Origin of the sequence: Polaromonas sp. YR568 (assembly GCF_943369415.1) — a bacterium.
GTDB lineage: Bacteria > Pseudomonadota > Gammaproteobacteria > Burkholderiales > Burkholderiaceae_C > Polaromonas.
Genome location: NZ_CALRNF020000026.1, coordinates 1 through 56106 on the forward strand (window position 1 = coordinate 1; position 56106 = coordinate 56106).

Genomic DNA, 56106 nt, shown 5'->3' on the forward strand with positions numbered 1-56106 from the left:
GCCCAGCGTCTGATGACATTCAATGTCGCCACGTCTATCACTCCTAATTTCCCCTGCTTTTAAAACAAGCAGGGTAGTGCCTACGTGGGTCAGATTTGGATGGAAATTACTGCGTTAAGTGGATCAGATTTCGACGGAATTCAACAGAAAAAACACCAAAGGCAACTTGCTTGACCCAGTTGGGCATTGGATATGGCTTTAAGCCTCCTGCGGGCTATTGAATAAGTTTTTTTCAACCAACTCAAACAAAGATAGATCATGGCGAACCAAACAGCATTCACTCAAATTACCCCCGCCCAGTGGAATTCATTAAGTACACAATTTAGAGAAGCCGCGGGTGCATTTGATCCAAGCATAGCGTCCCGCATCGATTTTTCGCTGGCAAAAGCGATGGACTCAAATGCCGCATTTAAGTCCTATCTCACTGCGCAAATGAACCTGAATGGCCCGGGCAGCTCAAGAAGTAACACTGACTCGATCAAACTCAACAGCGTCGCCACTCCAAACTCAACTTCCAATGCCACTTATGCATTGGGAAAAGTGGCATTTATTGGTGCGAGTGATTTTCAAACTTACGCGAATGCGCCCGCCTCCCTCGTGCTTCGTATCGTCCATGAGTTAGGCCATACCACTCGGGTGGGTGGGCAGGCATTTTTTAAGGATTCTGCCGGAAATGACTGGGCAAGCCCTGTTGCTTACCAGCAAGCACGCGCCATGGCGGAAGCGAATGCCCAGTTTGCGGAATGGCAAGTACAAAAAGGCTTCCAAACCAATCCGGTGTACTCAAATAATTTCTCCGGGACTTTGGGCAGCCCTGCTCTGTTTGCCCAGATGTCGGCGGCGGCATCTGATTCTCAAAGACTAAGCATTGCCGCGCAGGCCGCTACAGCGCCTCCTCCAAGCAACGAGCCCGGCATTACCTACGCCCAGCAAGACAGACGCGATTTTGTTCTCTACAAACTGGGTGTTACGGGCGACGCGGCAAAACTGATCGATGGGGCCGCGCTAACGGTGAGCATGCCCATTGCGAATGATCCGACGAAATGGACCGCGAGTTTTAAAACGCCCAGGTCTGCATCCGGGGACTACGCCGAAGTGACGGTGAATATCAACGGCACTCGCACCCTCCAGATAAGAGACGGTAACGGACAAGTCAAGGGGGCGGCGACTACTTTCAATGGCAATTTGCCCACCATCAGTTCCACCGTGAATGGCGTTACTACCACGCGACTGAATATTCCTGGGCTCCCGGCATCGATTGGGGAAATGACAGCCAATCTTGATGGCAGCACGACTTATGTGAGGCGTGACATTGCCGGCAATATTGCCTCCACCACAAGGGTTTCAGCGGAAGATTCAAGCGGTGTCGTCAGCGTTACCTCAAGTGACATCAGCGGAAATTTCACGAGTACCAAATTCAGCAATGAATATGGTTTTGTGGTTTACAAGGAGCAATACGATGCTTCCGCAAAAACACTCAGCGCGGAATACTATGACGACGGCGGCCAGGTCGTTCAACGGTCTACGACTACTACCGATTTTCACGGTTCTACGGAAACCGTCACTACAAACGGCGCCGGTCAGATCATCAGCCGCCAGACCAATGTCGACATGAATGGCGACGGCGAATTTGATCGCAGCGAATACCGCTTGAACGATGCCCAGGGTCACGAAGTGGGACACGTGCGGGAGTCCGAATCCGCAACGCCAGCAGCTCCGGCACCGACCAGCACATCCACCGACCTGCAAAGCCTGGTAGAGCGCCTGCACCAAAGCGCCGGTCGCGACGACCACTACGCCGTGGAAGTGGCCGCGCTGCGCAAGCTGGTGGGTGCGCAAGGTGTGGGCGAAGCATGGGCGGGGCAAAACCTGCTGCGCGCCACCGATGCGCCCGAGGAACTGATTCGGGGTGAAGAGACGGCGCATTCCGCCCTGCAAGGCTTTGCCGACGAAGTGTGGGCCGACGGGCTCAAGGCTTCGGAGTGGACTGCCGTGCGCGATAACAACCTGAACGCCCCCTTTTTTATCGCACCAGCCAGCTCTCTACCTGGCACTTACACATCGCCTGACCCGATCACGGCCGCCAACCTTGCCATGTTTGGAGACCAGCATTCGATGCAGCGATATGACCGGCTGACCGAGTTGTACCGTGCGATGGACAGTTTTTATGCATCACATCAGTCCACGGCTCCGGCGTTTGGTATCCATAACGACTAAGGCTACGGCGACTTCGGATCGTTCAATTCCGCGGGCCAGTACCTGCCGTATTACAACGACTACGACCCCGGCTTCGATTTCAATTCCGATTTCCCGACCATGGACTTCGGCTTTGACTATTCCTACTACGCCCCAGTCGCGCTTGACCTGGACGGGGACGGCATAGAGCTGGTGCGGCAGGAAGTGTCGAATGCCTACTTCGACGTCAAGGGCACGGGTTTTAGAAACCATGTGGGATGGGTGGGCGCCGACGACGGCTTTCTTGCCATCGACATCAATGCGGACGGCAAGATCGACCAGGCGAAGGAATTGTCATTCGCGCTGTGGACCGACGCACCCAATGATTCGGACATGGACGGCTTGCGGGCAGTGTTTGACACCAACCACGATGGGAAGATCAGCAGCGCGGACGAGCAGTTTTCGAAATTGCGCGTCTGGCAGGATAAAAACGGTGATGGCCTCACAGATGCGGGTGAACTCAAGACACTCGCGCAGGCCGGCATCGCGAATTTGAGCCTGACCGTTGCGGCCACCCAATGGAGCAGCGGCGGCAACAAGGTCGATGGCTTCAGTACCTATACGCGCACCGACGGCAGCGTGGGCATGAGCGCCGACGTGGAGCTGGGCTATACCGGCCCGGGCTGGCAGTCCTCGGTGGGCGGCAACCTGGTGCGCCTGACGCAAGGCGGCGGATTGAGCTTTGGCCTGGCGCAAGGCAGTGCCTTGAATATCGACGTCAATGCCAGCGGGCTCAGTGGCGCGGTCGGCGGTGCCGGCGCCGATAGCCTGAGCACCAGCGGCAACCAGGGTGTGATGCTGCAGGGCGATGCGGGCAACGACGTGTTGGCCGGGGGCGCGGGCGATGACTGGCTTTCGGGGGGTACAGGCTCTGACGCCTTGAATGGCGGCGCCGGCGACGACACCTTGTTGATCGACGCGGAGGACCTGCAGGCCAAACTCAACGGCGGCGCGGGTTTTGACATTGCCGTGGTCACGGGCGCCGTGGGTGTGACACTGGATCTCGGTCCCGCCAATCTGGAAGCGGCCATTGGCGGTACGGGCAACGATGTGCTGAGCAACTCGGGTTACGGGCGGGTCATTCTGGCCGGTGGCGCGGGCAATGACATCCTCAAGGGTGGGCGCGGCGATGACGTGCTGGAAGGCGGCACCGGGAACGACCAGCTGTCCGACCTGGCGGACGGCAGCGACACCTATCTTTTTTCGCGCGGGGACGGCCAGGACACGATTGAAGACAAAAGCTTTTCCGGTGCCGACAAGCTGGTTCTGCAAAACATCGCTTCCGGTGAATGCACGTTCTCACGCAAAGGCCCGGATTTGACGCTGGTGTTCGGTCAGGGTGACCAAGTCACGGTGCGCAACTACTACGATGCTTCGAACAGCTACCGGATCGAACGCGTGGAATTTTCAGATGGCGTGGTGTGGACTGCGAGAGAGCTGGCGATTGTGCTGGTGCAAGGCACCAGCGGCAATGACAGCCTGGGCAGCACCCAGTTGCAGGAGCGCGATATCTATGCCGGCGGAAAAGGCAATGACGCGTTCACCGACACCTTCGGCGGCAATGACACCTATATTTTTGCGCGAGGCGACGGCCAGGACACGATCATGGACGAGGGTATGGGCGCCAACGATGACCGGATTGTCCTGGACAATATTTCGTCCACGGAAGCGCTGCTGTCCCGCACAGGCCAGGACTTGATACTTGGCTTGGGCCCAAACGACCAGATCACGGTCAGGAACTACTTCTCGTCCTTCGGGTGGAACAAGGTTGAGCATGTCGAGTTCGCCGACGGTGTGGTGTGGGACGGCATCCAGATGAATGCCGCGGCGATACGCGGAACGGTGGGGGATGACAATCTGTCCGGGGGCAACTTCTCGGAAAGCAACCGCTACATTGGCGGCAAAGGTAATGACACCATCACTGATTCCCAAGGCGGCAGTGATACCTATATTTTTACGCGCGGCGACGGGCAGGACACGATCATCGACAGCGGCATGAGCAGCACCGATGACAGGGTATCCCTGACGGATATCAAGTCCACAGAAGTTACGTTGTCGCGCACGGGCCAGGACTTGTTGATTGCGATGGGTGCAATCGATCGCATCACTGTCAAGAACCACTTTGACCTCCTTGGTACGGGTAAGGTTGAGCATTTGCAGTTCGCTGACGGTGTTGAGTGGGGCAGCGCCAAACTGGATACCGCGGCGCCGGCCGCAGTCTCAAGTCCTGTGCTTGCTCCTGTGTTGATACCTGCGATACCTTGGATTTCCCTCACGCCTCTTAAACCGGTCACGTCCATCGCTCCCATCGCTCCCATCGTCCTGGCGCCGGTAGTGGTACCTCCCGTCATTCCTGTCATTTCGCTTACTTCTCCGCCCAGTCTCATTGGTGTTGGAAGCTCGGTGCAGTCCAGCATTGATTACGTCTTGGGCGCGGCCGAACAGAACCTGACCTTGACGGGTACGGCCGCCGTCAACGGCACAGGCAATGCCTTGGCCAACACGCTAAGCGGCAATGCCGGCAACAACACGCTAACAGGCGGCACCGGTAATGACTGTTACCTCGCATACCGCGGCATGGGGCAGGACCGCATCGTCGAGAACGACATCACAGTCGGCAACACCGACACGGTGTCTTTCGCCTCCGGCATCGCCAACAACCAGCTGTGGTTCAACCACACAGGCAACGATCTGCAAATCGGCATCGTCGGCACAGCGGACAAGATGACGGTGCAGAACTGGTACCTGGGCAGCCAGTACCACGTCGAGCAGGTCAAGACCGGCGACGGCAAGGTGTTGCTCGACACCCAGGTCGAAGCCCTGGTGCAGGCCATGGCCGGCTTTGTGCCTCCGGCGATGGGGCAGACGACGTTGACGGCCGCGCAACAGACCGCGCTGGCGTCTGTCATTGCCGCCAACTGGCACTAGGCCTTTTCGTGCCGGCAGGGTAAGCGTCTGTCCGGCCGATTGATGCGCGACGGCCGGTTCAGGCTTCGAACCCGCAAGCCAGCCTCGCCGCGGCGGTGTCCGGGCCGGCCAGCAGGGCGATGAGTTCACTCGCGGCCTGCGCGTGGTGCGAGGCGGTGCACACCGCGGCTGTGTAGACGGTCGCCAGCTCAAAGGCCTTGGGCAAGGTGGCCACCAGTTCCACCCCGGGTGTGAACAGGATTTCGGTCACCTGTGTGCAGCCGAGGAGGCCGGGTTCATCACATTCCGCCATGGCTTTCATGGCGGTCGCGCCGTTGGGGTGGGGCCGCAGCCGGGCGGCCAGTTCGGCCTCCAGTCCGAGTTCCCTCAGCACACGCATGAAATGGATGCCGGCCGTGGCTTTCACCGGGTCGGGGAAGTAGATGCCGCTGGCTGCTTGCAGCGCGGCCTTGAGCGCGGCGGGGCTGCCCACGTCCACGCGAGGCTCGCCGGTCTTCACGGCCACGCCGGTTTTGACGGCGCCCAGGGCGCGCGCGCTGGCGGCCTGCACATGGCCGCTTTCAGCCAGCTCTGTGATCAGCGCCTGGCTCAGGATGATCACGTCGCAGGGCTGGCCGGCCAGCAAGCCGTCCTTCATCAGGCCCACGGCGCCGAAGGTGCCGGCGATGCGGAAGTGGTGCTGCGCCAGGAAGCGGTCCTGCAGCTGCGTGACCAGCCCTTGCGCGGCACCGCCGCTGAGGAGGTGGAGTACGGGTGAAGAGGATTGCGGCATCAATACAGCCTCAATCCACCGTGATGTGCGCGGTCTTGATGACGCCGGCCCATTTGGCGATGTCCTCGCGGGTGTATTTGTCAAAGGCTTCCGGGCTCATCACCATGGGCGTGGCGCCCTGTTTGCCCCAGAGTTGTTTGATGTCCGGCTGGCCGACGATTTTCGACACCGCCTCGTTGAGTTTGTCGACGACGGCCTTGGGCGTGCCGCGCGGCGCCATCAGGCCCAGCCAGATGGTGGCCTCATAACCGGGCACGCCGGCTTCGTGCAGCGTCGGCACGTCGGGCAGCACCTCGGAGCGCTGCTTGCCGGTAGTGGCCAGCGCCTTGACCTTGCCGGCCTTGACCTGCTCGGCCATGGTGGTCACGGCGTCGAACATCACGTCGACCTGCCCGCCTATGACGTCGGTGCGCGCGCCGCTGCTGCCGCGGTAGGGGATGTGCACCAGGTAGACGCCAGCCATGCTTTTGAAGAGCTCGCCGGCCATGTGGTAGGGCGTGCCCGGGCCCGACGAGGCGTAGTTGAGCTTGCCCGGCCGCGCTTTCGCGTCGGCGATCAGCGCCTTGAGTGTGGAGTCCGGCAGCGCGGGCGTGGCCACCAGCACCAGGTCGGAATAATTGATGGGCGCCACCGCCACAAAGTCGCGCATCAGCTGGAAGGGCTTGTTGGCGATCAGCGATTCATTGACCGTGTGCGCATTCGACATCAGCAGCAGCGTGTAACCATCAGGCGCGGATTTCGCCGCCGCGTCGGTGCCGATCACGGAACCGGCACCGGGCCGGTTGTCGACCACAAACGTTTGTCCCAGTGAGTCCTGCAGGCGCTGCGCCATGAAGCGCGCATACACGTCGGCCGGGCCGCCGGCTGCGAAGGGCACGATGATGCGTACCGGTTTGCTGGGGTAGCTTTGCGCCAGGGCCGGTGTGAGCGCCGCCGTGGAGGCCATGCCGAGTGCGAGAAGCATGCATCGAATGAAACGGGTGGACATGACGGCCTCCAATGAGAAAGAAGTTATTCGACCTTGCCGATGCGCTTGACGACGTCCGCCATGCGCTTCGCATCAGCCTGCACATACTTTTCAAAGTCCGGGCTGTCCTGGTACAGCACCGGGCTGCCGGCGCCCAGGATCACTTCCTTGACCTTGGCGTCCTGCGCGGCCGCCTTTGCGGAGGCTCGCAGGCGCTGGGCGATGGGCTCCGGCGTTCCGGCGGGGATGAAGAGCCCCGACCACTGGGCGTATTCGGCATTGAAGCCGCTGCTCTTCAGGCTGGGCACGTCGGGCATGGACGGCAACACCTCGTTGCCCCAATGGCCCAGCACGCGCAGCTTGCCGGCCTTGACCTGTTGCAGCACGGTGGCCGGTCCTGAGGACACGGCGTCTATCTGCCCGCCCAGCAGCGCCACCACCGCCGGGCCGGCGCCGGTGAAGGGGATGTGCGTGAGCTTGATGCCGGCGTTCTGCGCCAGGATTTCCATGGGCACGTGCATGGTGCCGTAGTTGCCGGACGAGCCGTAGTTGATCGCGCCCGGGCGCTTTTTGGCGTCGTCGACAAACTGCTGCACCGTCTTCCAGGGCGCATCGGCGCGCACCGCCAGCACGGTCGGGTCGGCGGTGTAGCGCGCGATGGGGCGCAGGTCGGTGAGCGCGAACATCGCGGGCCGGCCCAGCAGGGTGTCGGCTTCGGGGATCACGGTCAGCGAGGAAAGCGCCATGACGACGGTGTAGCCGTCGGGTTTTGCCTTGGCGGTATAAGCCATGCCGATGCCGCCGCCGGCGCCGGCCTTGTTTTCGATCACCACAGGCTGGCCGAGGTCGCGCGACATGGCCTCGGCCACTGGCCGCGCCACCAGGTCGGCCAGGCCGCCGGGCGGGAAGGGCACGACCATGGTGATGGGTTTGGTGGGCCAGGCGGCCTGAGTGGATTGGGCGGCGCACCAGCCGTGGGATGCCAGCAGCAGGGCGGCCAGCAGAAGCGGGCGAAATGTCATTCATGTCTCCAGACGCCGCCGTCAAAGCGCGGGGCTGCTGGACATGCTAGCGATGAGTGGCGTTTCGCCTCTCATCGCAATCCCTATGTGTACGTAGTAACTACCCGGTTTACACGACCAGCGGCGTTTCCTGCATGGCCTCGGTCTGCTCTTCCAGCATGTCGATCTGGCCCTTCCAGTAGTCGCTGGAGCCGAACCACGGGAAGTTGATCGGGAAAATCGGGTCGTGCCAGCGCTGCGCCAGCCAGGCGCTGTAATGCACCAGGCGCAGGGTGCGCAGCGGCTCTATCAGCGCGAGCTCGCGCCGGTCGAATTCGCGGAACTCCTCATAGCCGTCGACCAGCGCGCCCAGCTGCCGCGTGCTCTGCGCCCGGTCGCCCGAGACCAGCATCCACAAGTCCTGCACGGCCGGGCCGCTGCGGGCGTCGTCGAGGTCGACAAAATGCGGCCCCGCCAGCGGCAGGCCTTCGGGCGTCCACAGGATGTTGCCGGGGTGGCAGTCGCCGTGCAGGCGCAGCGTGCGCACGTCGTCCACGCTTTCAAACACGGTCTGCGCCACCAGCATGGCTTCCTCAAAAGCCTTGCGCCAGCGCGACTCCATGTCCAGCGGGATGTAGCCATGGGCGTCCGCACCGCCCGCCAGCAGGACGTCGCGCGAGGCAAAACCAAAGGTCTGCAGGTTGAGGGCAGGGCGGTGTGTGAAGGGCCTGGCGCTGCCCACGGTGTGGATGCGCGCGAGGAAGCGGCCTATCCATTCCAGCACCTCCAGGTTGTCGAGTTCGGGCCGGCGCCCGCCGCGGCTGGGAGAGACGCTGAAGCTGAAGCCGCCGAAATGGTGCAGCGTGGCGCCGTCAAGTACCAGCGGGCCGACGACCGGGATCTCGGCGGCCATCAGCTCGGCCGCGAAAGCGTGTTCTTCGATGATTTGCGCGTCGCTCCAGCGGTCGGGCCGGTAGAACTTGGCGACCACCACGTCACCGGCCAGGTCGGCATCGCCGACGGGGCTTTCCAGGTGGACCTGGTAGACCCGGTTTTCATAGCTGGACAGCGCCATCAGGCGGCCGTCGCCCAGCAGGCCCACGCTGGCCAGCGCGTCCAGCACGCGGTCAGGGGTCAGCGTCTCGTACGCATGCAGCGTGGCGCTGGTGGGGGCTGGGCTTTTGTCGGTCATGCCCCGATTGTCGGGGCAGATGCCCATGGCCAGCCAGCCGGGGCTTGTAAACGGCTGTGTCGGCGCTTCAGGGCTGCAGGATATGGCCGGTGCGCGGATCGCCCTTGCCGGCCAGCACCTCGCGGTACACCGCTTCCAGCGGCGCCCGGCCCGCATGCCGCTCGGGTATGAGCCAGGGCGGCTCGGCGCCGGTCACCTTGCGGGTGAAGTTTTGCCAGGCCTGCGCCAGCTGCCGGCCGAAGGCTTCTGCACCCCAGTCGGCAACGCGTTTTTTGACCTGGGCCGGCGCGAAAAACAGCACCGGCCGGGGGCCCGGCAAATCCCGCGAACCTCCCTTGGCCGCGAGCTCATCGACATGGGTGCCGCCTATGGAGCAGTTGTAGCGGAGCTGGCCAAAACGGCCATGGATGCGCTGGCGCAGGGCGGCGCTTCCCGCGAAATCAACGTAAATGCAGGGCGTATCGGCGGCGATGCTGTCCAGCGCGTCATAGGCCAGCACGCGGCTGTAGCAGCCCAGGCCTTCACAAAACGCCGTATTGCCCGGCGAGGTGAGGCCGACGACCTCCAGGCCCTTGCGTCGTGCCAGCGGAAAGGCCGTGCCGTAGGCGGTTTTGCTGGAGGCGCTGGACAGCAGCAGGGTCGTGCCGCCGCCGAAAAAATCGTTATCGGCCAGGAAATCGTCAATCAGGAAGGAGGTGATGAACAGCGGCCGCAGCAGCGACTGGACGTCTTCGGTGGCGGCATCATAGAACGGGTCTGTGCTGCAGCGCATGTACTGGTTGTAGACCACCGGCAGTGCTTGCCGGTGCACGGCGCCGTCAAAGAAGCCGGCGGGCGTCACGCGCACCGGCTGCATCACCAGCTCGCTGCCCATGGGGTAGTAGCCGTAAAACTTTTCGCCCACGGCAAGGCCTTCGCACAGGGACTCCGTCACCACGGAAAAACCCCACACCGGGATGCAGCCCCATGCCTCGTCGCCGGTCGGGAAGAACTGCCAGTAGTGCATCGCATCACCGAAGGCCGCATAGGTGACGTTGTTGGCGGTGAAGGCAAAGGACTCGATGCCCAGCCGCACCTGGCCGGGCGCCAGCGGAACGGGAGCGCCGGTATGCCAGCGCGTCTGGGACAGGGCGGCCTTTCGGACCTGGAGGGTGGAGGTGGCGAGGGCTGCGTTCATATGCAACACCGTAAATGAAACGGCCCGCCGGTTCAACACCGGCGGGCCGCTTTGGTGACAGCTGAAATAAGTTCACCCCCGTCCAGGCTCACTGCGTGTAGCCTGTTCCCCCCTTCGAGGGGGCGGCGCCTGGGGCCGGCAAAGCCGGACCCTCGGCCCCCGCTGGTGAAATGCCCCGTCGGGGAGCGTGGGTGGCTTTACTTCAGCGTGATCACGACGTCGATGTTGCCGCGGGTTGCGTTGGAGTAAGGGCAAACCTGGTGCGCTGCGTCGATCAGTGCCTGTGCAGCGGCGCGGTCCATGCCGGGCAGGGTGACGTCCAGGCGCACGGCGATACCGTAGCCGTTGGGGATCTTGCCCAGGTCAACGCTGGAGTCGATGGCCACGTCGGCGGGCACGTCGATCTTCTTCATGCCGCCGACGGCCTTCATCGCGCCGATGAAGCAGGCTGCGTAGCCGGCCGCGAACAGCTGCTCGGGGTTGGTGCCGGTGCCGGCGGTGCCGGGCGAGCTCAGCGTGACGTCCAGGCGGCCGTCGTCGGTCTTGGACTTGCCGTCACGGCCGCCGGTGGTGTGGGCGTGGGCGGTGTAGAGGACTTTTTCGAGTGTGGTCATGGTGGCTTCCTTTGAAAAATACCCCAGTCGGGGCGGGTTAAAAATTCGGTGAATCAGTGAAAGAAATCAGGCGGTGAGCCGCTTGCGGAAAGACTGCACTTGCTGCGTCAGCGACACCAGCTCGGGGATGGAGCATTGCGTGGCGCTCAGGATGCAGCCCGGGATTTTGGCGGCCTTGGCTTTCAGCTTGCGGCCCGCGGCCGTCAGCGTGATGTGCACGCGGCGCTCATCCTGCACGGCGCGCAGGCGCGACACCAGGCCGGCCGTTTCCATGCGCTTGAGCAAAGGCGTCAGCGTGCCGGAATCCAAATACAGGCGTTCGCCGAGCTCGGACACCGTGAGGCCGTCCTGTTCCCACAGCACCAGCATCGCGAGGTATTGTGGGTAGGTCAGGCCCAGCTCTTCGAGCATGGGCTTGTAGAGCTTGGTCATGGCCAGCGAGGTGGAATACAGCGCAAAACACAGCTGGTTGTCCAGCTGCAGCATCGCGTCCACGGTGTCGGTTTTGTTGGGCATGGGATGAATTATAGCGAGCAATTGAATTGTGTGCAAGTTAATTTGCATCCGGATGTTTCAGGGCCGGTTTCCAGGCGCTGCGGCCCGCTGGTGTAGCCTGTCGCCCATGGATTCCCTGATCACCGCCTCCGCGCGCGCGCTGGCCGCCGGCGATGCGCTGGGCGCGCTCAAGCGGGTGGCCCTGCGCGACGACCCGCCGGCGCTGGCGCTGCGCGGCATCGCCATGGCCCAGCTCGGCGAGCACCCTCGCGCGCGTGAACTGCTGCGGCGCGCCGCGCGCGGTTTCGGCGCCCATGAAGAACTGGCGCGCGCCCGCTGTGTGGTGGCGGAGGCCGAGGTGGCCATGGCCATGCGCGACTTCGCCGGCTCGCCGCGCGCGCTGGCGGCGGCCTCGGTCACGTTGCAGGCGCATGCCGACACCGCCAATGCGCTGCAGGCCTGGCTGATCACGGCGCGCCGGCTGTTGCTGCTGGGCCGGCTGGAGGAGGCGTCGGCCGCGCTGGCGAAGCTGGACGCGCGCGGCCTGCCGCCCGCGCTGAGGGCGGTGGCCGAACTCACATCGGCCGAACTGGCCTTGCGCTCGCTGCGCGTCGGCGAGGCGCGCATGGCATTGGCGCGCGCGCACGCGGCGGCCGAACGCGCGCAGGTGCCCGCGCTCGTGGTCGAGGTCACTGAAGCGCGGGCCGTGCTCGACAAGCCCGCGGCGCGGCGCCTGACAGCGGGCGGCGAGCAGGCGCTGCGCCTGGACGAGGTGGCGGCGTTGCTGGCCTCCGACGCGCTGGTGGTCGACGCCTGCCGCCGCGGCCTGGGTGCCGGCGGCCAGTGGCGGCCGCTGGCGCGCCGGCCCGTGCTGTTCGCCCTGGCTCGCGCGCTTGCCGGGGCATGGCCCGGCGATGCCGACCGCGAGTCCCTGATCGCGTCCGTGTTTCGCACCAGGCATCCCGACGAAACACACCGGGCGCGCCTGAGGGTGGAGATAGGGCGGTTGCGCGCGCTGGTCAAAACCCTCGCCACCATCGCAGCGACCGAGCGCGGCTTCATCCTCAAGCCGCTCGGCGAACGCGACGTGGCCGTACTGGAGCCGCCCATCGCCGGCGACCAGGCCTCGTTGCTCGCGCTGCTCTCGGACGGCGCGGCCTGGTCCACCTCGGCGCTGGCGCTGGCTTTGGGCGCGAGCCAGCGCACCGTGCAGCGCGCGCTGGCCGAGCTGGAGGCCGACGGGCGCGTGCGCTCCCTGGGCCGGGCGCGGGCACAGCGCTGGCTGGCGCCGCCGCTAGCCGGATTCACGACGATCTTGTTACTCCCCGCCGCGCTGCCGATTGGATAGAGTTGTCTCCATGGCATCGATAGACGATGCAACACAAGGAGCAACGATGAGCAGCAAGACCCTCGGCAAAACACCCGAACCCAAGGCACGCCCCGCCGAGATCGTGCGCGAGTACGGCCCCTTTCCCGGCGCCGGTGATATTGCCGGCGTCACCCATGACGGCCAGCGTGTCTGGGCCGCCGCAGGTGCCCGTCTGATTGCCTTCGACCCGGCCAGCGGCGAGACCACACGCACGCTGGACTGCGCGGGCGATGCCGGCACCGCCTTTGACGGCAAACACCTGTACCAGATCGCCGAGGCGCGCATCGACAAGATAGACCCGGCCACCGGCAAGGTGGTGGCGTCCATCCCGGCGCCCGGCAGCGGCAGCGACTCGGGCCTGACCTGGGCCGAAGGCAGCCTGTGGGTGGGCCAGTACCGCGACCGCAGGATCCACCAGGTCGACCCGAAGACGGGCGCCATCCAGCGCACGATTGAGTCCAACCGCTTCGTCACCGGCGTGACCTGGGTGGACGGGCAGCTGTGGCACGGCACCTGGGAGGGCGATGACAGCGAGATCCGCCGCGTAGACCCGAAGAGCGGCGCCGTGCTGGAGCGGCTGGAGATGCCGCCCGGCACCGGCGTCAGCGGGCTCGAATCCGACGGCGCGGACCTCTTTTACGCGGGCGGCGGCAAGAGCGGCAAAGTCCGCGCCGTGCGGCGGCCCAAGGCGGCCTAGAGCCCGGCGCGCAAGGCATGAAGCCCTTGCGCTGATATTCCCCGGCCTCGCGGCCAAAACGAGCGCACCTGTTTCAGCACGGGCCGGGCAGCGCATTGACCCACGCAAACGAAGGAGAAGACCATGAGCATCGCTACCGCAGAAACAAACACCGCAAACCATCCCGTCGTGTCCAGGGACACCTGGCTGGCCGAACGCAAGACCCTGCTGGAGCAGGAAAAGGAACTGACACGCCTGCGCGACCAGATCGCCCGCGAGCGGCGCGCGCTCCCCTGGGTCCACGTCGAGAAACACTACGTCTTCGACACGCCCGAAGGCAAACGCTCGCTGGCCGACTTGTTCGAAGGGCGGCGCCAGCTGATGGTGCAGCACTTCATGTTCGGCCCGGGCTGGGAGCAGGGCTGCCCGAGCTGCTCCTACATGGCCGACCACACCGACGGCATGCAAATCCACCTGCAGCAACGCGACCTCAGCTTCGTGGCCGTCTCGCGCGCCACGCTGCCCGAGATAGAGCGCTTCCGCCGGCGCATGGGCTGGCAGTTCAGGTGGATGTCTTCGAACGGCAACGATTTCAACTACGACTTCCACGTGAGCTTCAAGCCCGAAGAGCGCGTCGACGGCCACGTTAACTACAACTATGGCCTGGTGGAATTCCCGGCCGAAGAAGCGCCCGGCATCAGCCTGTTCTACAAGGACGGCGACGGCCAGATCTTCCACACCTATTCGACCTACGGGCGCGGTGTGGAGGTGATGATGGGCACCTACAACATGCTGGACCTCACGCCCAAAGGCCGCGCTGAGCAGGACGGCTTCTACAAGATGGACTGGGTGCGCCACCACGACCGCTACGGCGCCGCGTCCGCCTTCACGCCCGCGCCGGTGGCGGCCGCCACGGAAACGGCAGGCCCTTCGTGCTGCGGCACGAAGGGCTGAAGGCGTGGCCGTGACGGCAAGCCTCTGGCCCTGGCTGGCGGTCGCGGGGCTGGGCGCCCTGCACGGGCTGAACCCCGCCACCGGCTGGCTGTGGGCCGCCGCCTGGGGCCTGCGTTCGGGCGGCGGCGCGCAGGCGCTGCGGGCCCTGGCGCCCATCGCGGCCGGGCACGCCGCATCGGTCGCGCTGGTGGCCGGCGCGGTGGTGTCTGGCCTCTCGATGGATCGCTTTGTGCTGCAGGTGCTGGCCGGCGGCCTGATGGCCGCCCTGGCTGTGCTTCACCTGTCGGGACGCGCGCCCAGGGCCATGCGTGCACCGGCAGGGCACGCCGGGCTGGCGCTCTGGTCCTTCATGGTGTCCGGCGCGCACGGCGCGGGCCTGATGCTGGTGCCGGCACTGGTTCCGCTGTGCGCGGGGGATGCATCGGCCCTGGAGATGACGGGATCAGGGCCGCTGGCACTGGCGCTCACGGCAGTGGGCGTTCACACGGCGGCGATGCTGGCCGTCACCGGCCTGGTCGCCATCGGGGTCTGCCGTGGTGTTGATACCGCTGCCCGCGTATGGCGCGGCCGCCGGGGCTTAACCCAGCAGGCGGAACAAGCCGTAGAGGGACAGCAGTGCGGTTAATACCAGGAAGCCGGTCTTGGCCGCGCGGGCGCCGACCAATGTTCCAATGACGCTGCACGCCAGGATGGCGCCGAAGATGTAGCTTGTTTTCATGCCGCAATGGTAACGGCCCAAAAGACCGTACCGCTGAAAACAAGCCAGCCGTCTATGCGCGCGAGAGCCGCCGCGCCGGCTGCGTCCCCGCACGCTGCAGGCTGGCGCTGACCAGCGCCGCGGCCAGCGTGACGAGCCACGAGTAATAGACCCACAGAAGGAAGGCCAGCAGCGGCGCGAAGGCGCCGTAAATCGTGCGGTAGGTGGGTACCTTGGCCAGGTAGATGGCGAAGCCCTGCTTGCCGAGTTCGAATGCGACACCGGCGAGCAGGCCGCCCGCAATCGCGTCGCGCCAGCGCACGGCGGTGTGCGGCACGAAGCGGTACAGGCACGCGAAGCCGGCGGTGCTCAGGATCATGGGCCCCAGGTTCAGGGCGTGGGGCAGCCAGGCGGGTCGCGTTATCGCCAGCCCGCTGGAAGCCGCCTGCAGATAGGACACGGCCCATAGGCTCGCGCCTATAAGCACCGGTCCGGTGAGCAGCATGGCCACGTAGAGAGCCAGCCGGCGCAGCAGCGGGCGCGGCTTCTTCACCTGCCATATCCGGTTCAGTGTGTTCTCGACATTCATCAGCAGTGCCAGGGCCGACAGCAGCAGCAGCCCAAAGCCCACCTGCGTGAGGCCGCCGGCATTGCCCGCGAACTGCGCCAGGTGCTTGAGCACCGTCCTGGCGATGCCGTCCGGCAGCAGGCCGCGCAGCAGGTGCTCGCGAATCGCATCGCCCGCCGCATGCAGCGCCGGGACACGCGCGAACAGCGCGAAGCTCACCGCCAGCAGCGGCACCATGGACATCACCATCGTGAACGTGAGTCCGCCCGCCGCCTGCGGCAGGCGTTCTTCGCGGCCGCGCCGCAGGAGGATGCTGATCAGGCCGCCCTGATTTCGGTTTGTCGTAGCCATGCAAGCAATATAGCCACGCTTGTACGGTTCAAAGTCAGGCGCCCATGAAAAAAGGCTTCAAAACCGAAGTCTTGAAGCCTTGTTTGCTGGCCTCAGCACAGGGCTGAGGCAGCGGGTTGGCAAGGGCATCGCTGCCCTTGACGGGGTTCGCAGGGCTTAGTAGCCGCCGCGGCCGCCGCCACCACCACCGCCGTAGCCGCCACCGCCGGAGCGATCGCCGCCACCACCGTAGCCGCCGCCACCGCCGCCGCCGAAGCCGCCGCTACGTGGAGGGCGAGCCTCCATCGGACGGGCTTCGTTCACGGTGATGCTGCGGCCGCCGAGCGACTGGCCGTTCATGCCGGCGATTGCGGCTTGAGCTTCAGCGTCATTGCCCATTTCGACGAAACCAAAGCCTTTGGAGCGGCCGGTGTCGCGTTCCATCATGACTTTGGCGCTGGTGATGGAGCCGAAGGCGCCAAAAGATTGTTGCAGGTCTTCGTCGCGGACCGTGTATGGCAGATTGCCGACGTAAAGTTTATTGCCCATGGGGACTCCTCAAAAAACACATAAAAACAAAAAGCGATGGGGTCCCGAAAGCACAACAAACCAAAAAGTACCGCCGTAGCGCGCGAAACTGACCGATCACTAACCTGTACGGGGTTTTTCAACCCGAACTGGTGGATTATGCGCCTAGAACCGCCGCCGTGCCTTTTTTTCGTCTTTCCGGGGTTTTTGGCCCCTCCCTTTGGGAGAGGGAGTCATGGCGGTAAAAGGGCTTTGCACCGCCTCGGGCAAAGTCCGCAACGCCCCCACTAAACTCGGGGCCATGCAAGCCCCCAGCACCGCGCGCGCCGTAAAACCGCCAAAAAGCCCCGGAAAACCCGCGCCCGCCGTGCAGGTGATTGAAGAATTGCGCCCCGGGCAGTCCATCGAGTTGCTCAAGGAACTGCACATCCTCACGCGCGAGGGCAAGCTCAACCAGGACACGCGGCGCAAGCTCAAGCAGGTTTACCACCTGTACCAGTTCATCGAGCCTTTGCTCAATGAGGTTGCGGCGCAAAAGGCCGGCTTCACGCTGGCCGACCACGGCGCCGGCAAGTCCTACCTGGGTTTTATCCTTTACGACCTGTTCTTCAACGTGGCCCACGCCGGCGAGCCCATGGCCGGCCATGTCTACGGCATAGAAACCCGCGCCGAGCTGGTCGACAAATCGCGCACGCTGGCCGCGCGCCTGGGTTTCACGCGCATGTCCTTCCTGAACCTGACGGTGCAGGAGGCCACGACGTCGGACGAACTGCCGCCCACCATCGACATCGTCACCGCGCTGCACGCCTGCGACACCGCCACCGACGACGCGATCGCCTTCGGCCTGGCCAAAGGCGCGCGCCACATGGTGCTGGTGCCCTGCTGCCAGGCCGAGGTGGCCGGCGTGCTGAAGAAAAGCCGCGCGCTGTCGCTGGCCAAAACCCCGCTGGCCGAACTGTGGCGCCATCCGCTGCACACGCGCGAGTTCGGCAGCCAGATCACCAACGTGCTGCGCTGCCTGCAGCTCGAAGCCAACGGCTACCAGGTCACCGTCACCGAACTGGTGGGCTGGGAGCATTCGATGAAAAACGAACTGATCCTGGCCAGCCGGCCCGTGCAGCCCCAGGCCGGCAAAACCCGCGCGGCGCAAGCGCGTTTGCGTGAAGTGCTCGACGAGCTGGGGCTGGGCGAGTTGACGGCGCGTTTCGCCGTCACGGCCGAAAGCGCCTAAGCCGGCACGGCCTGGCCGCGGCGCTCGGCGGCCAGCAGGCGAATGTTCGCAATCAGCGCCTGCTGCGCCGCAGTGGGTGCCATGTCGGCGCGCAAGCTCAGCCCTACCAACTCCTCCGTCCCGGCCATGCTCACGGGCAGCTGCAGCAGCGCGCCGCTGTCCAGGTCCGGCCGCACCGCGCCCAGCGGCGAGACCCACACCGCATCGCTTTGCAGCGCGTAGCCGCGCGCAATCGACACCGACAGCGTTTCAATCGTGCGCGCCGGCGGCGCCAGGCCGCGCGTCAGGAAAAAGCTGTCCGCAGTGTGGCGTATCGCCGTGCCCTGCGTGGGCAATATCACGGTGAAGGCCTGCAGCCCGGCCAGCAAGTCCGCTTTGAGGTCGTCCCGCGCCATCAGCGGATGGCCGGGCCGCACCGCCAGCACCAGCGGGTCGGCATACAGGTGCTCAAAACTCAGGCCCAGCATGTGGGCCGGCTCGGCAAAGCGGCCTATCACCAGGTCCAGTTCGCGCTGCCGCAGGCGCGCCAGCAGTTCGGGATTGGCGCCGGTGTGTATGCGCAGGCTGGTGTGCGCATCCTCCCCGGCTTCAGCATCCTGGCGCAGCAGCAGTAGCGGCATCAGCCAGGGCGCCACCGTGGGCAGCACGCCGATGGTGACCACGGCATTTCCCTGGCGCCGCGTCTGCGCCACGCTGGCCACGGCCTCGCGCAGCGCGCTCACGCTGGCGCCGGCATGGCGCAAAAAAGCCTCGCCCTCGCGCGTGGGCACCGCACCCCGGCGCCCGCGCTCAAACAGGCGCACGGCCAGCAAGCCTTCGAGCTCTTTCAACGTTTTGGAGACGGCCGGCTGCGTGATGGACAGCACGTCGGCCGCCTTTTGCAGGCTGCCGTGTTGCGCCACCGCCAGGAAGCACTGCAAATGCCGGTATTTGATGCGTTCATCGACCATTCGGCGATTTAACCATCGTCGGCTGGTTTGGTTATGGATATGGCGAAAAAATGTCAATATACATAACCATTCAGCGCGATTAAAGTCGTCCCAGCGCCAGAATCGCCTCAAAAAGCGCCCGGCGGCCCATAGACCCACGGAGACACCCCCATGAAACCCGACCTGAACAACAGCTTTCTCGCCCCGCGCGACTGGACCAGCCATTCGCCGCACATCTACCCCGGCTACAAATCCACGCTGCTGCGCGGCCCCAAGCAGCCGCTGGTTCCCATCAAACAGGCGCTCGCGCAGCTCAACGCGCCGGTCTACGGCATCGAGCAGTTCGGCCCGCTGGACAGCGACCTCACGAAAAACGCTGTCATGAACGGCGACCCCCTGGGCGAACGCATCATCGTCACCGGCCGCGTGATGGACGAAGACGGCCGGCCCGTGCGCAACACCCTGGTCGAGGTCTGGCAGGCCAATGCGGCAGGCCGCTATGTGCACAAGGTGGACCAGCACGACGCGCCGCTGGACCCCAACTTCCTGGGCGCCGGCCGCTGCATGACCGACAACGAAGGCCGCTACAGCTTCAAGACCATCAAGCCCGGCGCCTACCCCTGGGGCAACCACCCCAACGCCTGGCGGCCGCAGCACATCCACTTCTCGCTGTTCGGCGAATACTTCGCCAGCCGCCTGGTCACGCAGATGTATTTCCCCGGCGACCCGCTGCTCGGCTACGACCCCATGTACATGGGCGCGCCTGAAAGCGTGCGCGACCTGATGGTCTCCAAATTCAGCCTCGACGTGACCCAGCCCGACTACGCGCTCGGTTATGTCTTCGACATCGTGCTGCGCGGCCCCAAGGCCACGCGTTTTGAATAAGCGGCAGGAAGACACCATCATGAGCCAGCTCAAACAAACCCCTTCCCAGACCGTCGGCCCTTTCTTCGCCTACGGCCTCACGCCCACGCAATACGGCTACGACCTCAAAAGCCTGTTCACGCCCGTGCTGGCGCAGCCGAACGCGCAAGGCGAACACATACGCATCACCGGCCAGGTCTTTGACGGCGCCGGCAATACCGTGATGGACGCCATGGTCGAGATCGCCCAGTCCGACGGCAGCGGAAAGCCGATCACTTCGGTCGCCGACGCCGAAGCAAAAGGCTTCACCGGCTTCGGCCGCTGCGGCACCGGCACCCTGCCGCAAAGCCACTACGAATTTTTCACCGTCAAGCCCGGCGTCGAGGCGCCGGGCCAGGCGCCCTTTATCAACGTCTGCGTGACCATGCGCGGCCTGCTGGTGCATACCTTCACGCGCATCTACTTTGAGGATGAGGCGGAAGCGAACGGCAAGGATGCGGTGCTGGCAAGCGTGCCGGCGGCGCGGCGTGCCACCTTGGTGGCGAAGCGCGAAGTGACCGGGGCCGGGCCGCAGTACCGCTTTGACATCCACATGCAGGGTGACAAGGAGACGGTGTTTTTTGACCTGTGAGTGGGTGAGGGCTTGTTGCGCCCTCGTGTGACGGGCCAGGCGGGGACGGGCTATAAAAGGCATTCCCCCACGGAGGCCTGCATGACCATTGAACTCGACCATTCCATCGTTTCGGCCCGCAACAAGCTGGCCTCGGCCCGGCAACTGGCGGAGCTGCTGGGCGTGCCCTGGGCGCCTACCACCCTGGGGCCGTTCTCCGCCGTCTATGTCAATGAGGGCCTGACGCTGGACTTTATTGACACGGATGAAGACTTCCCCGTCCAGCATTTCTGCTTTCGTGTCAGCCCGCAGGAGTTCGACGCCATCCTGGGCCGCATCCAGGCGGCCGGTATTCCCTATCGCAGCACGGTGCGCGGGCCGGTGGACAGGCAGGTCGACACGCAGTTCGGCGGCAAAGGCATTTACTGGAACGAGCCCGAGGGGCACCAGTGGGAAATGCTGACGGTGAGCTACGCAAGACAATGAGTCCACCCCCGTCCAGGCTCACTGTGTGTAGCCTGTTCCTCCCTCAAGGGGGGGGCGCCTGGGGCCGGCAAAGCCGGACCCGCGGCCCCCACTGGTGAAGACCTTCATCACTAGTCGTAGCTTCAGAACTTTTCAAACCCAGCATGAGCCGCGGGACTGGCTTTGCCAGACCGCAGGCGGGCGGCCCCCTCGGGGGGGGCAGCGACCCACACGGAGTGGGGGAGCGTGGGGGCTCAGTCCTCGCCGTAGTCGTGGTCGGGATGGTTCACCGTGCCGAGCTTCCAGTAACCACGCCCCACGATGCGGCTGCGCTCCACACCCAGTTCTTCTATCAGCAGCCGGCGGATGCTGCGCATCGCCGCGGCTTCGCAAGCCAGGTAGATGCGGGCATCGGCAGCCGGCGCGCCGGCCTGGCGCAAGGCGGCTTCCAGCGCGGTGCCGGCCTGGGTGTTGTCGGCGCCGCGTGGCAACCAGCGTGTATCCACCTTGGCGGCGCTTTTCAAAGCGCGCTCTTCGGCGGCATCGACCACTTCAAGCAGCACCTGAACCTGCGCACTCGCGGGCAGGGCGGCCAGGATGGTTTCAAACGCGGGCAGGGCGCTGTCGTCGCCTATCAATACATGCAGCGGCGCGTCCAGCGCGAGCTTGTAGCCCGGGCCGGGCCCCATCAAATACAGCACCTGGCCCGCCTGCGCCTGCGCGGCCCAGGTGGACGCGGGGCCGTCGCCGTGCAGCACAAAATCCACGTCGACTTCATTCACGTCATTGCGCACAGCCAGCGGTGTGTAGGTGCGCATGGACTTGGGGCGCGGCGCGTCAGGCAGCGGGCGCTCGGGTTCGCTTTGCCCCGGCTCGGGAAAAATCAGCTTCATGTAGCTGGCCGGGTCGTTGACTTCAAAGCCTTCGAGCTCCGCGCCCTGCAGGGTGATGCGGCGCATCAGCGGGCTCAAGGTCTGCACGCGGGTGACCTGCACGCGGCGCGGCGGGCGGCGTTTGCGCGGGGCGGTGTCAGGGGTGGCGGCCGGGGAAGCGGGGGTGGTGGACATGCGGGCCTTTCAGAAGATGTTCCAATTGAGAATGATTGTCATCTGATTGCAATGACCGGTGCCGCGCAAGGGCAAAGTGAGCGGGCGTCCTACCTGGGGCCGCAGGGCTTGTGCAGTAAAGTAAGCGCTAGCGGCGCCCCGGGCGCCCGGCCTCGCGGCCTTCGTTTTCTCTTCTCTCACCTTTACCCTCAGCGCATATGACCACTTTCGGAACCCCTTTGTCCCCCCACGCCACCAAAGTCATGCTGCTCGGCTCCGGCGAGCTGGGCAAGGAAGTGCTGATCGCGCTGCAGCGCCTGGGCGTGGAGACGATTGCGACCGACCGCTACGAGAACGCGCCCGGCCAGCAGGTGGCCCACCACGCGCGCACCATCACCATGAGCGATCCGGCCCAGCTCAAGGCGCTGATTGAAAAAGAAAAGCCCGACCTGGTCGTGCCCGAGATCGAGGCGATTGCCACCGGCATGCTGGAAGAACTCGAAGCCGCCGGCACGGTGCGCGTGATCCCCACGGCCCGCGCCGCGCGCCTGACCATGGACCGCGAAGGCATACGCCGCCTGGCCGCCGAAACCCTGGGCCTGCCGACCAGCCCCTATGTGTTCTGCGATTCGCTGGAAGAGCTGCAGGCCGCGATTGATTCGACCACCGGCTACCCCTGCATCGTCAAACCCGTGATGAGCTCCTCGGGCAAGGGCCAGAGCAAGATCTCCGGGCCGGACGACGTGAAAAAAGCCTGGGACTACGCCATGGCCGGCGGCCGCGTGAGCCACGGCCGCGTGATCGTCGAGGGTTTTATCGACTTCGACTACGAAATCACCCAGCTCACCGTGCGCGCGGTGGGCGCCGACGGAAAAATTGAAACCCACTTCTGCGAACCCATAGGCCACGTGCAGGTCAGCGGCGACTATGTGGAAAGCTGGCAGCCGCACCCCATGCGCCCGGCCGCGCTGCAAAAATGCCGCGACATCTGCAAGGCCGTGACCGACAACCTGGGCGGCCAGGGCCTGTTCGGCGTCGAGTTGTTCGTCAAGGGCGACGATGTCTGGTTCAGCGAAGTCAGCCCGCGCCCGCACGACACCGGCATGGTGACCATGTGCACGCAGTGGCAGAACGAATTCGAGCTGCATGCGCGCGCCATCCTGGGCCTGCCGGTCAACACCGCGCTCAAGACTCCCGGCGCCAGCGCCGTGATTTACGGCGGCGTCGACGCGCTGGGCATCGTCTTCGAGGGCGTGGCCGAGGCGCTGCGCGTGCCGAACTCCGACATCCGCCTCTTCGGCAAGCCCGAGAGTTTCGTCAAGCGCCGCATGGGCGTGGCGCTGGCCTTCGATGCCGACGTGGAAACCGCGCGCATCAACGCCAAAACCGCGGCCGCGCTGGTGCGCCCGCGCAAGGCCGATTGAGAACCTGCCCACGATGAACCTCGGCGACCTTCAACTGCTGGAAGACTCCTCCTGGCGCGTGCTGCTCTCGGCCGTCGTGGCCGTGGTGCTGGCCCTGGTGGTGCACCGCGTCGGCGCCGTGGTGATCTGGCGCATCACGCGCGGCCTGCCGGTGGCCGGCATGGTCGCGCGCCGTTGCTGGCGGCCATCGCGCGTCGCGCTGCCGCTGATCGCCCTGCAGGCCGTCTGGCAAGCGGCGCCCGACACGCTGGCGCTGATCTCGCAGGTGCGCCACGGCAATGCCCTGCTGCTGCTGGCCACGCTCACCTGGCTGGCGCTGCGCGCCATCGACGGCGTCGCGCAAGGCATCATCAGCCAGCATTCGGTCGAGGTCGAAGACAACCTCAACGCGCGCCGCATCCACACCCAGACGCGGCTGCTCGCGCGCACGGCCGGCTTCATGGTGCTGGTCGCCGGCCTGTCGCTGATGCTGATGACTTTCCCCGGCGCGCGCCAGCTGGGCGCCAGCCTGCTGGCCTCGGCCGGCGTGATCGGCATCGTCGCCGGCATCGCGGCGCGCCCGGTGTTCAGCAACCTGATCGCGGGGCTGCAGATCGCGCTGGCCCAGCCGCTGCGCATCGACGACGTGCTCATCGTGCAGGGCGAGTGGGGCCGCGTCGAGGAAATCACCGGCACCTACGTGGTGCTGAAAATCTGGGACGAACGCCGCCTGGTCATCCCGCTGCAGTGGTTTATCGAAAACCCCTTCCAGAACTGGACGCGCAACAGCGCGCAGATCATCGGCACGGTGTTTGTGTGGGTGGACTACCGCATGCCGCTGGAGCCGCTGCGCCAGGCCGCGCGCCAGGCCTGCGAAGCCGCCGCCGAATGGGACAAACGCCTGTGCCTGCTGCAGGTGGTGGAAGCCGGCGAGCGCAGCATGCAGCTGCGCGTGCTGGTCACCTCGGGCAACTCCAGCCTCAACTGGGATTTGCGCTGCAAGGTGCGCGAGGCGCTGGTGGATTTCATGCAGCGCGAATACCCGCAGTTTTTGCCGCTGATGCGCGCCGAGGTCACCGGCGGCGTTGAACGCCCCCAGGGCGCCGGGCCGACCGGGCAATTGCCGCCGCACGCCTGAGCTTGCAAGCGGGGCTGTTTCAGGCCGCCGCGTCCAGGCAGCCCGCAAACACCGTGCTGCTGACCAGCTCGAATTCCTTCGCTTCCGGCAACTGGTAGTGCCACCACTCCATGGGGTGGTGCACAAAGCCGGCCTCCAGCATGATGGTCAGCAAATACATGCGGTTGACCTGCACCGCGGCCGGCAGGCCGGCGTAAAAGTGGTGCGAGGCCGGCGTCATGGTGTCGACCGGCGTGCCCATGTCCAGTTCCTTGCCCTCGGCGTCCAGCAGGGTCAAATCCACCGCCACGCCGCGCGTGTGGTTGGATCCCTTGGCCGGGTCGGCCACATAACCTGGCACCGGCAGCACCGCCCACAGCGCTTCCTGCGCCTCGTGCGGGCGGAAGGCGTCAAAAATTTTCAGCCTGAAACCAAAGCCGCGCGCCGCCGTCACCGCGCGGCGCAGGCAGGCTTCGGCCTCGGGGTGCAGAAAGCACAGTGTGTGGCCGTAGATCACCTGGCCGGTGAAGTTGTCGGGCCGCGCATACATCATGTCGATCACGACATCGTGCGTGGCTTCCCGGATCTGGACGAGGGGCGCTTGGCTCATGGGGTGCGGGCGGGTTTACTGGAAGGCCACTTCCGAAAAGCTGCGCAGCTTGCGGCTGTGCAGCTGCGTGATGCCTTCGGCGCGCAGCAGCTCGATGGCGCGTATGCCTATGCGCAGGTGCTGGTCGACGCGCTCGCGGTAGAAGTGGTTGGCCATGCCGGGCAGCTTGATCTCGCCGTGCAGCGGCTTGTCGCTCACGCACAGCAGGGTGCCGTAGGGCACGCGGAAGCGGAAACCGTTGGCGGCAATCGTCGCGCTTTCCATGTCCAGTGCCACCGCGCGGCTCTGGCTGAAGCGGCGCTGCGGCTGGTTGCCCGGCAGCAGCTCCCAGTTGCGGTTGTCGGTGGAGGCCACGGTGCCGGTGCGCATGATGCGCTTCAAGTCGGGGCCCACGGCGTGGGTCACGTCGGCCACGGCTTTTTCCAGCGCAACCTGGATCTCGGCCAGCGCCGGGATCGGCACCCACAGCGGCAGTTCTTCGTCCAGCACGTGGTCTTCGCGCACATAGCCGTGGGCCAGCACATAGTCGCCCAGCTGCTGGCTGTTGCGCAGGCCCGCGCAGTGGCCCAGCATGATCCAGGCATGCGGGCGCAGCACCGCGATGTGGTCGGTGATGTTCTTGGCATTGGCCGGGCCCACGCCGATGTTGACCATGGTGATGCCGCTGCGGTCGGCGCGCAGCAGGTGGTAGCCCGGCATCTGCGGCAGGCGCGGCGGCTGCACGCCCAGCTCGTCGCCGGCCGCGGCCGGCAGGCCGGTGCGCCGCGTCACCACGTTGCCGGGTTCGATGAAGGCGATGTATTCGCTGTCGGGGTCGGCCATGGCCTCGTGGCCCAGGCGCACGAACTCGTCGATGTAGAACTGGTAGTTGGTGAACAGCACGAAGTTCTGGAACCAGTGCGGCGAGGTGCCCGTGTAGTGGCGCAGGCGCTGCAGCGAATAGTCGACGCGCGCGGCCGTGAACAGCGACAGCGGCTGCGGCTCGCCGGGCAGCGCTTCGTAGGTGCCGTTGGCGATGCCGTCGTCCATGGCGGCCAGGTCGGGCAGGTCGAACACGTCGCGCATCAGCATGCGGCGTGCCGCCGTCATATTGCCTTCGATGTGGTCGTTCTCGGCGAACGAGAAGTGGATGGGGATCGGCTGCGTGCTGGTGCCGATTTCGAGCTCCACGTCGTGGTTCTGCATCAAGAGGCGGAACTGCTCAAGGTAGTAGTTGCCGTAGAGGTCGGGCCGCGTCAGCGTGGTCTCAAAGCGGCCGGGCCCGGCGACGAAGCCGAAGCTCAGCTGCGAGATGTCGGGCGTCTCCAGGATGGCGCGCGCCACCGTGTCGGTGTGGATGCGCACAAAGGGGTAGCAGGCGCGCACGTGGCCGGGCAGGGTTTCGCCGGCCACGTAACGCTGCATCGCGTCGCGCAGGTGGGCAATCTGCTGGTCGTAAATGGCGCGGACCTGGACCAGCGCGGCGGCGGGGTCGCTGTAGCGGGAGGGGGCAATAAAAGGGGGGAGATAAGGCATGGATCGATAACCTGTTTTTCTATTTCTGGATTACTTCTTGGTTTTTGTGGCGGCAACCGGCGCCAGGGTGATCTGGTCGGCCTCGGTCACCACGGCTTCGCGCTTCTTGCGGTCAAACAGGCACAGCACGCGGCCCGCCCGGTTCTTCATGTGCGGCTGCGGGTAGCGGCCGGCCACCAGCAGGGCCGTCATGCCCACGCCGTCGTCATAGGCCATGGGCTGGCCTGCCGGCCTTGCGTCCTTCAGGCCGCTGGCCTTGACGCAGGCGGCCGCCACTTCCTTGTCGTGCGCCGACCAGGCGGCGGGCGAAGAGGCCTGCGCCGCGCCGGCTGCGATAAAGGCCAGGGCCAACAGGCAGGCCTTGGGTGTCGAAAGCGGGAGGTTTGGCAGGCGGCGCATGGGATTCCTTCTCATGGACGAGGTAAAGCACGGGATATGCCACCATTGTGCGGCAAGTGCCATGGCCTTACTCACGCCCTAGAATGCATCGATGAACCATTCCAAGCCCTCCAGGCCACTGCGCGCGATGCTGGCCGCCATCCTGGGGGCGCTGTGCCTTCAGGCGGCGCACGCCCAGGCCCCCGCGCCGGCAGCCGCCGCCCCCGCCGCCGCGCCGGCCCAGATCTCGCGCGATGCCCAGCGCGCCTACGAGACCACACGCGACAAGCTGGTGCAGATACGCACCCTGCTGCGCAACTCCAACACCCAGGCCAGCGTGGGCTCGGGCTTTTTTGTCTCGGCCAACGGCCTCATCATCACCAACTTCCACGTGGCCAGCCAGCTCGCGCTGGAGCCCGAGCGCTACCGCGGCGTTTACGTGCCGGTGGACGGCAAGGAGGCCGAGGTCGAACTGCTGGCCTTCGACGTGCGCAACGACCTGGCCCTGCTGCGCGTGAAAACCCCCGCCGCGGGCGCGACGCCGCAGCTGGCCTTTCGCGGCGCCGACCGGCCTCTGGCGCGCGGCGAGCGCATCTACTCGCTGGGCAACCCGCTGGACATCGGCTTTGCCGTGACCGAAGGCACCTACAACGGCCTGGTGCAGCGCAGCTTTTACCCGCGCATCTTTTTCGGCGGCGCGCTCAACCCCGGCATGAGCGGCGGCCCGGCGCTCGACGACGCGGGCCAGGTGGTCGGCATCAACGTCTCCAAGCGGCTGGACGGCGACCTGCTGAGCTTTCTGATCCCCGCCGAATTCGCCCAGGCCCTGCTGGCGAAATCCGCCTCGGCCCAGCCCATCACCAAACCCGCGCATGCCGAAGTTGCGCGCCAGCTCGGCGAGCACCAGGCCCTGCTGACGCAGCGTTTCACCGCCCAGCCGCTGACCGCGCAAAAACACGGCGGCTACAGCGTGCCCGTGCCCGACGACGCGCTGGCCCGCTGCTGGGGCCGCGGGCGCGAGCCCGACTTCAAGGCCTTCGACCTCGAACGCACCGACTGCCAGATCGACAGCCACGTCTTCGCCGGCGACTTCAACACCGGCTACATACGCCTGCGCTACGAGGCCTACAACGCGCCCAAGCTGGGGCCCCTGCGCTTTTCCGCGATGTACTCGCAAAGCTTTGCCAATGAGGCCTTTTCCACACGCGGCTCGCGCAAGGCCACGCCCGTCGAATGCTCGGAACGCTTTATCGACACCGGCGGCATGCCCATGCGCGCCGTGGTCTGCATGAGCGCCTACCGCAAGCTGCCGGGCCTCTACGACGTGTCGGTGCTGACCATGTCGGTCAACCAGTCCACGCGCGGCGTGCAGGGCCGCATGGACGCGCAGGGCGTGAGTTTCGAGAACGGCCTCAAGCTGGTCGCGCACTACCTCGCCGGCTTCAAGTGGGAGGCCGCCAAATGAGCGCCACCCCCATCCTGGGCCTGCTGCAGGCCACCGACCGCAACGGCGCCGTGGTCGCCCGCCTCGACGTGCGCCACTGGCCCGTCACCGTGGGGCGCGCCCTCACGGCCGACCTGGTGCTGGACGACAGCCACGTGGCCGGCGAACACCTGCGCATCAGTCGTACGCCCGAGGGCGGCATCAAGGTTCAGGTGCTGGACAGCACCAACGGCGCGGCCCTGGGCCGTGCCCGCCACGGCCGCGATGCGCAATTCGACTGGCCCGCCGGCGAGCAACTGACCCTGGGGCGGCTCAAGCTGGGCCTGCGCCTGGCTGAGGAGCCCGTGGCGGCTGAAGAACCCCTGCCGCATTTCCCGTGGCGCACCACCGGCTGGACGCTGGTCGCGCTGGCCGGCATGCTGGCCCTGGTGCTGGGCCAGTCCTGGCTCACGCTGACCGAGCCCTCGCAACTGGCGCGGCAACTGCCCGGCGTGCTGGGCGCGGTCGCCCTGGGCATCGCCGTCTGGGGCGGGCTGTGGGCGCTGGCCACCAAGCTGTTCACCGGCCACCTGCAGTTCTGGCGCCATGTGCGCATCGCCTGCTTCAGCTCGCTTGCGGTGCAGGCGGTGTCCACGCTGGCCGGCCTGCTGGCCTTCATGTTCTCGCTGGAAAGCCTGGCGCGTTTTGAGGGGCTGCTGGTGCTGCTGGGCGGCGCGGCCGCCATCTATATGCACCTCACGGTCATCGTCCCGCAGCGCCGTCGGGGCCTGGCCGGCCTGGTGGCGGGCATCGCCGTGCTGGGCCTGGTCGCCATGCTGGGCACCAACTGGCTGCAGAACAAGCGCCTGTCGAACAAGCTCTATTTGTCCACCATCTACCCGCCTGCGCTGCGCATGGCGCCCGCGGTGCCGGTGCCGCAGTTTCTGGACGAGGCTGGCGCGATTCGCCAGCGGCTGGATGAGCGGCTCAAGGACAGGGAGCCGGATTCAGATACGCCGGAAGATCCGGACGCGGACTGATATTGTTTTCGTAACCCGGGTCTTCACACCGTTCGGGCTGACCCTTCGACAGGCTCAGGACAGGGTACGCCTGACGGCGTATCGAAGCCCTGCGCCACACCGGCCCTTCGATACCTCAGGGCGAACGGGGTTTAGTCTGGCCAGATCCAATCACCACACCGTTCGGGCTGAGCTTGTCGAAGCCTTTGCACCATTGGGGTAGAGGTTTTTGGACCCGTTTGGCTTGAGCCAGCCCTTCGACAAGCTCAGGGCGAACGGGGACTGAGTCCGCTCCAGATCAAGCTATCACACCGTTCAGGCTGACCCTTCGACAGGCTCAGGACAGGGTACGCCTGACGGCGTATCGAAGCCCTGCGCCACACCGGCCCTTCGATACCCTAGGGCGAACGGGTAGTTAAGTTGCCGCCGTTATTTGCTGACCGGCTCCCGCATCGTCACAAACTCTTCCGCCACGGTGGGGTGAATCCCGATCGTGCTGTCAAAGATGGCCTTGGTAGCGCCGGCCTTCATGGCCACGGCAAAGCCCTGCACGATTTCACCGGCGTCCGGGCCCACCATGTGCAGGCCCACCACGCGGTCGGTGGCGTCTTCGACCAGCAGCTTCATCAGCGTGCGTTCGGTGCTGCCGCTCAGCGTGTGCTTGAGGGCCTTGAAGTCGGCGCGGAACACCGTGACCTTGCCGAATTTGGCGCGCGCATCGGCTTCTGAATAACCGACCGTGCCGATGTTGGGGTGGGTGAAGACGGCGGTCGGCACAAATTCATAACTCATGTTGCGCGGCTTCTTGCCGGCGGCCGGGCCGAAGAGTTCGTCCACCACCACCATGGCCTCGCCCAGCGCCACGGGCGTGAGCTGCATGCGCGCCGTCACGTCGCCCAGTGCGTAGATGGAGGGCACCGAGGTCTGGTAGCGGTCGTTGACCTGGATGGCGCCGGCGGCGTTGACCGCCACGCCCACCGCTTCAAGCCCTATGCCGTTGGCATTGGGCACGCGGCCCGTCGCGTAGAGCACCGCGTCTACCTCAAAACCGGCGGCGCCGCGCTTGAGTTCGATCTGCAGGCCGGTGTCCGTCTTGGTGATGGAATCGACTTCGCTGCCCAGCTGCAGCTTCACCCCGGTCTTGCCCATCTCGGCGGCGACAAAACGGCGCACGTCGTCGTCAAAGCCGGTGAGCAGCATGTCGCGGCGGTGTACCTGCGTCACTTCCGAACCCAGGCCATTGAAGATGGACGCGAACTCGCAGGCGATGTAGCCGCCGCCCACCACCAGCAGGCGCTTGGGGAAGGGGTTGAGGTCGAACATGTGGTCGGAGGTCAGCACGTGCTCGCGGCCCGGCAGGGCGGGCACGGTGGCCGTACCGCCTGTGGACACCAGGATGTGTTTGGCGGTGAATTTCTGGTCGTCGACTTCGATGGTGTGTTCGTCGATCAGCCGGGCCCAGCCCTTGATGATCTTCACGCCCGCGCTTTCGAGCAGCTGCACGTAAATGCCGTTGAGCCGCGAAATCTCGCGCGCGCGATTGGCCTTCAGGATGTCCCAGTCGAAGACCGGCTTTTCGCCGACCCAGCCGAAGCCGTGCGATTCTTCAAAGCTGTCGCCGTAGTGGGCGGCGTAGCTGTAGAGTTTTTTCGGGATGCAGCCCACGTTCACGCAGGTGCCGCCCATGGCCGCGAACTCGGCCAGGCCCACGCGCGCGCCGCGCTGGGCCGACATGCGCGCGGCGCGCACGCCGCCGCTGCCGCCGCCGATCACAAAAAGGTCAAAGTCAAATGTCTGCATACGCTGTGTTCCCTCTTTCCTTGTCTGTATCTGGTGCCTGAATGCCGGCCCTCAAGCCTGGAACTCCTTGAGTTCCTGTTTCATCCACTCGATGAACACCCGCGTGCGCATGGGCAGCAGCCGGGCGTGCGGGTAAACAATGTTGATGGGCCGGCGCGGCGGCTCGAAATCCTCCAGCACGGTGCGCAGCTGTTGGGTCTTTAAAAAAGGCGCCACCTGGTAAGAGAAAAACGAGCCGAATCCCGCGCCCGCCGCGCAGGCCGCCACGGCCGGTGCGATCTGGTTGAACTCCAGATTACCACTGACCGCCAGGCGAAGCGGCTTGCCCTGGTCATTGAACGGGCCCCATGTGGGGGAATGGTCGGTGATGCGCACGCAGTTGGCCTTGAGCAGGTCTTTCGGGTGTTTCGGCACGCCATGTCGGCGCAGCCAGTCCGGGCTGGCCACCACCAGGCGGCGTATATAGCCCACCTTCTGCGCCACCAGGCTGGAGTCTTCGGGCTCGCCTATGCGTATGCCCACGTCGATGCCTTCTTCCAGCAGGTTGACCACGCGGTCCAGCAGCACCATGGAGCAGCGCATCTTCTCGTGCTGCTGCACAAAGCGCGTGACGGCCGGCGCCACGTGCATCTGGCCGAACAGCATGGGCGCGGTGATCGTCAGGTGGCCGGCGGGCTCGGCCGCGTCGGCCGAGAGCGCCGCCTCGGCATCGGCCAGCGCGGCCAGCAGCTGGCGGCAGCTCTCCAGGTGGCGCCGGCCTTCCTCGGTCAGCGAGATGCGGCGCGTCGTGCGGTTGAAGAGCCGCACGCCCAGCTGCGCTTCAAAGCTTGCCAGCGTGCGCACCATGGCCGGCAGCGACGACTCCATGACCTGGGCCGCGGCCGTGAGGCTGCCTTGTTCGGCGATGTGAATAAAGGCCTGCATGGCCCTGAGCTTGTCCATGGGCCACATGCTACGCCGCTTCCGGTGATTCATCCAGTTAATGGATTAGTCAAATAGCAACAAGGCCATTTATTCAGAATAACGGTTCAAACAGAATCCATCCCAGAGAAAGCATCTTCATCCTGCAACCAACCGAAAGCCCATCATGAGCACACCCGCCGCCAAAGCCCAGCCCGCACAGCCCATTCGCCTGTACCGCGTCGCCATCTCCGGCCATTCGCACCGGGTGGAACTGTTTCTGTCTCTCCTGGGCCTGCCTTTCGAACGCATCGAGATCGACCTGGCCACCAAGGGGCACAAGACGCCGGCCTTCCTGGCCATGAACGCCTTCGGCCAGGTGCCGGTGATCCAGGACGGCGAGGTCACGCTGGCCGACTCCAACGCCATCCTGGTCTACCTCAATGCGCGTTATGCCGCCGATGCAGACCAATGGATGCCGCGCGACCCCCTGGCCGCCGCGGCGGTGCAGCGCTGGTTCTCGGTGGCGGCCGGGCAGCTCGCCTACGGGCCGGCGGCGGCGCGGGTGATCCAGCTCTTCAAGCGTCCCGAAAGCGCGGAGGCCATTGAACGCGCCCACGCCCTGTTCTCGGTGATGGAGCAGCAGCTCGGTCAGTCGGCCTTCCTCGCGGGCAGCACGCCCACGCTGGCCGACATCGCCAACTACAGCTACTCGGCCCATGCGCCCGAAGGCAATGTCTCGCTGGAGGCCTACCCGCGCATACGCGCCTGGCTGGCACGCATCGAGGCCTTGCCGCGCTTTGTGCCCATGGTCAGGACACCGATAGGACTTGCAGCATGATTGCCGCGCCCACCTTCCATGTGGGCGAGCGCGCGGTGCAGGCACGTGTGAGCCCGGCCGTGCGCGCGCGCATGGAGGAAATCGGCCCGCGCGTGATCCGCGACTTCATGCCCGACCAGCACCGCGAGTTTTTTGAGCAACTGCCTTTTGTGGTCGCGGGCACGGTGGACGCTGGCGGCCAGCCCTGGGCCTCGATACTGGCCCAGCCGCCGGGCTTTATCCATTCGCCCGACGCGCGCCATTTGTTGCTGCGCGCGCAGCCGCTGGCCGGCGACCCTTTGCAGGGCACGTTGGTGGACGGCGCCGCGATAGGCCTCTTGGGCATAGAGCCGCACACGCGCCGGCGCAACCGCATGAACGGCATCGTCCGCGGCGTCAATGGTTCGGGCTTCGCGGTGGAACTGAGCCAGAGTTTCGGTAACTGCCCCAAGTACATCCAGGCGCGCGAACCTCTGTATGTGGACCGCCCCGCGCCGGCGGCCGGGCCCGTGGTGCATGAGTCGGCGCACCTGAGCGATGCGGCGCGCCGCATGATCGAGCAGGCCGACACCCTGTTCATCGCCACCGCCTATGCGGGCGACGGCGATGGCGAAGAGGCCGGCCGCGCCGGCGGCGTCGACGTCTCGCACCGCGGCGGCAAGCCCGGCTTTGTGCGGGTGGAGGCCGACGGCACGCTGACCGTGCCGGACTTTGTCGGCAACTACTTCTTCAACACCCTGGGAAACCTCGTGGTGAACCCGCGCGCCGGCCTGCTGTTTGTCGATTTCGACAACGGCGATCTGCTGTATGTGGCCGTCACGGCCGACATCATCTGGGACGGCCCCGAGGTGGATTCCTTCGCCGGCGCGCAGCGCTTGATGCGCTTCAAGGTGCAATCGATGCGGCTGGTGGAATCTTCCTTGCCGCTGCGCTGGGGCGATGCGGAACTGTCGCCCGTGCTGGACGCCACCGGCGCCTGGTCCTAGCCTTCAGCCTATCGCTTCCAGCGCCAGTTCACGCTCCAGCCAGGCGCGGAATTTCCGCACCGCCGGCCGCTCCGCGCTGTGGGCCGAACTCACGATGCGGTAAGCCAGGCCCGCCACCGTCTCGCCCGGCAAGACCACCGTGAGCTGGCCGCTGCGCAGCAGCGGCAGCACCAGCGGCGTGCGGCCTATCGCCAGGCCGGCGCCCTGCACGGCGGCGTTCAGCACATGCTCGTACTGCGAAAAATACAGGCAAGGCTGCTGCGCCGATTGCTTCAAGCCCAGGCGCTCATACCAGTCCGGCCACGACATCCAGGGGAAACGCGTGGCCGGGTCGTAGTACACCAGCAGCGGTGTGCTCAGGATGTCGGCCGCGGCATGGATGCGCGCCGCGACGGCCGGCGCTGCCACCAGCAGGGCCTGCTCCTGCAGCAGCGGCGGCGGGCCCTCGTCGCCCTGCTGCACCGGATACAGCCGCACGGCCAGGTCCATGCCTTCGCGTTCCAGGTTCACGCGGGTTTCCGAGGCGTCCACGCGCACGTCGATGGCCGGCTCCAGCCGCTGGAATTTCGCCAGCTTGGGCGCCAGCCACAGCGCGGCGAAAGAAGGCGTGGTGGTGACCGCCACCGACTGCCTGTCCACCGCCATCAGGCGGTCCACGGCCGAGGCCAGCTGCCCCAGCGCGGCGCGGGCCGCTTCATACAGCTCGCGGCCTTGCGGCGTCAGGCTCAAACCCTTGCCGCCGCGCAGGAACAGCGCCGCGCCCAGCGCGTCTTCCAGGCTTTTGATTTGTTTGCTGACGGCAGATTGCGTGATGCACAGCTCTTCGGCCGCGGCCGTAAAGCTCAGGTGCCGCGCCGCCGATTCAAAGCCGCGTATCGCGTCCAGCGACATGGCGCGCAGTACGTGGGAGGAGGAAGGGTTCAGCATGGCATCAGTTGCATGAGCGGTATGAGTAAGAGGAATACCCCGGATGACAAACCATCCGGCCGCCGGGGCCGGTTCCAAAGAAGAATCAAACCACACTTTCCAAGGAGTCCGCCATGCATGCCCGACAAAGCCCTCTACCCCCGTCAACTCCGAAATCCCCGCTCAAGCTCGGGTCTATCCCCCAACCCTTCCGCCTGCCGCGCGGCCAGGTCCTGGCCTGCACCAGCGGCTGCCTCTGGATCACCAGCGATGCGCTGGCCGGTCTGCGCGACAGCGACGTCGTGCTGGAGCGCGGCCAGTCTTTCGTCACGCCGCAAGCCGCGACTTATTTTGTCGGAGCGCCGCGCGGTTGTGGTGTCCTGGACTTCGCGACTGCGCCGCAATGCACGGAGACCACATGCTGATAGAAAGCCAACGCCACGGCCAGCATGTAGTGCTCACCCTGAACCGCCCCGAAAAACTCAATGCGCTCAGTTATGAGTTGATAGACGAATTGATGGACAGGCTCAATGCCCTGGAGCGCGACGACTGCGTGCGTTGCTTGATCCTCACCGGTCAGGGCAACAAGGCTTTCAGCGCGGGCGCCGATATTGCAGGCTTTGCGCCCGACATTGCCGCTTCACCCGAGGCGGCGTACCGAAACTTCGTGATGCGCGGCCAGGCCATGACGCGGCGCATCGAGAACTACCCCAAGCCCGTCATCGCGGCCGTCAACGGCATCGCCTTCGGCGGCGGCTGCGAAACCATGGAAGCCTGCAGCATCGCCATCGCGGCCGAACACGCGAGCTTTGCCAAACCCGAAATCCGCCTCGGCTTTCCGCCGCCCTTCGGCGGCACGCAGCGCCTGCCGCGCCACATAGGCCGCAAGCGCGCCAATGAAATGATCCTGACCGGCGACGCCATCAGCGCCGAGGAAGCCCTGCTGATAGGCCTGGTCAACCACGTAGTGCCGGCCCATGAGCTGCTGCCGGCCTGTTTGCGCATGGCCGACCGCGTCGCCGAAAACTCCGCCGTGGCGGTAGCGGCGTCGCTGCGCGCCGTGACACGCGGGCTCAATGTTTCCATCGACGAGGGCCTGGCGATTGAGGCCGCGCAGTTCATGATCGCCGCGGCCTCGCAGGACGCGAGAGAGGGAACGGCCGCTTTCGTCGAGAAGCGCAGACCTGTGTTTAACCACCGCTAAATGGATGTTTTAGGGCCAACACCGATAATGGGGGATGAGTTCCTCCCCCGCATCCCCTTCTTCGACGCCCAATACCGACTTCGCCAGCCTGCCGCTGACCCCCGCCACGCTGGCCAACCTGCAGCAGCTCGGCTACCTGAACATGACGCCCATCCAGGCTGCCAGCCTGCCGGTGGCCTTGCTGGGCAAGGACCTGATTGCCCAGGCCAAAACCGGCAGCGGCAAGACCGCCGCCTTTGCTATCCCGCTGCTGGCCAACCTCAATGCGCGGCGCTTCGCGGTGCAGGCTATGGTGCTGTGCCCCACGCGCGAGCTGGCCGACCAGGTCGCGACCGAGATCCGCCGCCTGGCGCGCGCCGAAGAAAACACCAAGGTCGTGGTGCTGTGCGGCGGCGTGCCGCTGCGCAACCAGACCGCCAGCCTGGAAAACGGCGCCCACATCGTGGTCGGCACGCCCGGCCGCATCATGGACCACCTGGCGCGCGGCAACCTCACGCTGGAAGCGCTCAACACCCTGGTGCTCGACGAAGCCGACCGCATGCTGGACATGGGCTTCTTCGAGGACATCGTCACCGTCGCCAAGCAGTGCCCCAAAGAGCGGCAGACCCTGCTGTTCTCGGCCACCTATCCCGAAGGCATCGCCAAGCTCAGCCAGCAGTTCATGAAGGCGCCGCAAACCATCACGGTGCAGGCGCAGCATGAAAAAACCAAGATACAGCAGCGCTGGTACCAGGTGCCCGACAGCGACCACGACGAAGCCCGCCTGGGCGCCGTCGCGCAGGTGCTGCGGCACTTCCGCCCGGCCAGCACGCTGGCCTTTTGCAACACCAAGTCGCAGTGCCGCGCCCTGGTGGCCTATCTGAAAGAGCAGGGCTTCAGCGCCCTGGCCCTGTTCGGTGAACTTGAGCAGCGCGAACGCGACCAGGTGCTGGTGCAGTTCTCCAACCGCAGCTGTTCGGTGCTGGTGGCCACCGATGTGGCCGCGCGCGGCCTGGACATCGCGCAGCTTGCGATGGTCATCAACGTCGACGTCACACCGGATGCCGAAGTGCACATCCACCGCATAGGCCGCACCGGCCGCGCCGACGAAGAAGGCTGGGCCATCAGCCTGGCCAGCATGGACGAGATGGGCCACGTCGGAAAAATCGAAGTGCTGCAGAAGGCCGAGTCCGAGTGGCACAAACTCACCGAGCTGACGCCCGCCAGCAATGAGCCGCTGTTGCCGCCCATGGTCACGCTGCAAATTGTCGGCGGCCGCAAGGAAAAAATCCGCGCCGGCGACGTGCTGGGCGCGCTGACCGGAGAGGCCGGCTTCACGCGCGAGCAGGTCGGCAAGATCAACGTCAATGAGTTCTCGACCTATGTGGCCGTGGACCGCCGCATCGCGAACGACGCGCTGAACAAGCTCTCCACGGGCAAAGTCAAAGGCAAGAGCGTCAAGGTGCGCTTGCTTGAGGATTAAAAATCTATCCGTAAATAGGTAAACTGTCGATCAAGCCGCATTGGGCGCGGCGCTGGATCAAGATCGTGGCGAAACGGGGCTGACCGTTCGCTGATCTCGCTTACCTCGATCGGGCTCTGCCGCCGCGACAGAATATTTTCGTTGCCGGCTTTTGGAAGTAATTCAAAGTGGACAGACTGGAAGCGATGGCGATGCTGGTGTCCTCCGTGGAGGAAGGAAGCCTGTCGGCCGCCGCCAGAAAATTGCGAATCCCCGTCGCCACGCTGACTCGCAATGTCAACGATCTCGAAGCGCTGGTGGGCACGAAGCTTCTCGTTCGGACGACACGCAAGCTCTTGCTGACGGAGGCAGGGACCGACTACGTCGTCGCTGCAAGGCGGATTCTCGAACAGGTCGATGAACAGGAACGTCGCGCTGCCGGTGAGTTCACGAACCCGCGTGGTGAGCTCGTCATCACGACGCCGGTGCAGGTCGCGCGCCTGCGGGTGCTTCCCGTCATCAATCAATTCCTCACGCTGTTTCCCGAGATCCGGATTCAACTCCTGCAGTCCGACCGCAACATCGACCTTGTCGATTCGCAGGCAGACATCGCGATCCGGATTGGCCGGCTAAAAGACAGCAGCCTCGTCGCCACGCGGGTCGGCATGTTGCGAGTCGTGGTGGTGGCGAGCCCGAATCTGCTGAAGCAGCACGGCGTGCCGCGCAGCCCTGAGGACCTTCACGACTACCCTCGCGTCGTGTTCGACAGCCCTTACCTGTCGCCGTGGCGCTTTCGCCATCCGGATGCCAACGAGACTTGCACGATCACGGAAACACCGCGATTGCTCGTCTCGTCTCCAGATGCGGCGACCGATGCCGCCATCGATGGCGTGGGCGCGACGCTGCTGCTCGAACACGACGTGGCGGAGTCGGTGGGCACCGGAAAACTTCAATTCATCCTGGAGGAGTTCGAGGTCGACCCCATACCGGTGCATCTCGTCTATCTGTCGCGGGACATGATGCCGATGAAGCTGCGCCGGTTCATCGACTTCGCCGTGCCGAAACTTCGCGAGGCGCTGGCGGACTTCGGACGCATCCCAGCGCTTTAAGACGCCCATTGGCCTTGCAAGTGTCCACGGCCGTTTGGGCAGCGCAGCTTTCAGGGTTCTTGTGAGGTCATCAGAATTGGGTCAGGCCACCGTCCACGACCAGTTCCGCGCCCGTCGTGTACGACGAGTCGTCACAGGCCAGGAACAGCGCAGTCTTCGCGAGTTCCGCCGCATTGCCGAAGCGCTTCAGGCCGACCTTCTGCGTGATGCTGGCGGCGATTTCCGACAGCACGTTGTCGGGCAGGCCGATCTTGCTGTAGAAGGGCGTCGCGATCGCGCCCGGGCTGACCGCGTTCACACGAATGCCTCGCGGCGCCAGTTCCGCGCCCAGGGTGCGGACAAGCGAGCGCGTCGCGGCCTTGGTTGCCGCGAGGATCGACAGGCCGGGGTAGCCGATCGTGTTCAGGAACGACGTCGTCACGATGATGCTGCCGCCTTGCGTCATGACAGGCGCTGCCTTCTGGATCGTGAAGAACGTGCCGGTGAAATTGAGCGCGAGGTTGTCGGCGACATACGCCTCCGTCACGGCCTCGAGCGGAGCGACCGTGGTGGCGCCGGCATTGGCGAACAGGACGTCGATGCGACCGAACCTGGCGCGTGTTTCTTCAACTGCACGCTCAATCTCGGCCACTTTGCGGACGTCGGCGCGGACCAGCAGAGCCTTGCCCTCAAGCTCCTTTCCGGCTGCGGCCAGACGCTCTTCGTTGGAGCCGACGAGCACCACTTGGGCGCCTTCAGCCTGGAACAGCTTTGCGGTTTCCAGGCCGATGCCCGATGTGCCGCCGGTGATGAATGCAACCTTGTTCTTGAGCTTCATTTTGGATATCTCACTTTGATTAAATTGAACGACGAAAAACGTCAAACGGGACATGCATCGCTCATCTTCCAGACCGGCGAATCAACTCCTGCACCAGGTTTCGGTTGATGGGCTTTGCATGGGACGAATCTTGCGTTTAATCAATCAAAGTTGGAATTCAGCAAACGCGATCAACATCTGCTCATAAATCGATGAGATAGCCTGCTTTGGGGAAGTGAAGCGCCACGCGACTCATCGAGTTGACTTGAATTGGAGTCGTCAATTGCCGTGCACGGCAACGACTACGCGGGCTCGCGCGCGGCATCGCCCGACGCCGACGACGACGCCACACGCGCCTACCGCAAAGCCTTTACCGCCAAACTGATAGAGACCGAACACTCGGTCGTGCAGGTCCACCCCGAAACCGGCGAGCGCGTGCTGCTGCTGGGCCACTTCGCCAAACGCCTGGTGGGGCAGTCATCGCATGATTCCGCGCACCTGCTGGGCCTGCTGCACAAACACATCACGCAATTGGAGAACACCGTGCGCTGGCGCTGGACCGAAGGCGACGTCGCCACCTGGGACAACCGCGCCACCCAGCACTACGCCATCAACGACTACGGCGACCAGCACCGCGTGGTGCGCCGCGTCACCGTGGCAGGCGATGTGCCGGTGGGGGCGGATGGACGCGCGAGCGTGGGGTTGACCGCGGGCGCTTGAGCGACCCGCTTCAGGCGCGGGGACGCCGGTTTGACAAGCAGCGCCATGGCGCTGCTTTTTTTTTCGCCTCTACCTCGCCTTCGCCAAGGGCGCTGAGAGCCCTCCACATTCAATCCATTTTTTCGCGTGCATGCGTGCATGCGTGCGTGATGCATTCACGCGCGCGTGTTTTGGGTCTGTGTCCATACCTGCGTTTGTGTCCATTCACACAGCGGTTTGTGTCAATTCGCTGTATGAGAGATGTGTATGCGCGGATGTTTAAACGCTATTGGCGTGTTTTCCTTCCTCTCTTTACAGTCCAGCGACTGATGCAAAGCAAAGGAAGAGGGCGTGGATTTTTTCGATCGAGCCGATGAGTATCCGGATCTGCGGGAAGGCCTGCATGAGGATGCGCACGCCGGTCAAACCACAGCCTCTACAAAATCATCGAACCCCACCGAGGCACCGGGCCAGCGTCTCCTCAAGTGGCTGACCTGGGGTGTGATCGCGGTCTTGCTGGTTTATGGACTTGTTCTGACGACCGTCCATTTGCTGGCGCGGGTTGTGGGTATACCCAGGGCGCAAATTGAGTTGGCGCAGCTGTACTCGGGCGAGTATTGGTGGCACCCGGCGGACAAGGCTTACGCAAAAGAACTTCTTCGCGAGGCTGTCAGTGCCGGTAACGCCAATGCCCAGTACCTCCTGGCGTACGAGTACGAAATGGAGAAGAACTATGCGCAAGCCTTCCCCTTGTACCAGGACCTGGCATCGAGAGGATTTATTGACGCCCAAAGACGGCTGGGCGTGTTGTATGTCGAGGGTTGGGGCGTCAGCCAGAGCACCGCTGAAGGCATCAAATGGCTGAAAACCGCGGCCGCACAAGGCGATCCCCTTTCTCACCTTGCCCTTGGCTTTATCTATCTGAGAGACAAGCCCAACCCGCCCCGCGACATTGCCCAGGCTGCGCAATGGATCCAGTCATCGGCCTACCTCGGCAATGCGCAAGCCCAGGACACCTTGGCGGGCTTGTATGCAACTGGGGAAGGGGTGCCCAAAAACCTCGACTTGGCGATGTATTGGGCGGACAAGAGCCGGGACGCCGGCCATGCGCCGGCGCAGGTCACGATCCAGTTCATTCAATCCCTCAAAGAGGGCAAGAAATGAATCCAGTACTCGGTCAAAAGGAATCTGACAAAGCCACCCACCCCGCCGTGGAGTCATTTCTTCTTGCCGGCCAAAGGCTTATCTGGTTGTTGAAGTGGTGCGTGATCGCACTTGTTCTGGTACTTGGATTCGCTTTGGCGGCAGTACACGTACTGGCCCGCACGACCTACATGCCCTCCGAGAAAGTTTTTGTGGCGCAGCTGTACACGGATGACATCTGGTGGCACCCGACGGATAAAGCTTACGCAAAAGTTCTTCTTCGCGAGGCCATGGCAGCCGGTGAGGTCAAGGCCCAGTACCGCCTGGCACGCGACTACGAAAAAGAGAAGAACTACACCGAAGCTTTTCCACTGCACCAAGACCTGGCTTTGAAGGGCTTTACGGCTTCCCAAACGCGGCTGGGCCTGATGTACATGGACGGTCGCGGTGTCAGTCAAAACACCGCTGTAGCCATCCGATGGCTGAAAAGTGCTGCAGCACAAGGAGATGCAACTGCGCATTACTTCATTGGATGGATATATCTAGGGGAACTACCCGACATGCCCCAGGACCTTGCTCAAGCGATGCAATGGTTTCAGTCATCGGCTTACTTGGGCGATGGACAAGCCCGAGACGTCATGGCTCGGTTTTATGCAACTGGAAAAGGGGTCCCCGAAGACCTGGACTTGGCGATGCGATGGGCGAAAAGCAGTCTGGACGCTGGCTATGGCGAGGCGACAAAAACCATTGAGTTAATTCAAACGATCAGAGCGGAAAAAGGACAGAAAAAATGAAATTAGAAAACGACAGGCGATTGCCAATCGTGCTTTCAGTCTCCTTGATTTGTCTTGGACTGTCTCAGTGGTTTGATCCCAGTGAATCCACGATGCGATGGAAGTGGCTGCAAGACGTGACGAGTCATCTTTTTGGGAAACACGGGCACGCAAAGTTTCTTATTGCTTCCGGCGCCATATGGCTGTTCCGGAATCTATTTTTCAGAATCTCCAAGCAACCAACAAGTAGGCCAATAGCGACTTGCCTTCTTAATCGCTGAGCATCAAAAGTGGTCTCACAGTGCTTTTATACAAATTGACTTATTTCACCCTCTCCGGAATTTTCCTTCTGGTTGTGAGCTTTCCGTTTCTCGAAGAAATGAGGAATGACGATTCTTTTTTTACGAATTTGAAAAAAATTCTAAAAAATAAAAGACCGGGCGCGCGCTTGCTCGCGTTGGCCTTTCTGAATATGTACGTTTCAGCGAGTCTATTTTTTTTCTTCTCAGATAAAAATTAATTGGAATACAAAATGGCATCAACCATCGACATCATCGCAATAGTCCCGACCGTTCTAGACAATGGAACGGCAATTTCAGATGCATTTTCTGGACAAACTTCTGGTAGTGTTGGAGGGGTAGGTATTGCAGGAGGAAACGTATTTGCCTCTTTCGCCGGACCATTTACGACGCTTGCTGTTAATGGACAAGTTCAAGCTGTACTTGGTGGCTTTACTCTTGTCAAGATTGCCGCTGAATTGAACCATGATGTCTCGCCAAGTGACATTAGCCTAGGTGACATTATTCAAGTTGTTGCGGGAGCCGCTACGGTCGTGGCTGCTGTCGTAGCAGTTACAACCGGTGCCACTATTGCTGCCCCGTTGATCGGAGTTTTAGGACTTACAGCTGCAGTTGCCCAATTGGTTGCCAATCAGAAGGGATACACGGTCGGGGACGTAGGTGCTGCTATTAAGAGCCTCATCAACTCCCTGAAAACTCAGTTCGGCACGGCCGAAATAACCCGGAGTCCTCTGATCCTCGACCTCGACGGCCTCAACGGCGCAGAGACTCTGGGGAAAACCGCTGGCATCCACTTCGACCACGACGGCAACAAGTTTGCCGAACAGTCCGGCTGGGTGGGCCGGAACGATGGCATGCTGGTCTGGGACCGGAACGGGAACGGCCAGATCGACAACGGCGCCGAACTGTTTGGCAACAACACGGTCCTGAAGAATGGCAGCAAGGCGGATAACGGCTTTACCGCGCTGGCCGACCTGGATTCCAACAAGGACGGCAAGGTCGATGCCAACGACGCCGCCGCCAGCCAGCTGCGTGTTTTCAAGGACGCCAACAGCAATGGTGTGGTGGATGCCGGTGAACTGCTGACCCTGGCTGAAGCCGGCGTCAAGAGCCTGAACACCGGCTACACCAACCAGACCGTCACAGACGCCAACGGCAACCAGCACCTGCAGGTCGGCAGCTTCACCACCACGGCCGGACAGAACCGCGCCATGGACGACGTCTGGTTTGCCGTGGACACCGCGCGCACTATCGATACCGACCTGATGGCGGTCAACGACACCATTGCCGCCTTGCCCGACATCGAGGGTTTCGGCAATGTGCACAGCCTGCACCAGGCCATGGCGCGCGACGCCAGCGGCAAGCTGCAGGCACTGGTGCAGCAATATGCCGGTGCCAGCGATGGGGGCGTGCGCGCAGGCCTCCTTAACGACATCATCTACCGCTGGGCCGGCGTGCAGGATATCGATCCGGCCAGCCGCGCCCAGACGCGGTACTACGGCAACGCCATCGGTGACGCGCGCAAGCTCGCCACGCTGGAGACCTTTCTGGGTGAAAGCTACCTTGGCACTTGGTGCTGGGGTGAGCGGGATCCCAACCCGCACGGTCAAGCTGCGCCCGTCCTGCTCAAGGCCTATGACCAACTGGTCCAATGGGTAGACGGCCAGTTAATGGCGCAAACCGTGTTCAGGCCACTCTATGAGAGCATAGGCCTGCGCTTTACCCTGGACAACCACAGCCTTGAATGGGACGTCAGTGCCTTGGTAGCGACGCTGAAAGCACAATACAACGCGAACCCGGCACAGGGTCAGGGCTTGATCGCCAGCTTCGCAAGGAGCCTTAACACCATGGACGAAGCCGGCGCACAAATATCCGTCAAGCTGCGGCAGCAAGGCAATATCCAAGGGCAGGGATTTGAACTTTATCTTGCCACCATGGGAGGCAACCCTCTTCTCGGCACGGCAGGCGCGGACTCCTTGAATGCCAAGGCAGGCCTTGACAATGTATTCAGCGCAGGCAAAGGCGCCGATGTCCTCAATGGCGGCAATGGTTCGGATACCTTCCTGTGGTCAAAGGGAGACGGCAACGACACCATCAACGAGATGGGCGGTGTGGGCTTCGTAGGGGACACCTTGCGGTTTCTGGACGTCAACGCTTCCGAAATGAGGCTCAGCCGCTGGGCGGACGACCTCTACATCACCATAGGCACTGAGCAGATCAAGGTCGTCAACCATTTCGGCAACACACCCGCGGCGCTGGAGCAGATTCAATTCAGCGACGGCAGCACCTGGCAGAAGTCCGTGCTGGACGCGGCGCCGTCCTTGTATTTGGGGACAAGCGGTAATGACATGTTGTGGGGAACATCCCTGGCCGACGCCATTGAAGGCGGCAAGGGGGCCGACACTTTATATGGCGGCTTTGGCGGGGACACCTACACCTGGCTGAAGGGAGACGGTAACGACACGATCAATGACCTGGGCGCCGCTACGGACATCGACACGCTGAAACTGGCGGACGTCAAAGCTGCCGACGTACAGCTCAGCCGCGATTCGCTCAATCTGTACGTGACCATAGGCGCCGAGAATATCACCATCAAGAATCATTTTTCGACATATGTCTATGATGCGGCGCCGATCGAGCAGATCCTGTTCGCCGATGGTAGCAAGTTGCAGAAGGCGGACCTCGATGCCGCCCTCTACTGCGGTGGTGATGGCGCCGATGTGATTTATGGCATGGCTTCCGCGGAGACGTTCCTGGGTGGCAAAGGTACTGATGCCCTGTACGGCGGCGCCGGCGGGGACACCTACATTTGGCAAAAGGGAGACGGCAACGACACGATCAATGACTTGGGTGCAATTGCGGACGTGGACACGCTGAAGCTGGTGGACGCCAAGGCGGCCGACGTGGTACTCAGCCGCGATTCGCTCAACCTGTACGTGACCATAGGCGCCGAGAAGATCACTATCAAAAATCATTTTTCGACGTACGTCTATGATGCGGCGCCGATCGAGCAGATCCTGTTCGCCGATGGCAGCAAGTTGCAGAAGGCGGACCTTGATGCCGTCCTCTACCGGGGTGGTGATGGCGCCGATGTGATTTATGGCACGGCTTCCGCGGAGACTTTCCTGGGTGGCAAAGGTGCTGATGTCTTGTATGGCGGCTTTGGCGGGGACACCTACACCTGGCTGAAGGGAGACGGCAACGACACGATCAATGACCTGGGTGCAATTGCGGACGTGGACACACTGAAGTTGCTGGACATCAAGGCTGCCGACGCCGTGCTCAGCCGCGATACGGCTAACCTGTATGTGACCATAGGCGCCGAGAAGATCACCATCAAAAATCATTTTGCGACGTACGTCTATGATGCGGCGCCGATCGAGCAGATCCTGTTTGCCGATGGCAGCAAGTTGCAGAAGGCGGACCTTGATGCCGCGCTCTACCGCGGTGGTGATGGCGCCGACGTGATTTATGGCGCAGCCTCAGCGGAGACCTTCCTGGGTGGTAAGGGCGCGGACACTTTGTACGGTGGCTTTGGCGGGGACACCTATACCTGGCAAAAGGGTGACGGCAACGACACGATCAATGACCTGGGCGCCGCTAAGGACATCGACACACTGAAGCTGCTGGACGTCAAGGCTGCCGACGCCGTGCTCAGCCGCGATTCGCTCAACCTGTACGTGACCATAGGCGCCGAGAAGATCACTATCAAAAATCATTTTTCGACGTACGTCTATGATGCGGCGCCGATCGAGCAGATCCTGTTTGCCGACGCCAGCAAGTGGCTGAAGGCCGATCTCGACGCCACGTCTTACCGGGGTGGCGACGGCGCCGACACGATTTACGGTACAGCCTCTGCGGAGACGTTTATCGGTGGCAAGGGCGCCGACACGCTTTTGGGAGGAACGGGCAGCGATTGCTATGTTTGGAGCAAAGGGGAAGGCAATGACACGATCAACGATGTCGGCCTGGCGGCGGATGTCGATACGCTGAAGCTGTTGGACGTCAAAATGACCGAAGCACAGTTGAGTCGCGACACGCTCAATCTGTACGTGACTGTCGGTGCCGAGAAAATCACCATCAAGAATCATTTTTCGACGTACGTCTATGATGCGGCGCCGATCGAGCAGATCCTGTTTGCTGACGCCAGCAAGTGGCTGAAGGCCGATCTCGATGCCGCGCCTTACCGGGGTGGCGACAGTGCCGACACAATTTACGGCGCGGCGTCGGCCGAGACTTTTATCGGTGGCAAGGGTGCCGACACGCTTTTGGGCGGAACGGGCAGCGATTGCTATGTTTGGAGCAAAGGCGAAGGCAATGACACGATCAACGATGTGGGTCTGGCCGCGGACGTGGACACTCTGAAGCTGTTGGACGCCAAGGCCACAGAAGTACAGCTCAGCCGTGACACGCTCAATCTGTACGTGACCATAGGCGCTGAGAAAATCACCATCAAGAATCATTTTTCGACGTACGTCTATGATGCGGCGCCGATCGAGCAGATCCTGTTTGCCGATGGCAGCAAGTTGCAGAAGGCGGACCTTGATGCCGCGTTCTATCGTGGCGGCGACGGTGGCGATGCGATTTATGGCACAGCCTCAGCGGAGACCTTCCTGGGTGGTAAGGGCGCGGACACTTTGTACGGTGGCTTTGGCGGCGACACGTACGGCTGGGCCAGAGGCGATGGCAACGACACGATCAATGACCTGGGCGCCGCTAAGGACATCGACACACTGAAGCTGCTGGACGTCAAGGCTGCCGACGTGGTACTCAGCCGTGACACGGCAAACCTGTATGTGACCATTGGGACGGAGAAAATCACCATCAAGGACCATTTCACGACGGGTTACGCGGCTGCGCCCATCGAACAAATCCTGTTTGCCGATGGCAGCAAGTTGCAGAAGGCGGACCTCGATGCCGTCCTCTACCGGGGTGGTGATGGCGCCGATGTGATCTACGGCACAGCCTCCGCAGAGACCTTCCTGGGCGGCAAAAGCGCCGACATCTTGTATGGCGGCTTTGGTGGGGACACCTATACCTGGCAAAAGGGTGACGGCAACGACACGATCAATGACCTGGGCGCCGCTACGGACATCGACACGCTGAAGCTGGTGGACGCCAAGGCGGCCGACGTGGTACTCAGCCGCGATACGGCAAACTTGTATGTGACCATTGGGACGGAGAAAATCACCATCAAGGACCATTTCACGACGGGTTATGCGGCCGCACCGATCGAACAAATCCTGTTTGCCGATGGCGCCAGGTGGCAAAAGGCCGACCTGGATGCGGCCCCGTACCGAGGCACTGCGGGCAAGGACACAATCTATGGCACGGCCCAAGCCGAAACCTTCATAGGCGGCGCGGAGGCCGACACTTTGGTGGGCGGCGCGGGCGGCGATGTCTACCAGCTGGCTCGCGGCGACGGCGCCGACACGATTCAGGAAAACGACACCACCGCAGGCAACACGGACGTACTGCAGTTCATGGCCGGCATCAGCACCAACCAGCTGTGGTTCCGCAAAACCAACAACGACCTGGAAGTGAGCATCATCGGCACGGCGGACAAGGCGACGGTGCAGAACTGGTACCTGGGCAACCAGTACCACGTTGAGCAGATCAAAAGCGGAGACGGCAAGCTGTTGCAGGATACGCAGGTCGACAAGCTGGTGCAGGCCATGGCAGCCTTCACGCCACCGGCCATGGGCCAGACTTCACTGACAGCCGCGCAGCAGACCGCGCTGACGCCCGTGCTGGCCGCCAACTGGCATTGAGTCGTGTGTAGCGGGGCGGCTGTCCCGCGCCCGCGTTAACGCCCGGCCAGCGCCGCGCGGTTGGACGCCAGGATGTTGCTTTTCTCCAGCCGGCCGCCGGCCTGGATGGCCGCAATCCAGGCGTCGGTCGAGCCGGCGGCGGCAAAGCGGGTGTGGAAGACGATGCTGAACACGCGGTGGATTTCCTCGGCGCTGGCGCTGCCGGCTTCATTGGCATAGGGCAGGGCGCCGGTGGCGTCCTGCAAAAATTCCACATGCAGGCCGCGGTGTGTGGCTTCAAAAATCGTGGAGGCATCGCAGTTGTGCGTCATGTAGCCGATCACGGTCAGGGTGTTGATGCCGTGCTGCTCCAGCCACGCGGCAAAGCCGGTGCCGGTGAAAACGCTGGGCCAGGCTTTTTCGATGTGGTGGTCGCGCGGGCGGCTGGCCACGGCCTCGTGCAATGCCCAGGAAGCCGAGCCTTTGGCGAACAGCGGCGCGGCGGGCGATTCGCTGTGCTGCACCACCACGACGGGGATGCCGGCCGCGCGGGCGGCGTCCATGGCGCGGGCGATGTTGGGCAGGCTTTGCGCCACGGGCGGGTGCTCGATCAGCAGGCCGCCGGTGAAGTATTCCATTTGCACGTCGATGACGACGAGGGCGCGGCGCGGGCTTGGTGGGGTCGTTGTGCTCTGGGTCATAAAACTTCCTGAAAGTTGAAGCGGGTTGGCGATGAGGGGATTGTTGAGCCCGGCAGGTTTTCGCGACAGTGGCCCGAATGCCAATAGTCGATAAAATCGGGCCATGTCACCGCGCACCCCGCTTTCAGCCCGCAAAGCCGCGCCATCGGCCAAATCCGCCGCACATGCGGGCAACACAGTGGCCGTGGTCGCATTCGACGGCATCAGCCCGTTTCATCTGTCGGTGCCCTGCATGGTGTTTGGCAACGACTTTTCAGTGAGCGACGGGCCGCGCTTCAAGCTGGTGGTGTGCGCCGAAAAGCCGGGCACCTTGAGCACGACTTCGGGCTTCGGCATCAGCGTGCAAAAAGGCCTGGGCGCGCTCGCGAAGGCGCAGACCATCGTGGTGCCGTCCTGGCGCGACCCTATGGAGCGCCCGCCCGAGGCCCTGCTCAAGGCCTTGCGGGCTGCGCACAAGCGCGGCGCGCGCATCGTGGGCCTGTGCCTGGGCGCGTTCGTGCTGGCCGAAGCCGGGCTGCTGGACGGGCGGCCGGCGACCACGCACTGGGCGCTGGCCGGTGAATTCGCCGCGCGCTACCCGCAGGTGCGGTTGCAGCCCGACGTGCTGTATGTGGACGACGGCGACGTGCTGACGTCCGCGGGCACGGCGGCCGGCATCGATTGCTGCCTGCATGTGCTGCGCCTGGACTACGGCGCCGAGGTGGCGAACCGCGTGGCGCGCCGCATGGTGGTGGCGCCGCAGCGCCAGGGCGGGCAGGCGCAGTATGTGGAGCAGCCCTTGCCGGCCACGGGCGCGGACCACCGGCTGTCGGCCATCCTGGCCTGGGTGCAGAAAAACCTGGGCCGGCCGCACACCCTGGATGCCCTGGCGGCGCGCGCGCTGATGAGCCGGCGCACATTCACGCGGCATTTCCGGCAGGTCACGGGCACCACCGTGGGGCAGTGGCTGACCAGCCAGCGGCTGGGGCTGGCCCAGCGCCAGCTGGAGGCTACGGACCGCTCGATGGAGCAGATCGCGCTCGATGCGGGATTCGGCTCGGCGGTGTCGCTGCGCCAGCATTTCGCGGCGACCTTGGGGACTTCCCCGTCGGCCTATCGGCGCGAGTTTCGCGCTGCCTAGGGCTTCTTGTAGGCGCGGGCGACGCCGGCCTGTCGGTTTTGAAGGGCAAGGCATCCCGGCAAATTTCGCCAACGCTGAATGCAGGTCTTTTTTGCGCGCCTAATGGGTGGCAATGGCGAACGATTCCGCTCGCCGCGGACACACCGGCTCCTTTGGAGCCAACCCCCAAGGCAAAGGCATAAGGCATCCCATGGTCAGGCTTGAATTTTCCACCGTGCTCGGCTATGAGGTCATGGCACCGGGTGCGGACTTTATCTTCAACATCCAGGCGGCGTACACACCGCGCCAGCTGGTGGTGCACGAGTCGCTGGGCTTGAGCCAGCCGGTGCTCACGAGCAGCTACACCGACCCGGCGACGCAAAGCCGGTTTCTGCGTGTGCACGCCGAACCGGGAAATTTCACGCTGAGCTATACGGCGGTGGTGGACCTGGTCCACTTCGAGGCGCAGCCGGGCTCGTTGCCTGAACTGAGCCCGCTGGCCTTGCCCGGTGAAGTGCTGCCTTATCTGTACCCCAGCCGCTATTGCCAGTCCGACCGTTTGCTGACACTGGCCAACAGCCAGTTCGGCCACCTGCCGCTGGGCTACGGCCGGGCGCGGGCGATCTGCGACTGGGTGCAGCAGCATGTGAGCTTCCAGGGCAACACCAGCAACAGCACGACCTCGGCGATCGACACGCTGATCGAACGGGTGGGCGTGTGCCGCGATTTTGCGCACCTGATGATCGCGCTGTGCCGCGCCGCCAATCTGCCGGCGCGCATGGCCAGCGGCATGGACTACGGCGCCGACCCGGTGCTGGGCCCGCCGGATTTCCATGCCTATGTGGAGGTCTACCTGGGCGACCGCTGGTATATGTTCGACCCTTCCGGCACGGCGATCCCCATGGGCTTTGTGCGCTTTGCCACGGGGAGGGATGCGGCCGACATTGCGTTTGCCACCATTTTTGGCGGCGTGCGCGCGGCGCAGCCGCAGATCCACATCGAGGCCGTGCCCAACGGCCAGGGGCAGCTGGTGCTGCCGCAGCATGTGAATTACGCGCTGTCGACGGACGGGCCTTGATCGCCTGAACCTGGGCTTGCCCAAAAAAAAGCGCGCAGGTCCTGCGCGCTTTTTTTGTGGGCGCTGCGGCCGCTCAGGCCCGCTGCGATGCCACCTTGGCGGCGTTCCGGCGGCGCTCCAGAAAGGCCTGCAGCTCGCCGATCACACCCTTGCGGAAGGCCAGCACGCACAGCACAAAGATGGCGCCGATGATGACGGTGACCCAGGAGCCGACCTTGTCGGCCAGCAGGTTCTGCAGCGCGATCACGATGCCCGAACCCATGACCGGGCCGAAGAAGGTGCCCACGCCGCCCAGCAGCGTCATCAGGATGACTTCGCCGGACATGGACCAGTGCACGTCGGACAGCGTGGCAAAACCCATGACCAGGGTCTTCATCGAACCGGCCAGCCCGGCCAGCGCGGCCGACAGCACAAAGGCCAGCAGCTTGTAGCGGTCCACGTTGTAGCCCAGCGAGATGGCGCGCGGCTCGTTCTCGCGGATCATCTTGAGCACCTGGCCGAAGGGCGAATGCACGATGCGCGAGATGAACAGGAAGCAGCCCACAAACACCGCCAGCACCACGTAATACAGCGAGATGTCGGACTCGAGCGGTAGCAGGCCGAAGAGCTTGCCGCGCGGCACGCCCTGCAGGCCGTCCTCGCCGCCGGTAAAGCTCGCCTGCAGGCAGACGAAATACACCATCTGCGCAATCGCCAGCGTGATCATGGCGAAATAAATGCCCTGGCGGCGTATCGCCACCAGGCCGACCAGCAGGCCTATCAGCCCGGCCGCCACCGCGCCGGCCAGCAGGCCCAGCTCGGGTGTCCAGCCCTGCGACTTGATGAACCAGCCGGTGACGTAAGCCGCCGAGCCGAAGAAGGCCGCATGGCCGAAAGACAGCAGGCCGGTAAAACCCAGCAGCAGGTTGAAGGCGCAGGCGAAAAGGGCGAAGCACAGCAGCTTCATCACAAACACCGGGTAGAGGCCGAGCAGCGGGGCGGCCAGTGCCAGGGCCAGCAGCGCGACGTAGGTGATGCGGGTCAATTTTTTTGCGTTGTTCATTCAGATATCCATCGAGCCAAGCGGCGGGCACGGGCTTGCAGTACCAGCAGGGGCCGCGGAACCGGCTTTGCCGGGCCGCAGGCGCAGCACCCCCTCGGGGGGCAGCGCATTACACGAAGTGAAAAGCGTGGGGGCCGGCATCTTTAGACCTCTTTTCCGAAGAGGCCGGCGGGCCGGAACATGAGAACAATCACCATGATGACGAACACCACGATGTTGGAGGCTTCAGGGTAGAACACGCGGGTCAGGCCTTCGACGATGCCCAGGCCCAGGCCGGTGATGACCGAGCCGAGGATGGAACCCATGCCACCGATGACCACGACGGCGAAGACCACGATGATCAGGTTGGAACCCATGAGCGGGTTGACCTGGATGATGGGCGCGGCCAGCACGCCGGCGAGCGCCGCCAGTGCGGCGCCGGCGCCGTAGGTCAGCATGACCATCATGGGCACGTTGACGCCGAAGGCCTGCACCAGCGGCGCGTTTTCGGTGCCGGCGCGCAGGTAGGCGCCCAGCCGCGTGCGCTCGATCAGGAACCAGGTGCCCAGGCAGACCACCAGCGACACCACGACCACCCAGGCGCGGTAAATCGGCAGGCGCATGAAGCCGAGGTCCATGGAGCCGGCCAGCAGGTCGGGAACGTTGTAGTTCTGGCCCGAGACGCCGTAGATTTCACGGAACACGCCTTCGAGCACCAGCGCCAGCCCGAAGGTCAGCAGCAGGCCGTAAAGCGGGTCCAGCTTGTACAGGTGTTTGAGGAAAAGCCGTTCGATGATGACGCCGAGGATGCCGACCGTCAGCGGCGCCAGCACCAGCGCGAACCAGTAATTCAGGCCGAACTGGTCGAGCATGATCCAGGCGGCGAAGGCGCCCAGCATGTAGAGCGCGCCGTGCGCGAAGTTGACGATGCCCAGCAGGCCGAAAATCACCGCCAGCCCCAGGCTCAGCATGGCGTAGAAGGCGCCATTGACCAGGCCCAGCATCAGCTGGCCCATAAACGCTTGCAGGGGAATACCGAAAATTTCCATGGGAACCTGTCAGGACACCGTTATCGTTATTTGTGGCGAAAGCGCGAGGGCCTTTCAAGGAAGCAGCCGGCCATTCCTGCGAATGACCGGCTGGTTCGGACCCCCGTTCTTCCCCGTTCTTGTCTTCTTGCCGTCAGTTCAAGGCTTGCGCGCTTGAGTCGGGTCGAGTTGAGTTACTTCTTGAGCGCCGAACACTTGGATTCGGCCACCGTGGTGAAGGCCTGCTCGCCGGGCACCTTGGCGATGGTCTTGTAGTAGTCCCATGGCGTGCCGGAATCCTTGGAGCTCTTGACTTCGTAGAGGTACATGTCGTGGATCATGCGGCCGTCGGCGCGGATCTGGCCCTTGTTGTAGAAGTCGTCGATCTTCATGCCCTTGAGCGTGCTCATGACCTTGTCGGAATCGGTGGTGCCGGCGGTCTGCACGGCCTTCAGGTAGTTCATGGTGGCCGAGTAATCGGCCGCCTGCAGGCTGGAAGGCATGCGCTTGTATTTGTCGAAGAAGCGCTTGGCGAACTTGCGCGAGGCGTCGTCCTGGTTCCAGTACCAGCTGTCGGCCAGCTGCAGGCCTTCGGTGTTGGCCAGGCCCAGGGAGTGCACGTCGTTGATGAACACCAGCAGGCCGGCAACCTTCATGGTCTTGCCGATGCCGAATTCCTTGGCAGCCTTCATGGCGTTGGTGAAGTCACCGCCGGCATTGGCCAGGGCCAGGATCTGCGCCTTGGACGACTGCGCCTGCAGCAGGAAGGACGAGAAGTCGGAGGCGTTCAGCGGGTGGCGCACGGTGCCGGCGACGGTGCCGCCGTTGGCCTTGACCACGGTGGAAGCATCGCCTTCCAGCGAGTAGCCGAAGGCATAGTCGGCGGTCAGGAAGTACCAGCTCTTGTTGCCGGCCTTGACCAGCGCGGAGCCGGCCACCTTGGCCAGCGACACCGTGTCGTAGGCGTAGTGCACGGTGTAGGGCGAGCAGTCTTCATTGGTCAGGCGGGCGGAGCCGGCGCCGATGGCGATGAAGGGCTTTTTCTTTTCGGTGGTGACTTTCGACATGGCCAGCGCCGTGCCGGAGTTGGTGCCGCCAATCAGCATCTGCAGGCCGTCCTTGTCGATCCACTCGCGGGCCTTGGACGATGCGACGTCGGCCTTGTTCTGGTGGTCGGCGCTCAGCACTTCGATGGGGCGGTTCAGCACCTTGCCGCCGAAATCCTGCACGGCCCACTTGAGCATTTCAGCGCCGGCGGGGCCGTCGATGTCGGCATACAGGCTGGACATGTCGGTGATGATGCCGATCTTGATCGGGCCGGTGGTCTGCGCGAAGGCGGTGCCGGTAAGGCCCAGGGCGAGTGCGGCAACAAGTGCTTTGAGTTTCATGGTTGTCTCCTGTTATGGATGGGGTGAGCTTGGGTGGGAAAATCGAAAGGACTGAAAAAGTTGGGTGCGCCCGGCGTCAGACGCCCAGGTATTCCTGCAGCATGCCCATGTTGCCGGCCAGCTCGCTCTGCGCAAACTGCTTGACGATGCGGCCGTGCTCCATGACGTAGAAGCGGTCGGCCAGCGGCGCGGCGAAACGGAAGTTCTGCTCGACCAGCACGATGGTGTAACCCTTGGCCTTGAGCGTGAGGATCATCTCGGCGAGTTTTTGCACGATGACGGGCGCCAGGCCTTCGGAGATTTCATCGAGCAGCAGGAGGCGCGCGCCGGTGCGCAAAATGCGCGCCACGGCCAGCATCTGCTGCTCGCCGCCCGACAGGCGTGTGCCGGGGCTGCCGGCGCGTTCCTTCAGGTTGGGGAACATCGCGTAGATTTCGTCCAGGCTCATGCCGCCCGGGCCAATCGTGGGCGGCAGCATCAGGTTTTCTTCGGCCGTGAGGCTGGCGAAAATGCCGCGCTCTTCGGGGCAGTAGCCCACGCCCAGCCGGGCCACCTTGTGCGGCGCCAGCTTGATGGCTTCTTCGCTGTTGATCTTGATGGAACCCTTGCGCGCACCCGTCATGCCGACGATGGCGCGCATGGTGGTGGTGCGGCCGGCGCCGTTGCGGCCCAGCAGGGTCACGACTTCACCTTCGTTGACGCTGAGGTTCACGCCATGCAGGATGTGCGACTCGCCGTACCAGGCGTTGAGGTCTTCCAGTTTGAGGAGCTCTTTTGACATCTAATGCGCTCCCTGCAACTCGGTGTTCGCCGTGCCCATGTAGGCCTCGATCACCAGCGGATTTTTTGCCACTTCGGCATACGGGCCGTCGGCGATGATGGCGCCGCGCTGCAGCACCGTGATGCGGTCGGCAATCGACGACACCACGTTCATGTTGTGTTCGACCATCAGGATGGTGCGGCCCACTGAAACCTTTTTGATCAGCTGCGTCACGCGGTCCACGTCCTCGTGGCCCATGCCCTGGGTGGGTTCGTCGAGCAGCATGAGTTCGGGCTCCAGCGCCAGCGTGGTGGCGAGTTCAAGCGCGCGCTTGCGGCCGTAGGGCAGGTTGACGGTCAGTTCGTCGGCGAAGCCGCTGAGGTCGACCTCGGCCAGCAATTCGCGGGCGCGATCATGCAGGTGGAACAGCGTGTCTTCGGCTTTCCAGAAGTGGAAGGAGGTGCCCAGGTTGCGCTGCAGCGCCGCGCGCACGTTTTCCAGCACCGTCATGTGCGGGAACACGGCCGAGATCTGGAAGGAGCGAACGATGCCGCGCCGCGCGGTCTGCGCGGGCTGCTCGAAGGTGATGTCGGTGCCGTTGTAGACGATGCTGCCGCGCGTCGGCGTGAGGAACTTCGTCAGCAGGTTGAAGAAGGTGGTCTTGCCGGCGCCGTTGGGCCCGATCAGCGCGTGGATGTGCCCGCGCTGGACCTTGAGGTCCACGTTGTTGACGGCCACGAATCCCTTGAATTCCTTGGTCAGTCCCCGTGTTTCGAGAATGAACTCCACTGGCAAATTGCTCTCCGGCAGGTAAGGGGGTTGGATCACGGGGCGCCAGGGCGGCCGCGGCGGGCATGCAACCGCGGGCAGGGCCCGTGAAACACAGGTGGTCATCCTAGCTATCCGCCCCCCTAGGCGATACCGGGTTAGACCCTTAGGTAGTTTTGCGTCATGGGCAACCCTGAGTCCGCCCGCAAAACGCCCTCATGGCGTTGTTGCGCCGCCTTGCCGTGCTGGTGCACTGTCTGCGGCGGCGCGCCTAGCCCTGAGGGCGTTGTGCGAGCGGACTCCGCGCTTCTTGCTTGCGGTGGGGGAGGGGGCAGCCCTCGCTTCGCGGGCTGCGGCGGCGCGCTTGGCAGGACGGGCTTTGGCGAACGGCCTCTGCCCTCGCGTCGCGGGCTAGGGCGGGGACGGTTCGCGGTTGCGGCCCGGGCTGCCATCGCCGCGGGGCTGCTGCTGGCGGGTGTTTTGCTGGTCGCGCTGGGCCTGCTCGCGCAGGGCGCGGCTGCCTA

51 protein-coding genes and 1 pseudogene (1 of these 52 only partly in view) are annotated in these 56106 nt (G+C 64.0%); 26 read left to right on the forward strand and 26 right to left on the reverse strand.

All coding sequences use genetic code 11. The features are described from left to right. Nucleotides 1–258 precede the first annotated feature (258 nt). Together ACLV74_RS16405 and ACLV74_RS16410 are read left to right on the forward strand one after the other, a co-directional pair. Nucleotides 259–2217: a hypothetical protein gene (locus ACLV74_RS16405; RefSeq protein ID WP_411880469.1), complete on the forward strand. Its 1959-nt coding sequence runs from the start codon at nucleotides 259–261 to the stop codon at nucleotides 2215–2217. A 99-nt stretch (nucleotides 2218–2316) separates the two neighbouring features. Further along, complete coding sequence (locus tag ACLV74_RS16410; RefSeq protein ID WP_411880470.1) at nucleotides 2317–5163, forward strand: calcium-binding protein; 2847 nt, start codon at nucleotides 2317–2319, stop codon at nucleotides 5161–5163. A gap of 58 nt (nucleotides 5164–5221) precedes the next feature. On the opposite strand, the gene ACLV74_RS16415 is transcribed toward ACLV74_RS16410, so the two are convergent. The 7 genes from ACLV74_RS16415 to ACLV74_RS16445 form a co-directional block, all read right to left on the reverse strand. Beyond that, the gene (locus tag ACLV74_RS16415) at nucleotides 5222–5935 is read right to left on the reverse strand and encodes a molybdate ABC transporter substrate-binding protein (protein ID WP_411880471.1); all 714 of its coding nucleotides are present in this window, start codon (nucleotides 5933–5935) and stop codon (nucleotides 5222–5224) included. Nucleotides 5936–5945: 10 nt separating this feature from the next. After that, entirely contained in the window at nucleotides 5946–6923 is a 978-nt protein-coding gene (locus tag ACLV74_RS16420; RefSeq protein ID WP_411880472.1) for a tripartite tricarboxylate transporter substrate binding protein, read from the reverse strand. A gap of 23 nt (nucleotides 6924–6946) precedes the next feature. Next, nucleotides 6947–7924 (reverse strand): tripartite tricarboxylate transporter substrate binding protein, encoded by a 978-nt coding sequence (locus tag ACLV74_RS16425; RefSeq protein WP_411880473.1) that lies wholly within the window; start codon nucleotides 7922–7924, stop codon nucleotides 6947–6949. Between the two features lie 109 nt (nucleotides 7925–8033). Further along, nucleotides 8034–9095: a serine/threonine protein kinase gene (locus tag ACLV74_RS16430; RefSeq protein WP_411880474.1), complete on the reverse strand. Its 1062-nt coding sequence runs from the start codon at nucleotides 9093–9095 to the stop codon at nucleotides 8034–8036. Nucleotides 9096–9162: 67 nt separating this feature from the next. Further along, nucleotides 9163–10272: a DUF2855 family protein gene (locus ACLV74_RS16435; protein ID WP_411880475.1), complete on the reverse strand. Its 1110-nt coding sequence runs from the start codon at nucleotides 10270–10272 to the stop codon at nucleotides 9163–9165. 197 nt (nucleotides 10273–10469) lie between these two features. Beyond that, entirely contained in the window at nucleotides 10470–10886 is a 417-nt protein-coding gene (locus ACLV74_RS16440) for an organic hydroperoxide resistance protein (protein WP_411880476.1), read from the reverse strand. Nucleotides 10887–10952: 66 nt separating this feature from the next. Further along, entirely contained in the window at nucleotides 10953–11402 is a 450-nt protein-coding gene (locus tag ACLV74_RS16445; protein ID WP_411880477.1) for a MarR family winged helix-turn-helix transcriptional regulator, read from the reverse strand. A 106-nt stretch (nucleotides 11403–11508) separates the two neighbouring features. Here ACLV74_RS16445 and ACLV74_RS16450 point away from each other — a divergent pair, with 106 nt between their 5' ends. From ACLV74_RS16450 to ACLV74_RS16465, 4 genes are all read left to right on the forward strand, one after another. Continuing rightward, nucleotides 11509–12729, forward strand: a complete 1221-nt coding sequence (locus ACLV74_RS16450) for a helix-turn-helix domain-containing protein (RefSeq protein WP_411880478.1) — start codon at nucleotides 11509–11511, stop codon at nucleotides 12727–12729. Nucleotides 12730–12775: 46 nt separating this feature from the next. Further along, nucleotides 12776–13447 (forward strand): hypothetical protein, encoded by a 672-nt coding sequence (locus ACLV74_RS16455; RefSeq protein ID WP_411880479.1) that lies wholly within the window; start codon nucleotides 12776–12778, stop codon nucleotides 13445–13447. Between the two features lie 123 nt (nucleotides 13448–13570). Beyond that, nucleotides 13571–14380, forward strand: coding sequence for a DUF899 domain-containing protein (locus ACLV74_RS16460; protein WP_411880480.1), 810 nt, complete (start codon nucleotides 13571–13573; stop codon nucleotides 14378–14380). A gap of 10 nt (nucleotides 14381–14390) precedes the next feature. Continuing rightward, on the forward strand, nucleotides 14391–15005 hold the full coding sequence (locus ACLV74_RS16465; protein ID WP_411880481.1) for a hypothetical protein: 615 nt from the start codon (nucleotides 14391–14393) through the stop codon (nucleotides 15003–15005). Here the strand turns inward: ACLV74_RS16465 and ACLV74_RS16470 are convergent. From ACLV74_RS16470 to ACLV74_RS16480, 3 genes are all read right to left on the reverse strand, one after another. Beyond that, nucleotides 14958–15098 (reverse strand): hypothetical protein, encoded by a 141-nt coding sequence (locus ACLV74_RS16470; RefSeq protein WP_411880482.1) that lies wholly within the window; start codon nucleotides 15096–15098, stop codon nucleotides 14958–14960. The two genes, ACLV74_RS16465 and ACLV74_RS16470, sit on opposite strands and share 48 nt — an antisense overlap. A 52-nt stretch (nucleotides 15099–15150) precedes the next feature. Continuing rightward, nucleotides 15151–15996 (reverse strand): YhjD/YihY/BrkB family envelope integrity protein, encoded by an 846-nt coding sequence (locus tag ACLV74_RS16475; RefSeq protein ID WP_411880483.1) that lies wholly within the window; start codon nucleotides 15994–15996, stop codon nucleotides 15151–15153. A gap of 156 nt (nucleotides 15997–16152) precedes the next feature. Beyond that, a complete protein-coding gene (locus ACLV74_RS16480) occupies nucleotides 16153–16524 on the reverse strand; it encodes an RNA recognition motif domain-containing protein (RefSeq protein WP_411880484.1) in 372 nt (123 codons plus the stop codon). A 280-nt stretch (nucleotides 16525–16804) separates the two neighbouring features. On the opposite strand from ACLV74_RS16480, the gene ACLV74_RS16485 reads away from it, so the two are divergent. Beyond that, nucleotides 16805–17734 carry a class I SAM-dependent methyltransferase gene (locus ACLV74_RS16485; protein WP_411880485.1) on the forward strand — a complete coding sequence of 310 codons (930 nt, stop codon included), beginning with the start codon at nucleotides 16805–16807 and terminating at the stop codon, nucleotides 17732–17734. Here ACLV74_RS16485 and pcaQ read toward each other — a convergent pair. Then, nucleotides 17731–18684, reverse strand: a complete 954-nt coding sequence (gene pcaQ / locus ACLV74_RS16490; protein WP_411880486.1) for a pca operon transcription factor PcaQ — start codon at nucleotides 18682–18684, stop codon at nucleotides 17731–17733. The two genes, ACLV74_RS16485 and pcaQ, sit on opposite strands and share 4 nt — an antisense overlap. 150 nt (nucleotides 18685–18834) lie before the next feature. Between pcaQ and pcaH the strand changes: the two genes are divergently transcribed. The 3 genes from pcaH (at nucleotide 18835) to ACLV74_RS16505 (ending at nucleotide 20623) form a co-directional block, all read left to right on the forward strand. Then, nucleotides 18835–19548: a protocatechuate 3,4-dioxygenase subunit beta gene (gene pcaH / locus ACLV74_RS16495; RefSeq protein WP_411880487.1), complete on the forward strand. Its 714-nt coding sequence runs from the start codon at nucleotides 18835–18837 to the stop codon at nucleotides 19546–19548. A 19-nt stretch (nucleotides 19549–19567) separates the two neighbouring features. Beyond that, complete coding sequence (gene pcaG / locus ACLV74_RS16500; protein ID WP_411880488.1) at nucleotides 19568–20158, forward strand: protocatechuate 3,4-dioxygenase subunit alpha; 591 nt, start codon at nucleotides 19568–19570, stop codon at nucleotides 20156–20158. An 81-nt stretch (nucleotides 20159–20239) separates the two neighbouring features. After that, nucleotides 20240–20623 (forward strand): VOC family protein, encoded by a 384-nt coding sequence (locus ACLV74_RS16505; protein WP_411880489.1) that lies wholly within the window; start codon nucleotides 20240–20242, stop codon nucleotides 20621–20623. A gap of 233 nt (nucleotides 20624–20856) precedes the next feature. Here ACLV74_RS16505 and ACLV74_RS16510 read toward each other — a convergent pair whose 3' ends face one another. Then, nucleotides 20857–21669, reverse strand: coding sequence for a siderophore-interacting protein (locus ACLV74_RS16510; RefSeq protein ID WP_411880490.1), 813 nt, complete (start codon nucleotides 21667–21669; stop codon nucleotides 20857–20859). A 197-nt stretch (nucleotides 21670–21866) separates the two neighbouring features. On the opposite strand from ACLV74_RS16510, the gene purT reads away from it, so the two are divergent. Both purT and ACLV74_RS16520 read left to right on the forward strand, forming a co-directional pair. Then, complete coding sequence (gene purT, locus ACLV74_RS16515; protein ID WP_411880491.1) at nucleotides 21867–23072, forward strand: formate-dependent phosphoribosylglycinamide formyltransferase; 1206 nt, start codon at nucleotides 21867–21869, stop codon at nucleotides 23070–23072. Nucleotides 23073–23085: 13 nt separating this feature from the next. Continuing rightward, the gene (locus ACLV74_RS16520) at nucleotides 23086–24189 is read left to right on the forward strand and encodes a mechanosensitive ion channel family protein (RefSeq protein WP_411880492.1); all 1104 of its coding nucleotides are present in this window, start codon (nucleotides 23086–23088) and stop codon (nucleotides 24187–24189) included. Nucleotides 24190–24208: 19 nt separating this feature from the next. On the opposite strand, the gene ddpX is transcribed toward ACLV74_RS16520, so the two are convergent. The 3 genes from ddpX to ACLV74_RS16535 are packed head-to-tail and all read right to left on the reverse strand — an operon-like array spanning nucleotide 24209 to nucleotide 26692. Then, entirely contained in the window at nucleotides 24209–24778 is a 570-nt protein-coding gene (gene ddpX, locus ACLV74_RS16525; protein ID WP_411880493.1) for a D-alanyl-D-alanine dipeptidase, read from the reverse strand. Between the two features lie 15 nt (nucleotides 24779–24793). Next, nucleotides 24794–26293, reverse strand: coding sequence for an AMP nucleosidase (locus tag ACLV74_RS16530; RefSeq protein ID WP_411880494.1), 1500 nt, complete (start codon nucleotides 26291–26293; stop codon nucleotides 24794–24796). A gap of 30 nt (nucleotides 26294–26323) precedes the next feature. Then, the gene (locus tag ACLV74_RS16535; RefSeq protein ID WP_411880495.1) at nucleotides 26324–26692 is read right to left on the reverse strand and encodes a hypothetical protein; all 369 of its coding nucleotides are present in this window, start codon (nucleotides 26690–26692) and stop codon (nucleotides 26324–26326) included. 91 nt (nucleotides 26693–26783) lie between these two features. Here ACLV74_RS16535 and ACLV74_RS16540 point away from each other — a divergent pair, with 91 nt between their 5' ends. Beyond that, nucleotides 26784–28136 (forward strand): serine protease, encoded by a 1353-nt coding sequence (locus ACLV74_RS16540; protein WP_411880496.1) that lies wholly within the window; start codon nucleotides 26784–26786, stop codon nucleotides 28134–28136. Beyond that, nucleotides 28133–29134, forward strand: a complete 1002-nt coding sequence (locus ACLV74_RS16545) for an FHA domain-containing protein (RefSeq protein ID WP_411880497.1) — start codon at nucleotides 28133–28135, stop codon at nucleotides 29132–29134. The genes ACLV74_RS16540 and ACLV74_RS16545 overlap by 4 nt, the downstream gene beginning before the upstream one ends. Before the next feature lie 408 nt (nucleotides 29135–29542). Here the strand turns inward: ACLV74_RS16545 and gorA are convergent, their stop codons facing one another. Together gorA and ACLV74_RS16555 are read right to left on the reverse strand one after the other, a co-directional pair. Continuing rightward, nucleotides 29543–30913 carry a glutathione-disulfide reductase gene (gorA, locus tag ACLV74_RS16550; RefSeq protein ID WP_411880498.1) on the reverse strand — a complete coding sequence of 457 codons (1371 nt, stop codon included), beginning with the start codon at nucleotides 30911–30913 and terminating at the stop codon, nucleotides 29543–29545. Between the two features lie 51 nt (nucleotides 30914–30964). After that, nucleotides 30965–31855, reverse strand: a complete 891-nt coding sequence (locus tag ACLV74_RS16555) for a LysR family transcriptional regulator (RefSeq protein WP_411880547.1) — start codon at nucleotides 31853–31855, stop codon at nucleotides 30965–30967. Between the two features lie 145 nt (nucleotides 31856–32000). Here ACLV74_RS16555 and ACLV74_RS16560 point away from each other — a divergent pair, with 145 nt between their 5' ends. Together ACLV74_RS16560 and ACLV74_RS16565 are read left to right on the forward strand one after the other, a co-directional pair. Then, complete coding sequence (locus tag ACLV74_RS16560) at nucleotides 32001–32654, forward strand: glutathione S-transferase family protein (protein ID WP_411880499.1); 654 nt, start codon at nucleotides 32001–32003, stop codon at nucleotides 32652–32654. Next, entirely contained in the window at nucleotides 32651–33619 is a 969-nt protein-coding gene (locus tag ACLV74_RS16565; protein WP_411880500.1) for a pyridoxamine 5'-phosphate oxidase family protein, read from the forward strand. Before ACLV74_RS16560 ends, ACLV74_RS16565 begins: the two co-directional genes overlap by 4 nt. A gap of 3 nt (nucleotides 33620–33622) precedes the next feature. On the opposite strand, the gene ACLV74_RS16570 is transcribed toward ACLV74_RS16565, so the two are convergent. Continuing rightward, a complete protein-coding gene (locus ACLV74_RS16570) occupies nucleotides 33623–34546 on the reverse strand; it encodes a LysR substrate-binding domain-containing protein (RefSeq protein WP_411880501.1) in 924 nt (307 codons plus the stop codon). Nucleotides 34547–34659: 113 nt separating this feature from the next. Here ACLV74_RS16570 and ACLV74_RS16575 point away from each other — a divergent pair, with 113 nt between their 5' ends. The 4 genes from ACLV74_RS16575 to ACLV74_RS16590 all read left to right on the forward strand — a co-directional run bounded on the left by ACLV74_RS16575 (nucleotide 34660) and on the right by ACLV74_RS16590 (nucleotide 38279). Then, nucleotides 34660–34950, forward strand: coding sequence for a DUF2917 domain-containing protein (locus ACLV74_RS16575; protein WP_411880502.1), 291 nt, complete (start codon nucleotides 34660–34662; stop codon nucleotides 34948–34950). Next, complete coding sequence (locus tag ACLV74_RS16580) at nucleotides 34944–35729, forward strand: crotonase/enoyl-CoA hydratase family protein (RefSeq protein ID WP_411880503.1); 786 nt, start codon at nucleotides 34944–34946, stop codon at nucleotides 35727–35729. The genes ACLV74_RS16575 and ACLV74_RS16580 overlap by 7 nt, the downstream gene beginning before the upstream one ends. Before the next feature lie 34 nt (nucleotides 35730–35763). Then, a complete protein-coding gene (gene dbpA / locus ACLV74_RS16585; protein ID WP_411880504.1) occupies nucleotides 35764–37191 on the forward strand; it encodes an ATP-dependent RNA helicase DbpA in 1428 nt (475 codons plus the stop codon). Between the two features lie 167 nt (nucleotides 37192–37358). Beyond that, nucleotides 37359–38279, forward strand: a complete 921-nt coding sequence (locus tag ACLV74_RS16590; protein WP_411880505.1) for a LysR family transcriptional regulator — start codon at nucleotides 37359–37361, stop codon at nucleotides 38277–38279. A 70-nt stretch (nucleotides 38280–38349) separates the two neighbouring features. Here ACLV74_RS16590 and ACLV74_RS16595 read toward each other — a convergent pair whose 3' ends face one another. Further along, nucleotides 38350–39096 (reverse strand): SDR family oxidoreductase, encoded by a 747-nt coding sequence (locus ACLV74_RS16595; protein ID WP_411880506.1) that lies wholly within the window; start codon nucleotides 39094–39096, stop codon nucleotides 38350–38352. Between the two features lie 264 nt (nucleotides 39097–39360). Between ACLV74_RS16595 and ACLV74_RS16600 the strand changes: the two are divergent. From ACLV74_RS16600 to ACLV74_RS16615, 4 genes and pseudogenes are all read left to right on the forward strand, one after another. Continuing rightward, a pseudogene (locus tag ACLV74_RS16600) lies at nucleotides 39361–39795 on the forward strand (TauD/TfdA dioxygenase family protein); the annotation flags it as partial. 330 nt (nucleotides 39796–40125) lie between these two features. Continuing rightward, a complete protein-coding gene (locus ACLV74_RS16605; RefSeq protein WP_411880507.1) occupies nucleotides 40126–40938 on the forward strand; it encodes a tetratricopeptide repeat protein in 813 nt (270 codons plus the stop codon). Further along, a complete protein-coding gene (locus ACLV74_RS16610; RefSeq protein WP_411880508.1) occupies nucleotides 40935–41711 on the forward strand; it encodes a tetratricopeptide repeat protein in 777 nt (258 codons plus the stop codon). The genes ACLV74_RS16605 and ACLV74_RS16610 overlap by 4 nt, the downstream gene beginning before the upstream one ends. 511 nt (nucleotides 41712–42222) lie before the next feature. Continuing rightward, complete coding sequence (locus ACLV74_RS16615; RefSeq protein WP_411880509.1) at nucleotides 42223–47760, forward strand: calcium-binding protein; 5538 nt, start codon at nucleotides 42223–42225, stop codon at nucleotides 47758–47760. A 35-nt stretch (nucleotides 47761–47795) separates the two neighbouring features. Here ACLV74_RS16615 and ACLV74_RS16620 read toward each other — a convergent pair whose 3' ends face one another. After that, a complete protein-coding gene (locus ACLV74_RS16620) occupies nucleotides 47796–48440 on the reverse strand; it encodes a cysteine hydrolase family protein (RefSeq protein WP_411880510.1) in 645 nt (214 codons plus the stop codon). A gap of 103 nt (nucleotides 48441–48543) precedes the next feature. On the opposite strand from ACLV74_RS16620, the gene ACLV74_RS16625 reads away from it, so the two are divergent. Together ACLV74_RS16625 and ACLV74_RS16630 are read left to right on the forward strand one after the other, a co-directional pair. Further along, nucleotides 48544–49560 (forward strand): GlxA family transcriptional regulator, encoded by a 1017-nt coding sequence (locus tag ACLV74_RS16625; protein WP_411880511.1) that lies wholly within the window; start codon nucleotides 48544–48546, stop codon nucleotides 49558–49560. Nucleotides 49561–49750: 190 nt separating this feature from the next. Then, the gene (locus ACLV74_RS16630; RefSeq protein ID WP_411880512.1) at nucleotides 49751–50617 is read left to right on the forward strand and encodes a transglutaminase-like domain-containing protein; all 867 of its coding nucleotides are present in this window, start codon (nucleotides 49751–49753) and stop codon (nucleotides 50615–50617) included. Between the two features lie 73 nt (nucleotides 50618–50690). Here the strand turns inward: ACLV74_RS16630 and ACLV74_RS16635 are convergent, their stop codons facing one another. The 6 genes from ACLV74_RS16635 to ACLV74_RS16660 all read right to left on the reverse strand — a co-directional run. Beyond that, a complete protein-coding gene (locus ACLV74_RS16635; RefSeq protein ID WP_411880513.1) occupies nucleotides 50691–51659 on the reverse strand; it encodes a branched-chain amino acid ABC transporter permease in 969 nt (322 codons plus the stop codon). Between the two features lie 143 nt (nucleotides 51660–51802). Further along, a complete protein-coding gene (locus ACLV74_RS16640) occupies nucleotides 51803–52687 on the reverse strand; it encodes a branched-chain amino acid ABC transporter permease (protein ID WP_411880514.1) in 885 nt (294 codons plus the stop codon). A gap of 173 nt (nucleotides 52688–52860) precedes the next feature. Beyond that, nucleotides 52861–54054, reverse strand: coding sequence for an ABC transporter substrate-binding protein (locus tag ACLV74_RS16645; RefSeq protein ID WP_411880515.1), 1194 nt, complete (start codon nucleotides 54052–54054; stop codon nucleotides 52861–52863). Nucleotides 54055–54130: 76 nt separating this feature from the next. After that, nucleotides 54131–54835 (reverse strand): ABC transporter ATP-binding protein, encoded by a 705-nt coding sequence (locus ACLV74_RS16650; RefSeq protein WP_411880516.1) that lies wholly within the window; start codon nucleotides 54833–54835, stop codon nucleotides 54131–54133. Further along, nucleotides 54836–55609: an ABC transporter ATP-binding protein gene (locus ACLV74_RS16655; protein ID WP_411880548.1), complete on the reverse strand. Its 774-nt coding sequence runs from the start codon at nucleotides 55607–55609 to the stop codon at nucleotides 54836–54838. A gap of 384 nt (nucleotides 55610–55993) precedes the next feature. Beyond that, on the reverse strand, nucleotides 55994–56106 hold the 3' end of the coding sequence (locus tag ACLV74_RS16660; RefSeq protein WP_411880517.1) for a DUF6600 domain-containing protein. Its footprint extends 2038 nt past the window's final position; only the last 113 of its 2151 coding nucleotides appear in the window; the start codon falls outside the window, past its right edge — the gene reads right to left on this strand; the stop codon is at nucleotides 55994–55996.

What these genes read in the sequence shown, in the direction of transcription:
- gorA (WP_411880498.1), bottom strand. Translation starts at nt 30,913, where the DNA reads ATGCAGACATTTGACTTTGACCTTTTTGTGATCGGCGGCGGCAGCGGC.
- ACLV74_RS16575 (WP_411880502.1), top strand. Translation starts at nt 34,660, where the DNA reads ATGCATGCCCGACAAAGCCCTCTACCCCCGTCAACTCCGAAATCCCCG.
- ACLV74_RS16425 (WP_411880473.1), bottom strand. Translation starts at nt 7,924, where the DNA reads ATGACATTTCGCCCGCTTCTGCTGGCCGCCCTGCTGCTGGCATCCCAC.
- ACLV74_RS16560 (WP_411880499.1), top strand. Translation starts at nt 32,001, where the DNA reads ATGAGCACACCCGCCGCCAAAGCCCAGCCCGCACAGCCCATTCGCCTG.
- ACLV74_RS16415 (WP_411880471.1), bottom strand. Translation starts at nt 5,935, where the DNA reads ATGCCGCAATCCTCTTCACCCGTACTCCACCTCCTCAGCGGCGGTGCC.
- ACLV74_RS16645 (WP_411880515.1), bottom strand. Translation starts at nt 54,054, where the DNA reads ATGAAACTCAAAGCACTTGTTGCCGCACTCGCCCTGGGCCTTACCGGC.
- ACLV74_RS16420 (WP_411880472.1), bottom strand. Translation starts at nt 6,923, where the DNA reads ATGTCCACCCGTTTCATTCGATGCATGCTTCTCGCACTCGGCATGGCC.
- ACLV74_RS16485 (WP_411880485.1), top strand. Translation starts at nt 16,805, where the DNA reads ATGCAAGCCCCCAGCACCGCGCGCGCCGTAAAACCGCCAAAAAGCCCC.
- ACLV74_RS16540 (WP_411880496.1), top strand. Translation starts at nt 26,784, where the DNA reads ATGAACCATTCCAAGCCCTCCAGGCCACTGCGCGCGATGCTGGCCGCC.
- ACLV74_RS16595 (WP_411880506.1), bottom strand. Translation starts at nt 39,096, where the DNA reads ATGAAGCTCAAGAACAAGGTTGCATTCATCACCGGCGGCACATCGGGC.
- ACLV74_RS16555 (WP_411880547.1), bottom strand. Translation starts at nt 31,855, where the DNA reads ATGGACAAGCTCAGGGCCATGCAGGCCTTTATTCACATCGCCGAACAA.
- pcaH (WP_411880487.1), top strand. Translation starts at nt 18,835, where the DNA reads ATGAAACCCGACCTGAACAACAGCTTTCTCGCCCCGCGCGACTGGACC.
- pcaQ (WP_411880486.1), bottom strand. Translation starts at nt 18,684, where the DNA reads ATGGTCGATGAACGCATCAAATACCGGCATTTGCAGTGCTTCCTGGCG.
- ACLV74_RS16430 (WP_411880474.1), bottom strand. Translation starts at nt 9,095, where the DNA reads ATGACCGACAAAAGCCCAGCCCCCACCAGCGCCACGCTGCATGCGTAC.
- ACLV74_RS16580 (WP_411880503.1), top strand. Translation starts at nt 34,944, where the DNA reads ATGCTGATAGAAAGCCAACGCCACGGCCAGCATGTAGTGCTCACCCTG.
- dbpA (WP_411880504.1), top strand. Translation starts at nt 35,764, where the DNA reads ATGAGTTCCTCCCCCGCATCCCCTTCTTCGACGCCCAATACCGACTTC.
- ACLV74_RS16635 (WP_411880513.1), bottom strand. Translation starts at nt 51,659, where the DNA reads ATGAACAACGCAAAAAAATTGACCCGCATCACCTACGTCGCGCTGCTG.
- purT (WP_411880491.1), top strand. Translation starts at nt 21,867, where the DNA reads ATGACCACTTTCGGAACCCCTTTGTCCCCCCACGCCACCAAAGTCATG.
- ACLV74_RS16610 (WP_411880508.1), top strand. Translation starts at nt 40,935, where the DNA reads ATGAATCCAGTACTCGGTCAAAAGGAATCTGACAAAGCCACCCACCCC.
- ACLV74_RS16520 (WP_411880492.1), top strand. Translation starts at nt 23,086, where the DNA reads ATGAACCTCGGCGACCTTCAACTGCTGGAAGACTCCTCCTGGCGCGTG.
- ACLV74_RS16545 (WP_411880497.1), top strand. Translation starts at nt 28,133, where the DNA reads ATGAGCGCCACCCCCATCCTGGGCCTGCTGCAGGCCACCGACCGCAAC.
- ACLV74_RS16405 (WP_411880469.1), top strand. Translation starts at nt 259, where the DNA reads ATGGCGAACCAAACAGCATTCACTCAAATTACCCCCGCCCAGTGGAAT.
- ACLV74_RS16535 (WP_411880495.1), bottom strand. Translation starts at nt 26,692, where the DNA reads ATGCGCCGCCTGCCAAACCTCCCGCTTTCGACACCCAAGGCCTGCCTG.
- ACLV74_RS16650 (WP_411880516.1), bottom strand. Translation starts at nt 54,835, where the DNA reads ATGTCAAAAGAGCTCCTCAAACTGGAAGACCTCAACGCCTGGTACGGC.
- ACLV74_RS16530 (WP_411880494.1), bottom strand. Translation starts at nt 26,293, where the DNA reads ATGCCTTATCTCCCCCCTTTTATTGCCCCCTCCCGCTACAGCGACCCC.
- ACLV74_RS16445 (WP_411880477.1), bottom strand. Translation starts at nt 11,402, where the DNA reads ATGCCCAACAAAACCGACACCGTGGACGCGATGCTGCAGCTGGACAAC.
- ACLV74_RS16475 (WP_411880483.1), bottom strand. Translation starts at nt 15,996, where the DNA reads ATGGCTACGACAAACCGAAATCAGGGCGGCCTGATCAGCATCCTCCTG.
- ACLV74_RS16630 (WP_411880512.1), top strand. Translation starts at nt 49,751, where the DNA reads ATGGTCAGGCTTGAATTTTCCACCGTGCTCGGCTATGAGGTCATGGCA.
- ACLV74_RS16565 (WP_411880500.1), top strand. Translation starts at nt 32,651, where the DNA reads ATGATTGCCGCGCCCACCTTCCATGTGGGCGAGCGCGCGGTGCAGGCA.
- ddpX (WP_411880493.1), bottom strand. Translation starts at nt 24,778, where the DNA reads ATGAGCCAAGCGCCCCTCGTCCAGATCCGGGAAGCCACGCACGATGTC.
- ACLV74_RS16435 (WP_411880475.1), bottom strand. Translation starts at nt 10,272, where the DNA reads ATGAACGCAGCCCTCGCCACCTCCACCCTCCAGGTCCGAAAGGCCGCC.
- ACLV74_RS16505 (WP_411880489.1), top strand. Translation starts at nt 20,240, where the DNA reads ATGACCATTGAACTCGACCATTCCATCGTTTCGGCCCGCAACAAGCTG.
- ACLV74_RS16410 (WP_411880470.1), top strand. Translation starts at nt 2,317, where the DNA reads ATGGACTTCGGCTTTGACTATTCCTACTACGCCCCAGTCGCGCTTGAC.
- ACLV74_RS16615 (WP_411880509.1), top strand. Translation starts at nt 42,223, where the DNA reads ATGGCATCAACCATCGACATCATCGCAATAGTCCCGACCGTTCTAGAC.
- ACLV74_RS16625 (WP_411880511.1), top strand. Translation starts at nt 48,544, where the DNA reads ATGTCACCGCGCACCCCGCTTTCAGCCCGCAAAGCCGCGCCATCGGCC.
- ACLV74_RS16570 (WP_411880501.1), bottom strand. Translation starts at nt 34,546, where the DNA reads ATGCTGAACCCTTCCTCCTCCCACGTACTGCGCGCCATGTCGCTGGAC.
- ACLV74_RS16480 (WP_411880484.1), bottom strand. Translation starts at nt 16,524, where the DNA reads ATGGGCAATAAACTTTACGTCGGCAATCTGCCATACACGGTCCGCGAC.
- ACLV74_RS16510 (WP_411880490.1), bottom strand. Translation starts at nt 21,669, where the DNA reads ATGTCCACCACCCCCGCTTCCCCGGCCGCCACCCCTGACACCGCCCCG.
- ACLV74_RS16440 (WP_411880476.1), bottom strand. Translation starts at nt 10,886, where the DNA reads ATGACCACACTCGAAAAAGTCCTCTACACCGCCCACGCCCACACCACC.
- ACLV74_RS16620 (WP_411880510.1), bottom strand. Translation starts at nt 48,440, where the DNA reads ATGACCCAGAGCACAACGACCCCACCAAGCCCGCGCCGCGCCCTCGTC.
- pcaG (WP_411880488.1), top strand. Translation starts at nt 19,568, where the DNA reads ATGAGCCAGCTCAAACAAACCCCTTCCCAGACCGTCGGCCCTTTCTTC.
- ACLV74_RS16455 (WP_411880479.1), top strand. Translation starts at nt 12,776, where the DNA reads ATGAGCAGCAAGACCCTCGGCAAAACACCCGAACCCAAGGCACGCCCC.
- ACLV74_RS16450 (WP_411880478.1), top strand. Translation starts at nt 11,509, where the DNA reads ATGGATTCCCTGATCACCGCCTCCGCGCGCGCGCTGGCCGCCGGCGAT.
- ACLV74_RS16640 (WP_411880514.1), bottom strand. Translation starts at nt 52,687, where the DNA reads ATGGAAATTTTCGGTATTCCCCTGCAAGCGTTTATGGGCCAGCTGATG.
- ACLV74_RS16470 (WP_411880482.1), bottom strand. Translation starts at nt 15,098, where the DNA reads ATGAAAACAAGCTACATCTTCGGCGCCATCCTGGCGTGCAGCGTCATT.
- ACLV74_RS16460 (WP_411880480.1), top strand. Translation starts at nt 13,571, where the DNA reads ATGAGCATCGCTACCGCAGAAACAAACACCGCAAACCATCCCGTCGTG.